The following is a 42974-nucleotide window of genomic DNA, read 5'->3' on the forward strand; positions in this document are numbered from 1 at the left end:
AGCCATCATACGCCCGTCCGTACCCGCATGTACGAGGCAAGGCCGCGGCCCTGCTCGTATGCATACCCTTCATGCTCTCATGGAACATGCCAGCCTTGATCGCCTCGATGATGCCGCGGATCTGCTTCTCGATCTTGACCAGTTCCGCTTTCCAGGCATCGCCGCTGGAGCGGCGTTCCCGGTTCAGCCGGTTGGTTTCCTCGGCATAGGCGCGCATCGCCTCCTCAACGATCTCAGGCGCCATCATCCGATCCTTCAGGCCGGAAAGCACGCGGGCTTCCAATTCCTCACGCGGGATCGTGCGGCTGTTTGAACAGGCGCCCTTGCTGATGTGGTTCGAGCAGGCGAACCGATGAGCGCCGCGAAGCGAGTAGGGGCCTCCGCAGCAGCCACAGAACACCAGGCCGGACAGTAGGGACTTCGGGCGACGTGTGCTGTTCAGACGGTTCTTTTTGTGGTGTTTGCGCACGGCTTCGGTGACGTTTGCAAACTTCTCGGCGATCTCGCCCTGCCGGACACGAACCGAATGCCAGAGTTCGTCATCGACCATGCGCAGCTCCGGGACATCCTTGATGATCCATTCCGATTCCGGGTTCAGACGTGAGACGCGCTTTCCGGTCGATGGATCTTTGATGTAGCGAAGCCGGTTCCAGATCAGACGACCGATATAGAGTTCATTATTCACCAGTCCAGTGCCGCGCTTCACATGGCCCCGGATGGTGGTGTCGCTCCAGAGCTTGCCAGCTGGACCGGGGACACCTTCCTCGTTCAATGTGCGGGCGATTGTACGCGGACCCACGCCAGCGGCGAACTCCCGGAAGATGCGCCGGACAACATTCGCTTCGGCTTCGTTGATCTCGCGATCACCACGAATGGGATCGCCGCGCGCATTGAGTTGCTTGATGACGTTGTAGCCGAAGCATAGCCCCCCACCTGACTTGCCTTCCTCGACGCGGCCACGTATGCCGCGATGGGTTTTGGCGGCAAGGTCTTTCAGGAACAGCGCGTTCATCGTGCCCTTGAGGCCGACATGCAACTCACTGATCTCGCCCTCGGACAGCGTGACGATGGGAACGCCAGCGAATTTGAGGTGCTTGTAGAAGGTGGCGACGTCAGCCTGGTCACGACTGATACGGTCGAGCGCTTCCGCTAGCACAACGTCGAAATGGCTTGCCTGCGCATCCTGAATGAGTGCCTGAATGCCGGGGCGCAGGATCATACTTGCGCCGGAGATGCCAGCATCCTTGTAGGTTCCGACGATCTTCCAATTCTCGCGCTTCGCCTGCTCGCGGCAGATGCGCATCTGGTCTTCAATCGATGCCGCGCGCTGATTGTCGGAGGAATAGCGGGCATAAAGTGCAACGCGGGTCATCGGTTGTCTCTCCTAGGCTACCTTATCCATCCGGCTTGGCCGGATTAGCACCTCGGCCGAGATGCCGAGGCGGATATGCAATTGCCGGATCATGTCGATCGATAGGCTGCGCTTGCGGTTGAGCACGTCTGCAACCCGATTGCGCGGTCCGATCATCGGCTCCAGATCTTTGCGGGTCAGTCCCTGTTGCTCCATGCGGAAGCGGATCGCCTCTACCGGATCAGGTGGATCCATAGGATAGTGCTTCGCCTCATAGACGTCGATCAGCGTTGCCAGCACATCCAAGCGGTCACCTTCTGGCGTGCCGCTCTTGGCGCCCCACAGCCGTTCGACATCGGCTAGCGCTTCATCGTAATCCGATTCCGTGCGGATCGGTTTCAGATCAGTTGCCATGTTCGATCTCCTTCACGTCGATCCTGTCATAAGCCTTGTGCGTGCCGAGCCACTTGATCCAGACGATACTCTTCTCAAAGTCCGCCGACACGATGAGGCGGTAGTCATTGCCCTTGATGTTGAAGACGATCCGCTCGGCACTGACGATGCTCGCCGTCGCATAAAGTCGCTTCACATCGGCGGTGCTCACCCACTCCGCCTTGCTGACTTCGTCGAACCAGGCATCGAGTGCAGCCTTTACGGCCGGCTGCTCTTTTTGCCCCGCGAGGCTTTCGACAAATTCGCGCAAAGTACGGCGGGCAATAATCCTCATCTGTCACCTTTATCACGGGACCAAAACGGTCTCAAGAAAAAACGGCATCAGCCCGGTGCAGGGAGCTGGCACCGGGTGAAAATGCGTACATGTCGCTTGCCAGCGAGGCCGGCAGTTGAACCATCAGGGCGAAGAAAGGGGCTTCACGTGCTGTTGTTTCTGAGCCTTGCGCTCGAACTGCTCGCGGGCGATCTGGCGGCCGATCAACCGAGCGATGGACTGGATCGCTGCGTCGGTGCGGGCAAGCTCGTTCCGGCCCATTTCCTGTTCGGACGAGGGCGAAATAGCATTGTTGCTGATCCTGTTCCGCTTAACTGCCATTGTCTCCATAATTCCATGCCCGGAAAGGGCAGGGGACATGGAAGCGTGGGTAATCCCCCCGCCAATTAACGGGCTTCAAAAGTAGAATTTTCTCGGGCTTTATGATCGAGGAGATTTTGATGAAGACGAGCAGATTTAGCGAACCCCAAATTCTTGCGATCCTGCGCCAGGCGGAAGGCGGGGTCCCTGTGTCCGAGATATGCCGGGAACATGGGATGAGCACGGCCGCCTTTTACAAATGGCGGGCCAAATACGGCGGCATGGATGCGTCGATGATCAGCCAGATGAAGGCTCTGGAAGACGAGAACCGTCGGCTCAAAAAAATGTATGCCGAGATGAGCATGCAGGCTGAGCTTCTGAAGGAGGCACTCGGAAAAAAATGACGCGGCCATCTATACGCCGGGAGATGGCCGGGAAAGCAGTGGCGTTGCGTGGGGTAAGCATTGCGCTTGCCTGCCGCACCTTTGGTATCAGCGAGACCTGCTATCGTTACAGCGCCAAGCTGAACGACGAGAACGAGCAGATCGCCGACCTGCTGATCGGGCTGACTATAGCCAAGAAGAGTTGGGGATTCGGCCTATGCTTTCTTTACCTGCGCAATGTCCAGGGACATCGCTGGAACCACAAGCGTGTCTACCGCATCTATCGCGAGCTGGAATTGAACCTTCGGATCAAGCCACGTAAGCGGTTGAAGCGCGACAAGCCCGATGCACTGGCCGTGCCGGATGCGCCGAACCTGGTCTGGTCCATGGATTTCATGGCGGATCGTCTGGAGGATGGCAGGCAATTCCGGGTGTTGAACGTTCTGGACGACTTCAACCGCGAAGGGCTGGGCATCGAAGTGGATTTCTCGCTGCCGGCCGAGCGCGTCATCCGCAGCCTGAACCAGATCATCGAATGGCGCGGCAAGCCATTCACCATCCGAGTCGACAATGGCCCGGAATATATCAGCGGCAAGCTGATGAAATGGGCTGCGAACCAGGGCATTGCCTTGAACCACATCCAGCCAGGAAAGCCGCAGCAAAATGCCTATGTCGAGCGCTATAACCGCACTGTCCGGCATGAATGGCTCGACCAGTACATCATCGAAAGCATCGAGGAGGCACAGGAATTCGCCACGCAATGGTTATGGACCTATAACAATGAACGGCCCAATATGGGCATCGGTGGCATAACGCCCGCACAGAAACTGAAAATGGCCGCGTGAATTCTACTGCGGAGCCCGTTAAAAATGGGGGGATTACCCGTGGAATGCCAAATTGAGGAAGGTCTCGCGGCACTCCGTGCGGTGAATAGGATGCCTTGGCGTAGAAAAGGGATGGGGCACACTGAGGCGGAGAGAGGGTGAGTGAGGCCCATATGCTCAATTCGTACTCGGTCGAGTTCGAATCGGTTCCGGTCGATTGGTCGTTTTTGACCCTGCGTAGACGTAGCTTATGGGGCATTAGACGACCGCTATCCATAGCACTCGATTCGAGTAATCGAGGTACCTGAACTTCGAATCCAGAAAGCTTAACGAGCGGAAAGTAATGGGTCGGCAACTGCTGGGCCGTCATCCGCTTTAAAGCGGACATTCACTTTAGACGGGCTGACTTGCGTTACAACAGCGTTCAAGAAACATCTTATTCCTTTTTGTCTTGTAGCAAAGCTATAATCTCCTCAAAGTCGGCAGCGTCTACTGAGAACATCTCTTTTATGCGGGCATTTTCTACTTTGTCGCGAATTGTATCCCACTCGTCCGTAGCCACTCTAGTGATCTCCGAAGATAGGGTGGAGTAGTGCTCAATGGTGGCGAGACGAGATGAGTGTCCTGCATCGACCGCGAGCGCAAGTTGGTAGGGATTATTAAAACCTTGGCGAACTAGCTGTGGCAAAAAGCCAAGCATCGGCGACACCGTTTTCTCGGTCTCAGCGGTTAGCTTCTGCGCAACTTGGCTGAGCACACCACATAGAAACCCCATATCGGGCGCAACGCGGAGCACTAATCGACGCGCGCGTTTTGCTTTTTTGTCCGCTTTTGTAGGCCGTGCGACAATGCCCTCATGAGCCGCCACAAACGCCGCGATGTCCGCCTCCATTTTTTCCAGAGTGTCTCCGGCAAACCAACACTGCAGCGCAAGGCGGGTCCCTTCAATGCCGATAGTTCTTTGATCGGGTAGGCTTTTCTGGGCAGTAAACGCCCGACCGAAGACTCTGCCCATGGCATCGGGTCGCAAGAAAAAGTCTGTGTCGACATCGTCGGCGCTCAACTGCGCTAACATCCAATCTATCCAGGTTGACGCCTCTAGAGCGTCAGCTGGCGCTGTTTCGTATGCTTTCACCAGCTTCCCGATGAAACTAGGCGATGCACCGGTTTTGGCCGCCAACTCTTCTTGCCATGGCAACCCATCTTGTTCTGCATTCTCACTCAAGTGCTTTGTAAGTGTGGCTTTTCGCTTCTCTAGCCAGGCATCCGCTTCAGCAACACCCTTTAAACGACGTTGGAAATAGCCGAACGTACGCTTCGACAGTTTTTCAAAGGTCTCGATGCCTTCTCGCTCTTCACCAAGCGAAACCGCCAGCCTACGCAGAAGGTAGTCAGCATCACTACCAGCAACGCCTCTCGTCTCAATTATATCGAAGAGAACGGTAAGTGGGTCGGCAAGTGGGAGACATTGATCGCCGTCCGCGAAGACGAGTTGAAGATCTCCGTCGTACTCCACATACTTAGTCGTCAGATCGCACCAAGTCGGCTGTCCCGGTATTACGATGGAATAGCCAGTAGCCGCTTGCCCAGCCCGCCCGGCACGACCGAGGGCGTTCAGAATTTCGTGTGGTTCCAGGTTCGACCGTCTTTTCTCTTCTGGATCGCTTTCATCGAGTCGATCCATTGAAGCTAAAATCACAACGTCACAAGGAAGATTAAGTCCCTGTGCAAGTGTAGATGTCGCAGCAAGTACCTTCAGCTGGCTATCGCGGCGACGGAACAAACCTTCCACCAGACGTCTTTCGGTAGGCAACAACTCGCCATGGTGAACTGCAGCGATCATTGTTCCGGCATCGTAAAGTGCGGCCTCTGAGCCTAACTCTTTAACGGCGGTTTCTCGAAACTCGTTTTGTGTATCGTCCCGTTCGCTTTCGAACGCTTCCGACTTTTTGTTCAAAGCGTTGGCAACGCTGCCGCAGGTCACGATGCTTTCACAGAAAACAATTACCTTTAAGCCGCTGTCCGCGAACCGCTTAGCGATTGTCGCAGCAACTTCGTAGCGATTTGACGTTAGATATGGACCTGCCCTGCTACTCCCGTATCCCAAAGGAACCGGGTCCGGAGTCAATGGGCGCAGCAGCAATCTATCTGGAGCATCCGGATGCCAACCGCTTGATAGCGAGAACATGCCATACGGTCGAGCGGCTGGTCTCTTATTGGGTGGGTCACCTCTTAGGGATTGCTTTTGATCCGTTATCTCCGCTTTATCATACAGGACACAGCTTCTGAGCTGACGCGTCGGTTTCCATTTGTAATCGAATGCTTTGACACTACGTCCGACAATAGATTGCAGCCAGTCCGCGACTTCCTGGCCGTTGCTTACCATTGCGGAAAGCAACAGATAATCGGCGCCAGAGTTGATTGATTGAAACGTCAGCAAACAAAGCATTGCGTCGATAGACCGGCGATCGATCCTTGTATGCTCTACGCCTGCATCCGATAAATTCACACCCAACAAGTGAAATTCGTCAAATACGAGAAGACCGACATTCTTAAAAAGTTCGGGCGCGAACGTTAGAAGAGCAAAACACCTTTCGGGCGTAGCGACAGCGATATCGGGAAGGCTTTCGGCGGTGGCCTCCACTCCGACATCTTCGATACTTTCTGCCTTGGCTAAGCCGACAACTCTCTCATTAAGGTCATTTTGAACCTGACCTACCAGAGCGTGTGTCGGTGCTAGGTACAGCACGGTCTTACCTGTAGCCAAAGTCGCAGCAATCTTCAGGGCAGCGAGAGTTGTCTTCCCCGACCCCGTAGGGGTGGTCATGACTAAAGAATTGCCCTGATCCAAATAGCCAGTTGCTATCGCGTCTCGATGATTTTCCCAAAGGAAGGGCCATCGGCCTGCTTCGCTCTTTAGCCACTCGCCCCAGCTAGCTTGGTCTGCACCTGAGGGCGACGGAGTGAGAACAAGTACATCCTGCCCGAATGAGCTCGCCGTTCGTTCGAGAAGCGCTGCCAAATGGTATGGCCCGGCGAAAACTGACGTCGCGGAGAAGTTTTCGATTGGCCCTGCTGCGGTCGTTTCTTCGATCGCAAATTTCTGGACCTGTCGAAAACTGGCTAGAGCATTTTCGATGCCCTCCAGCCCTGTTTCCCCCAATCCAACGGAAGCCAGCACTTGCAGAGCTCGCAGCAACTCTCGAAATAGCAGGTCTGCAGCCAAATCAGTCGGATTGGATGTGTCCAGAGCTTCTTGCTCGGCATCAATCTCGAGCAGCGATCTGAACTGACCACGGGCAAATCGACCGATAGCCAAAATCAAGGCGCGGCGGATCGCGTTTGGCTCACGGGCCGCACTAATCTCTCGAGACGCTTCATAAGCATCGGATGATCGTTGTGCGATTAAGAAAAGAAGTGATGCGGACAATTCCGCGCCTACCATTCTGTCATTAAGTGCCGTCGGCGCATCTGCGCTCGCGAGGAGCCTTGAAATTTGTGCCAGGACTTGCCTTGCCGAAGCGGCCACGAAAGCAATGGATCGGCGGCGAGCACTTTGCACATCGAGAACGATTTCTGCTTCGTATGCATCCGCGAGCCTGCTCATGCGATCGGCGAGTTGAGACAGGTTCTGTAGCTGCGGATTATCTGTTCCCATGGCCAACCTGGTTGCAGCAATGTCTACGTACGCAGCGGTTAGCTCATCGACCAAGTTCGCAGGGTCGAGACCAGGCAGCGGTGCGGCAGAACGAACGAACTCTGCGGTGACAGGATCGAACATTGTTAAACCGCCATCGACTGAATTTTTGCGACGACTTGAGTAGCTAGATCGTCAAGGTATTTCCGAACATCCTTCATTGGCATTACTTCGGCCAAACGAGCGGTGACCTCACCGCCGGCATTGTCATCGAACCCGTTAAATAAGTGGCTATATGCGTCGTTCTGAATCTGGTCGTCTCCTACGGTGAGGGCGACCCTAAAATGTCGGGCTCGTTCCCAAACCAGACGAGCGATCGCCAATTCCCGATCTTCCTCCTGGAGAGAGGAGAGCAGCGGTGTGATAGCATCTAGGACTTCGATATCCCTGTTTCCCGCTATGATCGATTTGACGTCCGGCCATATACTGGAAGTGACAAGGCCACGCGGGCTTATTGACGCTTTGTCTTCGCAAAGGACAACCCGCGATAATTGAACGTTCGCGATGTCAACATCCACCAGAACCCCATCGAAACCCTTGTCCGCCTTTCTAACATGAGGCGGGGTCGCTTCCGCCGTGGGAAATTGAAGTCGGGCTGCGATCCAAGAGATATGCTGAAATAGTAGGCCGTCTCGATGTGACATGCGAGCGTCCTGTTTCTTTTTCGCTGACTCCCTTATGTCGGCGTCCGCACTTTCCAAGTCGGCAACAATGTCTGAAATATCGTACAGAAGTAAGTCGATGGCACCCTGCTTAGCGTTTCCAAACAAACCTATGGTACCTGGTTCGAGCCCCTGCATGATGCGGAATGAATGAAGCGGTTTTCGCAGGTAGAGCCAAGCCAAGGCGTCTACCAAAACATCGTATTGATCTACGGACCACTGCGTGAGCACACAAACGTTATTGTCCTCAGCTTGTAAAAATCCCAGAGGCATACGGTGGTATCTCCCAGAGCCCAAAGTCTATACGAATCGACAGGTCGCTGTCGGACCGTAGCACGTTCATGTGCGGGAAGGGTAAGCAACCCCATGCAGACAATCCTATTACGCCAAGAAATTATTGACAGTAAATCGGTCTAGCGAAGAGCGGCGACTGGATCCGATAGCTATTCCCTTTGAGCGTCTTGAAGCTGTGATTCCGCTCGCGGCCCCATATCGGCCGTTCATCGGCGTGTAACGGGAAACTTACTTATGAATTTCTTCGAGCTTAATCTGGCTGCCGGTCCTACCTGCAAGTTCATTTAGAGGGCTATGGCGTAAACGTAGTTCTCATCATCACGTGGTGCGGCGCAGGAGTTCTACAGTATGGTGGTGCTCAGGCACTAAGGGCGTTGCCCTCGCGCCAGCAAGGTAAGTGAACCGCTCAGGGCGGTATCCCCATCCTTCCAAATAGGCTTGTGCAGGCCGGGTGATCCCCCTCCGCCCTGGCCGCCGTTGCTGTTTGCTACCCCAGTCTCGCCGACGGGCAAGGGTTCAAGAGCGGCGCTTCGCTGCTCTGAACCCAAAACCCAAAGGATCATGGACATGACGAACGTATCCGACAGCAATCCTCGCATCTATGTTGCCTGCCTTGCCGCTTACAATAACGGCTATCTGCATGGGGCTTGGATCGACGCGGACCAGTCCGGAGACGAAATCAGGGACGAGATTGCGGCCATGCTAGCGCGCTCCCCGATCAAGGAGGCAGAGGGATATGCCATTCACGACTATGAGGGCTTCGAAGGTGTCAACATCAGGGAGTATGCTGAAATCGGCACCGTGGTGCGAATGGCCGCTTTCATAGAAGAGCATGGCGCACTAGAAGCTGGCCTGCTGGAGCAGTTCGGCGGTGACATAGATCAAGCCGAATTCACTTTGCAGGACGGCTATCACGGTCAGTTCCCGAAGCTTGCCGACTACACGGAAGAAGTGACCACCGAGAGCGTCACGATCCCCGACACTCTGCGCTACTATATCGACTGGGATGCGATGGCACGTGACGCTGAGATGGCCGGCGAGTTCTTCACCATCGAGACCGCATATGGCGAGGTCCATGTGTTTTCCAACAGATGAAAAAACGGGTGGATTAGTTTCTGGGGCACTGGAGAGGAATGCTGAACAGACTTATCGGTTTAGGCGATCCACTTATCTTCTTAGTCTGGCTACACGAAGCGCTGAAGTTGCGGCAGCCTCTCCGGATCGGACGATGTCTCGCGTTGTCCGATTATGGGAGGACGCGCCATGCACAGCATAGATTGGCGTACTCCGGCGGCCTATAGACGCATTAAAGACTTTCCGCCCGCCGGTTTCGCCTGGGAATATCTTCGTCGCAACGAAGACTATCGCCGTGACGTGGTGAGACTCACGCAGAGGAGAGAACCCGCGGGAGATGAGGTTGACGCCTTTGCTTCCCGCTGGGGGGTGCGATTTCGCACACGACCCCGACGCGCAGCCTGACGGCGCACCGCCTTTCTGGTCGCCGCATTTCAATCCGCAAGCCATTATTCTGTCTCCAGTCGAGCAGAACGATGCCGATCGCGGGTGGCTTGTCGCTCTTGCACATCTCGATGGCCTGATCCTGCGCCGCGCGCCGGATGGCTGGCACGCAATCTGGCGTGTCGGTGGGATGGCGCATCAATTCTGGCTGCAACAGGGGGCGATCGATGCGGCAGCTTTCTATGCTGCAATCCTGCCCATGGACGAGTTCATGGAATTACGCGCCCATGCGGCCCGCCGCCTCTGGAGGTGCCTGACAGGCCGCTCTCCGGGGCCGGATATTCGCGCCATGCCAGCGCAGCTTCGCCAATGGCACCTTCTGTCGCTGCGGGCGCTGGACGCACGGCTGCATGGCGAAAGCTATCGCGCCGTTGCCGAAGTCCTGCTCGGCTTCCGTGGTAACAAAGAAGATTTCGAGACTGATCCGCGCAAGAACAAGGCACGTCGTCTTGTTGCCCACGGCATCAGGATGATGCGCGGCGGCTATCGGCTGCTTCTGCATTATCCGGTCAAGCCGATTCCACGATCAAAAGGCGACTGAGGCGATCTCACCGATTTCTGTTTGCTGCAGCCTGTTCCAATATTTGCCTGTAACCTTCCCGCGACAGCCATTTGGCGCGTTCCAGATGGCTCTGCCAGCATCGCCGGGTGCGAATCTCATCTGTTGCCGGATCGCGGTGCAGAACAATTCGCGCCACTTCCTTCCAGTCGGCTTCCTCGGACTTGGCGTCCAGAATACGCAGATAGGTCACAAAGTGCTGCTCGTCATAGGCGGTGATGACAAGGCCGGACGGGGCCAGATCATCCACATCGGGGTCAAGTTCGACGGGTGCTTTCACGGTTATTCCCCTTCTTTCAGAAGAGTTTCTGCGGTTCGCCCCCGCAATAAAACTCTCTGACTCCTGGTGATCGGGGAGTTAGTAACCGTGACTAGACGGCCCCATGGCCTTTAGCTGGAAAGCCTGTTGCATACGCCACAGGCTCCCCGACCATAGGGTCAAGGAGTATGGTGCCGTCACGGCCGACACCAACCGCTAGTCAGGGGTTACTAAGCCCCGGAGCAGTGCGTCTGCCCCATCTGCATTCATAGCCGAACTGCGCGCGGATGTCTTGAGCGAATCCGCATAGGCCTCCCTGAGTTGCTGAAATCTCACGTCTTTTCGCGCTGACATAGCTCCTTTCGGGGGTGCCGTCTGCGCATAGGCGCAAATGCGGCACGCTACACGCCGCCGATCACTTCCCATGGTTCGCCATAGCGCGCCGCCGTCTCCGGCAGCCGCATCAACCTGACGAACCGGAGGTGATCTCATGGCCGAGCGCCGCAACACGGAAATGCCACCGCGCATGCTGCGCACTCAGGAAGCAGCACGTTTCCTTGGCATTTCTCTTCGCACGCTGGAAAAGCACCGCACCTACGGGACCGGCCCGACCTATCGCAAGATCGGCGGCCGCGTCCTCTATACGGTCGAGGATCTTCAGTCCTGGGCCGACATTGGAGCACGCAAATCCACCAGTGACAAGGACGCCGGCACGGTCTTTCCGGCGCGTCCCCTGACGCCTGAAGAGCGGAGCAAGCTCTGAATGCGGCGCGTCGATCACCATGACGCCCTGCGGCGAGAAGGCGCCAGCGAGCGCAGCCACCTCGATCCCTTCGTGGTCGCAACCGGCGATGCCAGTCCGCGCGACCAGCGCGATCTGATGGAACGGCCATTCTTCTCGCTGGCGAAGACGCCGCGCACGAAGCCCATCCTCTACAAGACCGCCGATGTCGAGGTGCAGGTGTTCGGGATGCCCGAACATGGAATGGCGACGATCTGGGATGCTGATGTGCTGATCTGGGCTGCAAGCCAGATCGTCGCCGCCGAAAACAACGGCATCAAGACATCCCGCTTCTTCCGCTTCACGCCCTATCATCTGCTGCGCGCCATCGGGCGCGACACCGGCAACCGGCAATATCTGCTACTGAAGGCAGCGCTTGCCCGGCTGCAATCCACGGTCGTCGCCACGACGATCCGTAACGGCAAGCATTGGCGCCGCCGCCAGTTCTCCTGGATCAACGAATGGGAAGAGATGACCACGCGCGACGGTCGCGTCGAGGGCATGGAGTTTGTCCTGCCCGAGTGGTTCTACAACAGCGTCCTCGACCGTTCGCTGGTCCTCACCATCGACCCGGATTATTTCCGGCTGACCGGCGGTATCGAGCGCTGGCTATACCGTGTCGCTCGCAAACATGCCGGACATCAGCCGCATGGCTGGCTGTTCGAGATCGCCCACCTCTACCAGAAATCCGGCAGCATGGCCCGGCCATCGGACTTCGCACTGGACCTGCGCCGCATTGCTGCCCGCCAGCCGCTGCCCGGTTACAGGCTCAAGATCCTGCGCGAAGATCGCCGCGAACTGCTGCGAATCCGCCCTGAAAATCTATCCACAGTGCCTGTGGATAACATTGTGGATGCCGTCGGTACATCAGGCGCAAAGGGTATCGGTACATCAGGCGCAGCACTGTCGGCACATCAGGCGCACGAACCCCAACCAAGCCTCTGGAATGAAAAGCAGAATCCGGCTGCTAACTTAGAATCTAACATAGAATCTAACTTTTCTTCTTTGACGCGCGCGCATGGGAGGCGCGGTGCCAGTGCCACTTCCCGCCGACCTGGGAGGGGTACGCCATGATCGTCGCGCTCCTCAATCAGAAAGGCGGCGTGGGCAAGACCACGCTGGCGCTGCATCTTGCCGGAGCCTGGGCTGCGCAAGGCAAGCGCGTCATCCTGATCGATGCCGACCCGCAAGGCTCCGCACTCGACTGGTCGGAGCGGCGCAGCCATGAAGGGCTGCCAAGGCTGTTTACCGTCATCGGCCTTGCCCGCGATACTCTGCACAGGGAAGCGCCGGAGCTGGCGCGTGACGCCGATCATGTCGTTATTGATGGTCCGCCCCGTGTCGCTGGTTTGATGCGCTCAGCGCTGCTTGCAGCCGACCTGGTGCTGATCCCGGTGCAGCCATCTCCTTTCGACGGCTGGGCATCGGCCGAGATGCTGGCGCTTCTGAACGAAGCGCGCATCTATCGCCCGGAGCTGTCCCCCCGTTTTCTGCTGAACCGATGCGCTGCGCGCACTGTCATCGCCCGCGAAACGGCCGAGACACTGGCAGACCATGATCCGCCCTTGCTGGCCACAACGATCAGCCAGCGTGTCGCCTTCGCCGAAGCCGCACAGACCGGGCGACTGGTCTCCGAGACTGATGGCGGCGAACGGGCCGCAAGGGAAGTCACAGCCCTGGTGACCGAGAACAATGGTCTGGGCATCGGAAGGAGCGTGTCATGACACGTCCGCCTGTCAAATCCGGCTTCGCATCGCGTCCGGGCAATCCCGATAGCTGGGTCAGAGCTGCCGATGCGCCGACAACCGGCAAGACGGTTGCGGAGGCGTTCACCGCCCGCCTGACCATCGACATCACGCCCGAACTGCGCGGGTGCATCAAGGTTGCCGCTTTCCGGCGTGGCGTCACCGTCGCCGTGATGCTGCGCGAGCTGCTGGTCCGCGAGTTTCCACCCACCGAAGGAGATCAGCCATGACCGGCAAAACCGTGCGCGCTGCTCATGAACATCCGCAGGCGGACGGGCCTGCACCGTTCACTACATTGGTCGAACTGACCTTCCAGAAGAAGAAGGTCGAGCGGTGGATACGATTCGGCCGCAAGAGCTTCGAGCAGATCATCGACCGCCGCCGCAGTCGGATCGGTTTTGCGCCCGAAAGCATCTTCGCCTTCGTCCGCTGGGCCTCCAACGATTACGGCACCATCATTTCGCGGCTCGACATCCTGCGCGCTGTCGGGCGTGGCGAACCGTACCAGACCGTGCCCTTCGTTCGCCCTGGCGGCGAGATCCTGCTGCGTATTGACGGCTGGCGACAAGTCCAGCGGGTGCTGGCCCTGATTGATGCCGCGGACGCGTTTGGCGTCGATCCGGCGGATGTTGCGCCGGACCATTGGCGGCACGTCCACAACCGTTTGAGTGCCGGTCAGGAACCCAATCCCTACACCCCGGAGCGCCATGCCGCATGGGTCAGCCGCCGGAGGATCGCAACATGAGCCGCCGTCATATCCTTGCCGTGTCGATGCTGGCTGTCGGAACGCTTGTCGCCACGGCTGTTGCCGATCTGCCAATCCGGCTGATCTGGAATGCGACTGCCAGCGCGCCCATCGGCTTCTACACAGTTGCTCCCGCCGATGCGCTCGAAGTTCCCGAACTGGTCGCCATCATGCCGTCTGAGCCGCTGGAGCGGTTCATGGTCGAGCGCGGCTATATCGGACGCGGCGTACCGCTGCTGAAGCGCGTCCTCGGCCTGCCGGGACAGCGGGTCTGCCGCAACGGTGCGACCATTACCGTCGATCATGTCGAAATGGGGGACGCGCTGGAGCGCGACCGCATGGGCCGCGATCTGCCGGTCTGGCAGGGCTGCCGCATCATCGGCGGCGGTGAACTCTTCCTCATGAATTGGGACATTCGGGACAGCCTCGACGGCCGTTACTTCGGACCTGTTCCCGCCAGTTCCGTTATCGGCCGGGCGCTCCCGCTCTGGACCAATGAGGAAGGCGATGGCCGCTACGAATGGCGGGCGGCCACGCATGGACCCCACGCCAAACCCACAAACATAAGGAGACACACCATGCCACAGGTCGGTCAATTTGCGCGTGACGCATCCGGCTTCGCCGGTCAGCTCGTCACGCTTACCATGAAGCGCGATCTCGTCATCGTGCCCGCCGAACATTCTGATGCGGAGAATGCGCCGGACTATCGCGTCCATTACATTGAACATGACGGGCCGGAGGTCGGGGCTGCATGGAAACGCACCGGCGAAAAGGCTGGCGAATATCTCTCGGTGCTGCTCGATGATCCCGCCTTGCCGCAGCCGATCCGCGCCAACCTGTTCCGCGATGACGACACAGGCTCGTCATGGTCGCTGCACTGGAGCCGCCCGCGACCCCGCGAAGATCGGGACTAAGATCATGCGATCCCGCGCCCTTCTTCTCTTCACGGCCCTGCTGTCGGCGGGCAGCGGATTGACGCCAGCGATTGCGCAGGTCACGCCGCAACCCGCGCCTGTTACCGCGCATCCCCATGCTGCTTTCATTGCCGAGGCGTCGCAGCGTTTCGGCATTCCAGAGCACTGGATTCGGGCCGTGCTGCCTGTTGAAAGCGCGGGCGATGTGCGCGCCATCTCATCGGCGGGTGCAATGGGACTGATGCAGGTCATGCCCGATACCTGGGCGGGCCTGCGCAGCCGCCATGGCCTCGGGCGCGATCCTTACGATCCGCGCGACAACATCCTCGCAGGCACAGCGTATCTGCGGGAGATGTGGGACCGCTATGGCAATGCCGCGGCCATGCTTGCCGCCTACAATGCCGGTCCCGGTCGCTATGACGAGCATCTGGCGACAGGTCGCACTTTGCCCGCAGAAACACGCGCCTATGTCGCCACGCTCGCACCTGTTCTCGGCAGTGCAACTGCGCCCGATGTGCCGACGATCGTGCCGCCGCCACCGCCGGATTGGCGCGAAGCTCCGCTCTTTGTTGCGCAATCCAGCGGTGATTCGGCGGCGGCCAATCAGCCGTCGAACGACGTCCGCGCAACCGTTCCTCTGCGCTATTCCGTCGATCAGGAGCCGCAGGGCGGCGGCATATTCGTGGCCCGTGCGAGCAATGGAGATGCGCCATGAGCATGGCGTCTCCACGCGCTTTCGGTCCGCTTCCGGTGTGCAGTCAGGCAAGGGGTCGCCTGGCTGCATTCCCGGCAGGAAGGGCAGAAAGGGCAGGGAAGGCGGAGGGCAAGATAAAGGAAACCGGCACTCTATCGGGGCGGTTTCTGGACAAGCCCTTGTCTGCACACTGTTTTGGGGCGCGGCGCACGGCACCCTGCTTTTGGGTCTCGCGTGCCGTGATATGGCGCAAAGCCTTGGCTTTGCTGGGTTTTGACCGGCACTATAGCCGAATATCTGCCGTTTGCGTGCCTAAACGGCATGGGATGCGCCCATGAGCGCCGACGACGAGAACCGCTTTCGTCCCAGGCTAGGTCGGATCAAATCCGACTTACCGAAGGCGGGCAAGGCGAAGAGCTTTCTGACGCAGGCGAAGAAGCTGGCGCGTCAGCACAGCAACAGCCCCGGCAGATCATCATCATTCGCATCCCGGACCTCCTCGTCGCCTTCATCTGGTTCAGCCGGAAAGAGCGGGAAGGCATCGCGCGCGGGTAAAGGTCCGGGCGTCAAGCGTGGCCGTGGCTCGGCCTTTGTCCGCGCCCGAACCCTGTCAGGCGGCTGGCGCCACAGTGCGGCCGGAGTGCGCCGCGTCGTCGTCAAAACCCGGTACGTTCAGAGCGCGGGGAAGAACGGAAAAGGGGCTGCCCATCTGCGCTATATCCAGCGCGATGGAACCTCGCGTGATGGCGAACGTGGCCAGCTCTATTCCGCCACCGACGATCGCGCTGATGGAGATGCCTTCCTTGATCGCGGCAAGGATGATCGCCACCAGTTCCGCTTTATCGTTTCGCCCGAGGATGCCGCCGATCTTTCCGACCTCACCGAACACACCCGCGATCTGATGAGCCGCATCGAGGCTGACCTTGGCACGAAACTTGATTGGGTGGCGGTCAATCACCACAATACCGGCCATCCCCATGTCCATGTCATTGTTCGGGGGAAGGACGATCTGGGCGAGAACCTGGTCATCAATGGCGACTATCTCGCCAATGGTATTCGTGAGCGGGCGAGCGAACTGACCACGCTGGAACTCGGCCCCGTGACCGAGATCGAGCAGAGCCGCAAGCTGTCTGCCGAAATCGATCAGGATCGCTTCACGCGCATCGACCGCGCCATGGCCGAGGAGGCCGACGAACGGTTCCTCGATCTGCGCCATGAACCGGCCGATGCGCGCCGCCAGTTCAACCGCACGCTTCGCCTGCGCCGTCTCGCCAAACTAGAAAAGATGGGGCTGGCCACGGAACATGCACCCGGCGTCTGGGAGCTTGGTGCGAAGATGGAACCGGCGTTGCGTGAACTGGGGGAGCGCGGTGACATCATCCGCAACATGCACAAGGCGCTGAAGGCTGATGGGCAGGAGCGTGATCCGATGACCTTCCAACTTCACGATGCGGCGCCCGCGGCACCCATCACCGGCCGCGTCGTGGACAAATATCTCACCGACGAGATGGGCGAGAACCTGACGCTCGTGGTGGACGGCATCGACGGGCGAACACACCATCTTCCCGGCATTGATCCGGCCCGCGTCAAAGACGCGCGGATCGGCAGCATCGTTGAAGTTGGCCCCGCCGATACGGCGCAGCGTCCCTCCGATCGCACCATCGCTGCGATCTCCGAGAATGGTATCTACCGACCGAGCCGCCACCTAGAACAGGCGAAGTTCGAGGGACGTGTGCCTGGCGGTGATTACGACGGCTGTGTCGATGCTCATGTCCGGCGACTGGAGGTGCTGCGCCGCGCCGGGATCGCTGAGCGGATCGACGCTGACCAGTGGCGCATCCCCGATGACTTCGAGAACCGCGCCACCGCCTATGATGCCGGTCGCAACCGGCAGGCCAGCATCCGTGTCGTCTCGACCTTCGATCTGGAAAAGCAGATCGGTGCCGATGGTGCGACCTGGCTGGACCGGAGGCTGGTTACTCCCGACGCTTCGGATCTTACCCCGGCAGGGTTCGGTCAGCAGGTGCGCGAGGCGATGGATCAGCGCCGCGAGCATCATATCGCACAGGGCGATGCCACGCTGCAGCAGAACGGACGCATCCTCTATCGGCGCAATCTACTCGCCAATCTGCGCGAACGGGAAGTCGCCCGCGTCGGTGCGGAAATGACCGGGAGCAAAGGACTGCCGTTCCGTGCGGCTGCCGATGGAGAAACTCTCAATGGCAAGTTCACCGGGACAGTCCAGTTATCGAGTGGCAAGTTCGCCATAGTCGAAAAAACCCACGAGTTCACCCTTGTTCCATGGCGGTCGGTCATCGACCGCCAACTGGGTCGCGAGGTCGTCGGCGTCGTTCAGGGCGGTTCCGCATCATGGCAGTTGGGGCGGAAGCGAGGATTGGTACTGTAGCTCGCTGAAGTGAAACCTGTTCCTGCAAAACTACTTTTTGCTCTTCGTCAACCGGCGTTCGAGTTTAGCGAGCAGAACTAGGCTGGCCATCAGTAGGAGCGCTCCGTTGAACGGGTGGAATGCGAGCGCTAGCGAATTCGCCCCGGCCGCCGATGCGAACTGGACGATATAGAGTGTGAAGACCAATCCAACCCACCAGTTGAAACCACGCAGGCGCGGGATGATAAGCACACCGGCGCACAAGACTATTATCGGCAAAGACAAGCCTCCTCCAATTGCCTTGTGGATATGCCAATCCCACGCACCGATGAACAGAGCCGCTCCCGCACTCAAGAACTGACTGACTATGCCCAACGGAAGCAGCCGCGCGGATAGGACGAACCAGAGAGGCGTGCCGAGGTGGAGGTCGGTCAATGTGTCATGCACCTTTGTCATCGCTCATCCTCTCTTCGAACCGGAGTTGCCGATCCAGTTTGCGAAAGCGTCGACATAGTTTTCGCCAAGCTTTCCGAGCTCGTCGACGGAGAGCTTGTCGGCACGGTATATGACGAACGGCTCCGTCCAGATCAGTCCGCATCGGTTCGCCGTGGCGCGCAGGGGCGTGAATATGTCTGATATCGCGAACATGTTGGTCCCGCCTGGCCGATAGGCTTCGGCGGTGTTGCCGGCGGTTGCCGTGAGCATCAGCGGTGTACCCTCGAGGCGGCGCCCCTCTGCTTCGTAAGCGATATAGAACATGCGTGTGAGCACGGCATCCTGCCAGGCTTTCAGCAGAGGCGGCGTGGAATACCATTGAACTGGGAACTGCAGGACAATCCGGTCGGCTTCGAGCAATCGCGCCGCCTCCCGTTCGCCGTCGCGCCGCATGTCCATCCCGTTGGGATAGGCCTCCTGCATATCGACCACCTCGACACCCGGCAGCGCTCCCGCCCTCCTGGCAAGCACGGCGTTCGCCTTGGAACGGCTGAGATCCGGATGGAAAATAAGAACAAGAGTCTTGGTCATCATCAACTCCAATATTTTGTTGGAAAGACCATGCCGAAAGCCAGAAAATTATTCCAATCGATATATTATCTATCTTATTATTCGCGACATGAATTTGAGATCGATCGACCTGAACCTCCTTGTGATCCTCGATGCGCTGCTGGACGAGGCCCATGTCGGCCGGGCTGCCAACCGGGTTGGGCTTTCGCAGCCGGCCGCTTCGGCTGCCTTGCAGCGGTGCCGCGAATTGTTTGGTGACGAACTCCTCGAACGCGGACGCGGAACGATGCGGCGGACGGTCAGGGCGGAATCTCTTCGCGCTCCGCTCAAATCCCTGCTTGCCGGGATCACGGAACTCGTCGATCCGCCTGAGCCACCGCTTGAGGAGATCAGGCAAACCCTGCGTCTTTCAATGGCGGATTATCCGGCGCTCTTCGTGTTGCCGCCGCTTCAGCGCGCTTTACAGACTTCAGCGCCCGGCATAGATCTGGTGATCTTGCCCTGGAACGGAGCGGACGCCGCACGGGCTGCACTGATCGACGGCACGATCGACATCGCTGTTTCTGTCTTTCCAGGTGACGATAACGATATCCATCGCGATATTCTGCTGAACGAGCACTACGTCGTTGCGTTTCGAGAGAGTCATCCGGCGGCGGACGACTTCAATCTCGACCGATGGTTGGATTTTCCGCACATTCTCGTTTCAGGCAGAGGCGAAGGATGGGGGCCGTTGGACATGGAACTTGCCCGGATCGGGCGATCGCGACGTGTGGGCTTGGTGGTTCCATCATTTGGAATGGTTCCTGAACTGCTGCGTGGCTCTGACATGATCGCGATGCTGCCCTCGCGTGTTGCCTTGCTGGCCGACGACCTCACTATTTTGTCGACGCCGATCACTGTGCCGGGGTTTGCGCTGCACCTAGCGTGGCACCGACGGCGGGCAAGGGATGCGGGATTACAGCACGCCGTGGATTTGGCGAAAGGATTGCTGCGTGTTTGAGCTTCGCGATTTCAGGCTTAATTGGCTGCGTTGAACGGTTTTCTGTCCTTCTCGCAAGCGCAAAAAATCCGCAACTGTCGAAATATCCTTCTCAACAAACGATAGAATTCGAGTTGAGAACTTTCATGTCGAGTCCCGCAGCAACAACCGCCACATCATCTTCAGCATCCGATCAAAAGCCGCGCATTGGGCATCTCAAACTGGCCCCGTGGCTGGCGTGCGCCGCCGTGATAGGCGCGGTCGCTTACACGGTTTCGAACTGGGGTGCGTGGACAAGCAATCGACCGATGCAATCTACCCAGAATGCCTTTGTCAAATCCGAGCCTGCGATATTGAGCGCACGCGTCGGCGGCTATGTCAGGGGTCTTCCCGTCACGGATTACCAGACGGTCAAAGCCGGAGATATCATCGCCGAAATCGAGAGCGATGATTATGCTGTGCGCGTCCAAGGGGCCGAAGCATCGCTCGCAAAAGCGCAAGGTGTGCTCGACAATCTCGGCAATGAGGAAGCCCAACAGCGCGCCGCGATTGAGCAGGCCGTGGCGTCGCTTCATGCTTCGGAAGCGCGCCTTATACAATCCCAGCAGGATTTCGACCGTAAAAGCCGGCTCGTGACCAATGGCACTGTCTCGGGAAAGTCCTTCGATGACTCAAAGGCGGAACTGGCCTCAGCGAAAGCTTCCCGCGAGGCGGCAGTGGCGGCCTTGACTTTTGCGCGAAGACAATTGGACACGCTGGCAGGGCAGCGCGCTGAGCGCAGGGCGGATCTCGATGCCGCCGGAGCCGCTCTTGCGTCGGCAAAGCTCGAATTGGGTTACACCCGGATCATCGCACCTTTTGACGGCACGCTTGGCCGGCGCAGCGTTCAGATCGGCAGCCTTGTGGGATCAGGCACGCAAATCGTCACGATCGTACCTCTCACCCGGCCTTATTTGATTGCAAACTACAAGGAAACGCAGCTCAGGAATGTCCGGGCCGGACAACCGGTGGAAGTCGCTATCGATGCCCTTCCCGGATATAGCTTCCAGGGACGCGTCGAGCAGATTGCCCCCATGAGCGGCAACGAATCGTCTCTTATCCCGACAGACAACGCAACGGGCAACTTCACCAAGGTCGTTCAACGTATTCCGGTGCGCATCGAACTTGAGCCGGGGCAGACGGACCTTGATCTCTTGAGGCCAGGCATGTCCGCCGAGGCGCGGATCGATACGCTCGGGGCGAAGGTGGCCGCCTATACCCGTGAAATTCGTACCGTGACAAAAGAGACCTACGCCGATGCAGTTCGATAAGGTCTTTTCGATCTCACATCTCTGGCGCGGCGCCCAAGCGCCAAATCCTGCGCTGACAGTGGCGGTCGTTTTCATGGGCGCGTTGCTCACCACATTGCAGGGCCGGCTTTTTTCCATGTCTCTCGCGGACCTGAGAGGAGCGTTCGGTCTCGACATGATCGAAGGGGCTTGGCTGAGCACGGCGATGAACGCGGCGCAGCTTTTGTCCATGCCCGTTACTGTCTGGCTAATGCTGATTTTCGGGCCGGCGCGCGTCATAATGGTGCCCAGCGTGACGATCGCACTTGCGACCGTGATAATACCCTTCGTGCGCAGCTATGACCTGCTCGTTTTGCTCCATGTCATCGTTGGGTTGTGCCTGGGAACTTATCTCCCGCTGACGATTTCGCTGGCGCTGCGCAGCCTGAAGCCTCATTTCTGGCTTCTGGCGATGGCAGTCTACAGCCTGCGGGCTTCATTCGGAACCGATGTTGGTGTCGGACTGTCCGGCATCTATGTCGATGTGATCGACTGGCGGTGGGTGTATTGGACTGCCTCGCTCGCCGGGCCTCTCATCGCGTTCATGGCCTGGAAAGCGCTTCCCCTGACGCCGATAGATTACGACAGGCTGCGGAACAGCGATTGGGGAGGTATGGCGATGTTCTGCTTGGGGCTGGCCATGCTGTTTGCAGGATGCTCTCTCGGCGAGACTCTGGGATGGTTCGATTCCGGCGTGGTGACAGCTGGCCTGGCAGGTGGCGCGATTCTGCTGGTGATGTCCATTGTGAATATCGCTATGAACAAGGACGCATTCGTCGATTTCAGCGCGCTTGGAAACCACAACGTCCGCACCGCGCTCCTGATTGCCTGTCTTTATGGGGTCCTGATGGCGCCGACGTCGGTTCTGATCCCGAATTTCCTTGCCACGATCGGCAAGCTGAAGCCGCTCCAGACCGGATCGGCCGCTATCATCGTCTTCGGCACCTACCTGACGATGACGCCGATCGCCGTGTGGTTTGCACGGCGTGTAGACGCACGACTGCTGCTGATCGCAGGCTTGAGCATCATTGTCTTCACTTCAGCCTGGTGCGGCTCCAGCATCAGCAACGAATGGGGGACCGACCAATATATTCCAGCCCTCATCCTCTTCGCCATCGGGGAGTGCCTGACGCTTATGGGCATTATCCCGATCATCGTCGTCAACATGAACCCGGCGCACGCGGCGGCTATCGGGGTCTTTGCTCCTCTCGCGCGCATTTTCGCACCGGGCGTAGCAAGTGGCATCATATCACTCGTGTTGCGGCTTTCGTTGGATACCCACAGCGTTATGCTGAAGGCTGGTATCGAGGCTGGGCAGCCTGCTGTTGTCCAGCGCGCCGCAAGCGGCGTGTCAGGCGTCGCTTCCGTCGTTGCGCGCGAGGCGGCTGTCCTATCCTATGTGGATGGGTTCTATCTCGTCTTCTGGGTGGGAATTGTCGCCTTGCTCCTCGCCGCCACCCTGCAACGGGCGCCGGTTAACCCCTTGATGCCACCGAAATCCGCATGATGCGTGGCCGTTTCTCTGCAAATCATGGCCGGTTCGCAGCAGCCAAACTGCGTGGAGCGTGATATGTTGCGAAAATTGGGAATGGAGAGGAAAGCGGCGTTCAGACGAAAGCGTTGAGGTATCATCGATGAGCATTCCGGTTCTTCCCCCTCATGATTATCCCGATACTATCGCGCGCCCCGTCGTCGGTCTGAAGGTCGAACTCGCTTTTGCCGGCGAGACAGAACCGCACAAGCACCGCAAGGACCAGTTGCTCTATGTCATCGAGGGGCTGATCACGGTCGAGGCTGAGCAAGGTGTCTGGACGGTCCCGCCGCAATGCGCCATCTGGATTCCGGGCGGGCTCACGCATTTTGCGAGGGCGACCGGCCAGGTGTCGATCGGGAACCTCTATGTCGAGCCCGACGAAAGCCGCAGCCAGCGGGGAGATTGCGGCATTCTCTTCGTCCAACCTCTCCTGCGCGAATTGATACTGCGTTTCGTCAACGAGCCGCACAGCTACCCGGAGGGAGATATCCGCGAGACGCGCCTGGCGTCGGTCTTGATGGATGAGCTTGAGAGAGCGCCGGTGGAGCCGTTGCGTCTCCCTATGCCCTCGGACCGAAGATTGAAGCGGCTGGTCGATACGCTGATCGACGATCCTTCAATCAGGCTGAATCTGGAAGAGTGGGGCGCCCGTGTGGGGGCGAGCAATCGCACCCTGACAAGGCTGTTTCAGCGGGAGACTGGCATGTCATTCGGCCGCTGGCGGCAGCAATTGCATGTCGGCCTTGCACTTCAAAGGCTGGCGGATAACGAATCCGTAACGAATATCGCAATTGACCTCGGATATGAGAGTCCGAGCGCATTCATCGCCATGTTCCGGCGGATGCTCGGCACGACTCCGGCCCGCTATCTCACCGAGACGGTAACCGACATGAGTGGCAGCGGCAAAGAGGATGTCATCCATATCTGCGGCGACCGATGCCCTCACAACAAGGTCCCGCCAGTAGGTAATGTGGTGCCGCTCTCTCGCAAACGCGGCACCATTTAACGCTGCAATCCGGCAGCAGGCGGATCCGCATCAGCAATCGATGAGTAGGTTTCGACGCACGCCGGATGTGCCGTTTCTTAAAGGAAAGGCTGACAACCTGCTTAGCAGGCATTTCCCCTCAATCTGACAGCAACGCATGCCACCACGTTTTGTCTCTTTGGCGTGATCAACATATTATCTGGCTTGATCGTCCCATGTAATGAGAATCAATCGCAGATAGCTGGTTTTCCGTTATCGGGAACGGGGCTATCACATGAGAAGCAAGCAATCTCCGTCAATCGCAAGTGTCGTTGCAAATCTCTCTCTAAGCCGATTGCCGGTTCAAAGAGTGGACTTCCCCTTCAAAAGTGGAGGGCTTCTGTTAGATAAGACTGACAGGAGACATAGAGTTGAAGCAGCGAGAATTTACAGAAGAGTTCAAACGCGAAGCCGTTCGGATTTTAACGACGAGTGGTCGAAGCATTTCATCGGTTGCCGAGGACCTTGGCATTGGCAAATCAACACTTGACCGCTGGCGTCGTAATTTTGCTGAGAAAGATTTGCTCTCCGGTCCGCATGAAGACATGAGCCAGGAGCTTGCTCGGCTTCGCAAGGAAAACGAACTTCTGCGCCAGGAACGAGATTTATTAAAAAAAGCGACGGCCTTCTTCGCTCGGGAGACAAGTCGATGAAGTTTGCATTCATCGACATGGAGAAGGCCCACATGTCTCTGTCACGGCTTTGCGCTTTCGCAGGCGTCAGTATCAGCGGTTATTATGCATGGAAGCATCGTTTGCCCAGTCGTCGCCAACTCGACGATATGATCATTCTGGCTCACATTCGTAATCAGTTTGAGTTGTCACGTGAAACTTATGGCAGCCCTCGAATGCATGTTGAACTGAATGAAGAAGGTATTCGAGCAGGACGTCACCGCACGGCGCGACTGATGCGCGAAAACGGTCTTAAAGCCCGGCAGAAAACGCGCTTCAAACGCACAACCGACAGCAATCATGGTGAACCCGTCGCTCCCAATCTTCTGGATCAGGACTTTACCTGTAATGGACCGGATCAGAAATGGGGTGTCGATATCAGTTACATATGGACCGCCGAAGGCTGGTTATATCTGGCAATCGTTGTCGATCTGTATTCTCGTCGCATTATCGGCTGGGAAGCGCGGGATCGGATGAAAAAGGATCTGGCGATAAGTGCTTTAAAGAAAGCTATTGCAATCCGGCAACCAAAGCCGGGGCTGATCCAGCACTCGGACAGGGGAAGCCAATATGCCAGTTATGAGTATCGCAAAATCCTCAAAGCTCACAAAATGCTTCCATCCATGAGTGGAAAAGGAAATTGCTATGACAATGCAATGGTGGAAACCGTCTTCAAAACGATCAAGTCGGAACTGATCTGGCGCACTGTATTCCAGAACAGAAATGACGCAACCACAGCCATTGGCGAATATATTGACGGGTTCTATAATCCCGTGCGCAGACATTCTGCCCTCGGGTATAAATCGCCGATCCAGTTCGAGATCATGAACCGGAATTTTGAGACAGAACCTCTCCACTAAATAAGGGCAAGTCCAGTTGTAAAAGATGCTGAAAATATAAATGCTTACCTTGTTCCCAATGCGAATGTAATTGTCGATAAACTTTCCAAGCCAATGTCCTCTCTCGCAGAAATGACTTTCGGTAGTAAGCCGGTGGATGGTGGCAATCTCCTTCTTTCGAGAGCGGAGCTGGACCACCTCTCTCTCAGCAGCTCGGAACGGGTAAAGTTCATCCGGCCAATATTGGGATCAGACGAGTTTATTGGAGGCAAACTTCGCTATTGCATCTGGGTTAGAGATGACGATGTGCTTGAGGCATCCAAAATTTCGCGCATACGAGCGCGAATGGATGGTGTGCGCAAAATGAGACTTGCCAGCACCAAAGTTGCTACGAGGCGAGGAGCAGACTGGCCACACCGTTTTGATGAAAGGCGTCAATCAGGCGACGAACAAACTATCGCAATCGCAGCCATAAGCTCAGAGAATAGAGATTATCTTCCTTGTGGACCTCTTCCGCTTGGTACGATTATTTCGAATAAATTATTCGCACTTTTTAACGCGCCCCTTTGGAACATGGCGCTCATTGCTTCGCGCCTGCATTGGGTTTGGATCGGGACTGTTTGCGTACGGATGCGAACGGACTTCAGTTACTCCAACACTCTCGGCTGGAACACCTTTCCTGTCCCTAAGCTGACCGAAAAGAACAAAGCAGACCTTACCCGCTGCGCAGAAGACATCCTTCTCGCACGCGAGGCGCATTTCCCCGCAACCATCGCCGATCTTTACGATCCCGAGAAAATGCCCGCAGATTTGCGTGCCGCCCATGATCGCAATGACGAAGTGCTGGAGCGCATCTACATCGGTCGCCGCTTCCGCAATGACACCGAACGCCTCGAAAAGCTCTTCGAACTTTATACGAAGATGACCAAGACGAAGGGGGCGGCATGATTGAAGCTCTCATAGGATTGGCTGGCGTTGTCGTCGGAAGCACGATCACGATTTCCAAAGAGGTTTGGACGTCCTGGCTTGCTCGTCGCCGAGATGGCTCCTATGCCGCCATTCGGTTGATCTGCATATTGGAAGAGTATGCCGATAAGTGCATCGACGTGGTTTATGATGACGGAACTGCCTGCGGACGTCCGGCGAGACGCACTGAGAGCGGCGAAGAGTATTGCGAAGCGCAAGTTTCCACGCCCGATCCGCTTGATTTTCCCGAGGACATTGACTGGCGGAGTATGCCGGAGCCTCTGATGCATCGAATTCTTGCCTTGCCAAACAAGGCAAGAAGCACCGACAGACATATTTCGGCTTCAAGCGAACACGCATTTCCGCCTGACTACGAGGAATTCTTTGAGCCGCGCCAGAGGGGATATGCTCAGCTTGGCCTAGATGCGCTGGAGATCGCGGATGATCTGCGCCGACATTTCCGAATATCCGTGAGAAGCCGTGCAGCACTTAATACGGATTGGGACCCAATGGCATTCCTCCGTAAAAAAACGTCAGTGACTGAGGGGGCTGCATGAGTAGCCTTACGGATATTGAAAAACGTTATTTGGAAAAGCTGCTGGGTATGCAGGGCGGCTATGTTCTTGATTATACCGATCCTACATTCGGCGAGTTTTTCAATCGGCACAAGGTTGATATTCATAGCCAAGCTTATCAAACTTATGGCACGTCGAAGGCCAAAAAACTCAGGGCGTTCTGGGAACGTGAATCAGACAATACAGTTGCGAATGTTTTATCGGAGTTGCTTCAAGCTTATGAAGCCGATTGTGATCTGAACAACAAGGCTGTCGATGCCACCTTGCTTGAAAAATCACGCGCTATCGTTTCCCGATTAGCTGGCAAGCCTGTTCCCTCCAGTCCTGCGCAGACCGTCGATGACTTCCTGCATCGAGAATTCACGATTCCGAACATCCAAAGGCTACCAGTCGAAACTCAGGCGATTCCTATCGTTAAGGCCCGACTAGAGGAGGCGCGTTTGGCGATGGGCGCTGGCGCGCATCTTTCCGTCATATTCTTATGCGGCAGCGTTCTTGAGGCAGTCCTTCTCGGCGCAGCCCAAAAGGACCCGGCGAAGTTCAACCGCGCCTCCGCCAGTCCCAAGGATGCTGGCGGCTCTGTCAGAAGATTTCATGAATGGAGCTTGGCGCAGCTAATCGACGTGGCATGTGAGGTCGGCCTTTTGAAGCCGGATGTGAAGAAGTTCAGCCACGGTTTGCGTGATTTCCGCAATTACATACATCCGTATGAGCAGATGATTTCCGCCTTCTCACCAGACGGCCATACTGCGAAAGTTTGCTTTCAGGTTCTCAAAGCAGCGCTCGCGAGCGTCGCAGGGGAGCGGTAATGGCGGAGATGCATGATCCTGAGCAATAACTATAAGAATGAGAGCAATAGCATGACCAGCGAAAAACACGTCCCATCCGTTTCCGTCACCTACGCGCAGAATGGTAATTCAACCAAGCCGAACGAGCTTGGCATGCGGCCCATGCAGGAGGCGGTGTACGAGAAGCGGGGCGAACAATACTTGCTGATCAAATCGCCTCCCGCATCGGGCAAGAGCAGGGCGCTGATGTTCGTCGCGCTGGACAAGCTCAACAACCAGGGCTGCAAGCAGGCGATTGTCGTTGTGCCGGAAAAATCCATCGGTTCCAGCTTCGCCGACGAGGCGCTGTCGAAACACGGTTTCTATTGGGATTGGCATGTCTCCCCGAAATGGAACCTTTGCAATGCGCCGGGCGCAGACGGCGGCAAGGTCAATTCCGCGAAGGCGTTTCTGGAAAGCGACGACAAGGTTCTGGTCTGCACTCATGCCACGTTTCGCTTCGCCGTCGATAAATTCGGCATTGAGGTTTTCGATGACCGGCTGATCGCGGTGGATGAGTTTCACCACGTTTCCGCCAATCCCGACAACAAGCTTGGTTCGCATCTCGGTCAGCTCATCGGGCGCGGCAAGACCCATATCGTTGCCATGACCGGCTCATACTTCCGTGGGGACGCAGAACCGGTGCTCATGCCCGAGGACGAAACCAAGTTCGAGCCCGTTACCTACACCTACTATCAGCAGCTCAACGGCTATAAATATCTGAAGTCACTCGATATCGGCTACTTCTTCTATGCCGGAGCCTATTCGGATGACATTTTGAAAGTGCTCGACCCTGATGAAAAAACCATCGTCCATATCCCGTCTGTCAATTCGCGAGAGAGCACCAAGGACAAGATCAGGGAAGTCGAGCATATCATTGAAGAGCTAGGTAGCTGGCAGGGCTCCGATCCGGCAACTGGCTTTCAACTGGTGAAACGCCCCGATGGCCGCATCCTGAAAATAGCAGATCTGGTCGATCCCGATCATCAGGCGACAATCCAGGCCAGCCTCCGTTCACCCGAAATGAAAACCAACCGCGATTATGTGGACATCATCATCGCCCTTGGCATGGCCAAAGAAGGCTTTGACTGGATTTGGTGCGAGCACGCCCTCACCGTTGGCTATCGCTCCAGCCTAACGGAGGTTGTTCAGATCATTGGCCGCGCGACACGTGATGCCCCTGGCAAAGCCCGCGCGCGTTTCACCAATCTGATTGCCGAACCGGATGCGTCCGAGGAGGCAGTAACGGAAGCGATCAACGATACGCTGAAAGCCATTGCGGCGAGCTTGCTCATGGAACAGGTGCTCGCGCCCCGTTTCAATTTCACGCCGAAGCGCCCGGAAAGCGAGCCGACGCCCGGCTTTGATTATGGCGATGGCGGTTATGATCCGAACAAGTGCAATGTCGGTTTCAATGAAGAAAGCGGCGAGTTCCAGATCGAGATCAAGGGGCTTGCCGAGCCGAAGAGCAAGGAAGCGCAGCGCATTTGCCAGGAAGACCTGAACGAGGTCATCACGGCTTTTGTTCAGGACAAGAGGTCAATTGAACGGGGGCTGTTCGATGAAGAACTGGTGCCGGAAGAGCTGACCCAGGTGCGCCTTGGTAAGATCATCAAGGATAAATATCCGGAATTGGACGACGAGGATCAGGAGGCTGTGCGACAGCATGCCATTGCAGCGCTGAACCTGACCCAGCAGGCTAAAGGCGCGCTGAACCCCCATGGGGAAGCTCCGAAATCCGGCAATACCGCCTTGCTTGACGGCATACGGAAGATCGCCATGGATGTGCGAGAACTCGATATTGACCTGATCGACCGGATCAATCCGTTCGGGGAGGCCTATGCCATTCTCGCGAAGGCTATGAATGAAGAGAGCCTCAAGCAGGTGGCTGCCGTCATTTCCGGGAAGAATGTCAAGTTGACACCCGAAGAGGCCCGCGATCTGGCGCGCCGGGCCGTCAAATTCAAACAGGAGCGCGGGCGTTTGCCATCCATCACCGCCGCTGATGCCTGGGAACGGAAGCTAGCGGAAGGTGTAGCTTTCCTGGCGCGCATGAAAGCGGAGGCCGCAAATGGCTGATTTCACCGATGAAGATGATGCTCTGCTTGCTGAATTAGGGGTCGAGGTCGAAACCAAGAAAGCGGGCAGCCGCACGCCGCGCGAAGAGCGGATTATCGCAGGCTTTGAAGAAATTCAGCGCTTTGTCGAAGAACATGGCCGCGCGCCACGCCACGGCGAAGACCGCGACATTTTCGAGCGGCTTTATGCCGTTCGGCTGGATCGTATCCGTTCGCTGGAAGAGTGCCGCGCGCTGGTCGAACCTCTCGATCATCAGGGCTTGCTTGGCGATGAGATTGCCGCCGCTCAGCCCGATATTGACGAAATGGACGATGACGCGCTTCTGGCGGAACTCGGTATCGAAGCGGAAGCGCCGGAAATCACGACTCTGAAGCATGTTCGCTCAACGGCAGAAAAACGGGCAGCGGAGGATATTGCCAACCGTGAGCGCTGCGAGGATTTCGAGAAATTCAAGCCACTGTTCGACCAGGTCCAGGCCGATCTGAAAAGCGGCGTGCGCACGACACGGAAATTCGTGAAGGACGCAGGTTTCCTGAAGGCGGAAATCACGGCAGGTCAGTTTTTCATTCTGGGCGGGCAGACTGCCTATGTCGCGGAAGTCGGCGAACCGATCAAGGCTCCGAATGGCGAGACAGACGCCCGTTTGCGTGTGATCTATTCCAACGGGACGGAAAGCAATCTGTTGCTACGGTCACTTCAGCGCGCCCTTTACAAGGACGAAGCGGGCCGCCGTATCACCGAGCCGAGCGCCGGGCCGCTTTTTGCGGAGGATACCGATGAGGATGATACCGCCAGCGGAACGATCTATGTTCTGCGCAGCAAATCGAACCATGCTCTCGTGGCCGAGAACCGCGACATCGTGCACAAAATCGGAGTGACCAGCGGCAGCGTCGAAAAGCGCATTGCCAATGCCAAGCTCGATGCCACCTTCTTGCTAGCGGACGTGGAAATTGTTGCGACCTACGAGCTTTTCAACATCAACCGGGCGAAACTCGAAAACCTGATCCATCGGGTGTTCGAGCCTGCAAAACTGGAAATCAAGATCAAGGATCGTTTCGGCAATCCCGTTGTGCCGAGAGAATGGTTTTTGGTGCCGCTGTTCGTAGTGGATGAGGTTGTGGAGAGGATCAAGGATGGCAGCATAAGCAACTACACCTACAACCCGCAGGGAGCTCGCTTGTCGCTTCGAGGCGATCACGCGGCGGACTGAAAATGGTCGATCATTCCAAAGAGTTCACAAAAATTCTGTCGGCTGGTGTCAGGCCTGCGTTACTTGTTGGGAATGGTATTAACCGGTTCAACGGTGATGGCTCCTCCAGCTGGGAAGGATTGTTAGGTACTCTCGCGACACGGAACGGCCTCAAGCTTTCGGCTACGGACGCAGACGAGATGTCCAATACAGAATTGTTTGACTTGCTGGACCTTACCCGACCAAAGGATGATCGCAGTACCCTCCAATCTGATTTTTGTGAGCTGATGAGCGGCTGGAAGCCCGCCGAGCACCATCGCACGATTGTCAGGTGGGCACAGCATCACCGCGTGCCGCTCCTTACCGTGAATTTTGACGAGAACCTTTCTGCGTCGATCGGTGCAAAGCTGTATCGCGCCGAGCAGAAATTCACGGATTACTATCCGTGGGCATCTTATTTCTCTGACAGGCAGATCAGAAATCCACGTGATGAGTTTGCGATCTGGCACCCACACGGGATGATGAAATATTCCCGCAGCATCAGGTTGGGCCTCACTCACTATATGGGATCGGTTCAGCGTGCTCGAACCTGGGTTTACGGCAACGAAGGCTTGCGGGCGTCTGCGAAGAGTGGCGCACAAGAGTGGCGTGGAAGCAATACTTGGCTCGACATATTCTTTTTTAGTCCGATCCTGATGCTCGGTTTCCGTTTCGGGAAGGACGAAAATTTCTTACGTTGGCTGTTCCTGGAACGGGCGCGCATCCATAAACTCGTACCCGAATGGGGTGCGCCCAGTTGGTATATAGACGTTAGAAATAAAGGCGGAACACACAGCCGAAGGCCATTCTTCGAAGGGCTTGGGATCACGTATCTATCGGTAGGTGATTATCGGGACATATATGAGTCAGATGGCTGGGTAAAATAGCCTACCGCCTCACCACCTAATCAAGCGCTGCCTTTGCGATCACAGTACTCGGATATGGCCACACTTCTTGGGCTGTTTCGAAAAGCAACTTGCCTCGCGCCTCGATAGTATCCTCGTTCCAATTCTCGACCTTCGTGATTTCCCGGTTCATCACAAGGAGCGAATGATCTTGCAGGGCCTTGCGCTTGATTTCATATTTTCCGTTGCGGACGCTACTGTTTAGCGGCTGAGTTAGGATCGTCAGGTTGCCGAATGTATTCAGAAGGCGCTGTCTTCGGACAATTTGGCCGACCCGAGTTTCATCTTCGTCCATCGCAAAGACTGCCTGATAAGCTTCATCGCTGCTGACGAGGTTACCGTCGCCTAGGGGCCAATGCGCTTTCCACTCAGCCGGGAGGATGTGCTCCACAGAGAGATCTGTGCTTAAATGTTCAGTTTCATGGAATTTATGACGCTTTTGACGCTCTATTGCTTCCAACACCGCACGGACGCGCAGTGGCGTCAGGCGTTTGCCGTAGACAGGCGCGGACAGCCATGCCGCCTCAAATTCGCGGTCTGTCGGGAAGCGCGCGCTTTCCGACGTTTGGGCGATAAGAAAGGCTGACAGTCTTTCGGCGCTGAAGCCCTTCGCTTCGAGGTGCCTAAGCACCGACAGAAAGAACTTGTTGTAGTTTTTTGTCGTCAGCCCGCAGATGGCGCGCCTTACGATGAATGACAGCACCGTATCCAGGCACGTCTGGCGCTCACCGTCACCCATGCCGTCTTCAGCCCATAGCCGGAGGATCAATGGATAAACCGTTGTCACGTCCCATGGACTCAGCAACCAAGCGAAGTGACCGAGCGGATCATCTAGCTTCTTTTCCAGGAGCCTTCGGTATAGCGCACCGTAGCGCGCGAGGTCCGTGAGTTCCACATCGACGGTTTGATAGCCGCCGCCCGGCCGGTCGGCCTGCACCTTTAAGAAGGCCTTGTATTCGCTGAATAGCTTGGAAAGCGTAACCTCTCCAGCGACCTGACCTGCAATGAAGTTCGCAAGGAAGAATTCGATCCTGGCTTTTTTGTACCGCCCTTGCTTTTCCATCTCGCTCCAGAAGGGAGCTTCAAAATCCTTCCAGTGCTTTTCAAAGAGCTTCTCAGCCTTTTCTTGCCGGGCATCAGCACGGTGAAAGATGTTGTTGCGTACTAGGTCCGCCGCTAGCAAAGGTTCACCGCGTTCATTCAGCGTTTCGAAGATAACCTGAGCATCGTCACCCTCTTCGAGTATGATCTCGACAACCTTGAATTCTTCAATCAGCGACTCCCACAGCGCGTCCAGCCGCAGCTCCATCGCCGCACGATCTTGATCAACGGTTTCCTGTGCCACCTCATCTTCCTCGTCCGGCGCGCCGTCAATCGTTTCGGCAAAATCGTCTTCCAGATCGTCGCTCTCAACCGCATGACGAATATGCTCAAAGAAGAATCCATAGGCGCCCAGAAGATTTGGCACGGTGCTATAGTCGTAAATCTTGTCCTTGCCCTTGTAGAAGTGAGCGCTGTATTTCTTTCGAAGCTCCAGGCGGCCCAGCGTGACAATATCCTGAAACAGGACTCTATCGTATTTCGTTGGCCAGACCTTGAATTTTTCCACCTCGGCATCTTCCATGAGATGTTGCTTTTCGTTGAACAAGTAGCCCTCTACCAGCCCAACCGTGTCGTCGAATCCTGCCTGCTTGGCGTAGTCGCGTGCTGCCGCGAGATACAGTTGGAAGGTAGTCAGGCGCTGCTGCCCATCCACTACCTGGAACGAGGTAACTTGGCGGGAGGATACGCTGCCGCGCGCTTCTAGAACAACAGCCCCCATGAAGTGGGAAAACCTCCGTTCCCGCCCGTTGAGACGTTCGATGGCTTTGGTGCGCACATCGTTCCAGAAGGGGAGCCATTGCTTGTCGCGGGTCCATACATAGTGCCGCTGATAGATCGGAACGCAGAACCGCTGGCGGTTTTCAAGTAGCTGCCGAATGGTAACTGGTCCTGCTTTCATGGTTCCTCCCCTTAATCATTTGACAAGCTTAGGTTCTGATCAGATTTAATCAATCAAAACCATTGCTTGCCCTGATCTTATCCACGCAATCAGACTGTGGCGTGCCTGCCGAACTGGGCTGGCCGGCGTGGTAGCAGCTGCCGCATTGTGGTGGCGTGTTGTTTTAGTGAAAGTGAGGATAACTCCAGCTTGGCGCATTAAATGTTCTTGAGTTGTTCTCGCGATTAGTTACGTTGGTTGTATGAGCCACAAAACTAGCGTTTCGATTCTTGCCTCGCTGTTGAGGCCCGACAACGACGCTCGCCCCACATTTTTGTTGGGGGCGGGGGCCTCATTTTCCTCCGGTGTTCCTCTCGCGGCGGAAAGCGTCCGTCGCCTTGCCAAGCACGTCTATGCCGAGCGTGAGCTTGGAGGCAGGTCTCTTCCCGAGCGCATTAAACCCTCGGAATGGACCAGTTGGCTGCATCAGCAGGAGTGGTTTATTCACGGAGATGATCATCTCGCCGAGAATTTTCCGCTCGTTGTCGAGAATTTGCTCAAGCCGGAAGCCTATAGACGGCGGTTGTTGTTGGAGCTCGTCAGCCTAAAGGGCGAACTCGGTTCAGGTTACCGCGCCCTAGCTGATCTCGTGCTGCGCGGGCTTGCCGGAACGGTGATGACCACCAATTTCGATTTGTGCCTGCCGATGGCGCTCGGGGAGAAGCACCCTCATATAAGGCATGTTGCGGAAATCAATCGAAGGCCAGACGACTTCAACGAATTTAACCCCTTCGCGAGGGCTCAGATTGTCTGGCTTCACGGCAAGGCAGAACAGTATACCGACCGAAACCTTGTTCATGAGACGCAAACTCTGGATAGCGCTCTCCTGGAAAAGCTGCATCCGCTCCTTGAGTTCTCACCCTTGATCGTCATGGGCTATCGAGGTTACGAGCCGTCGATCATGTCGTCGCTCCTCGGAGCCGAAGATCAGAAATTCCGGCACGGTATATTCTGGTGTGTGAGAGCTGGTGAGCAGCTTCACCCCAATGTTCAGGCGTTGTCGGACCGCTTGGGAAGTAATTTTCAAAAACTGGGGATCAAAGGCTTTGATGAAATTCTGTCCGACTTGAATGTGGAGCTTGCCGGTGTCCAGCGGTTCGTCGCCCTTCCTGTGGCCGAAGCCGGAGACAGCTTTGATGACCGGATATGTGACGGGGCTGTCTGGGCTGATGTCGATGCGGACCTGGCGCTGGTAACCCTCCGGCAATATTGCGAGAAACTTGAGCGTGGTAGTCTCACATCGGATCAGCTCAAGCCACTGATGCGCGAGATCGGCCTATTGGCCCAGAAAAAGGATGCTTCCGAACAGCCGACGAATGCCTGCATCCTGCTGTTTGGTCGAAATCCTGAACGCTTTTTTCCGCACTCTGTGATTTCCGCGACTATTTCCGGAAAGAGGCGCATCGTTTTCGAAGGCAATCTCGTCTCTCAATATCGTGCATTGCTTGAGTGGCTGGAAAGCAAAGATGTCAATCCCATTATCAAGGTTAAAGGCAAGCAAAAGCATTATACGCGCGCCGCATACCCTGAACGCGCTCTGATCGAAATGCTGGTCAACATGATTGTTCACCGGGATTATGAGATGGTTGCGCCGAGTCAAATCGACGTGGACGGAAATTCTGCTGTGTGCTTTTCCAACCCTGGTGGAATGTCTGCGCAGTCGAAAAATCGACTTGAGACAAATGATGAAGGTGCGTTCTCTCCCGTGCCGGAGTTCAGCGATCTCCGAAACAGAACCCTATGCGATGTATTCTTTGGCATAAGCGCCATGGAACGCGCGGGTACCGGGTTATCCGACACCCTCGATCTTTGTTTCGAAGCTGGCGGCTCTGCGACATTCGCTTTCCCGCCGGGAGAGGATGGATTCCTTGCCAAGCTTTTCAGGCCGGGCGCTTCTGCGGGATCAGCCTCCGTGTCGATCGATACCCGCCCGGTGGGTACTTATACGATAAACTCGCTGATGTTCTCCGCTTTGCCTGAGACGATTACGCGCCTAAAGATCAGAGAGGGCGTCGATCTGGGGCGGGACGTTCCGCTGCATGAAGCCGGTACATTCGTCTATGAGCGCCGCAGCGGCGATTTGTGGACGTTCTTGCCTGCCCCTATCGCCAACCTTTTATTCGCGAATGTCCTTTTGAAAGAGACGACAGTCATTTCGCTGACAGAGGCGGATTCAGACATTGTGCTGCACCGGAAAATTGCTTGGCTGATACGCAAGCATTTTGAGCAGCATATTCGGTCCTTCGAGAAGGACGGTCTTGTCGTTGAAAAGACGAAGAAGGGCCATCCGGCGAAGCGGGCCTATTTCCAGAGTAGGAATAAAGACAACAGAACCATTGTTTACGACACTCCTCGGCGGAGGGGTATCAGACGCGATGTTGTCAAAAAGCGCGGGGATGACGGAAAGCCGTGGTTTGAATGCGAAGGTTTCGGCTACGAGATCGTGTGCCTAGGCAATGGCTGGGGCGTGCGGATTAAACCGTTTTATATGTTCACGAAGCAGGACGGCATCACGCCGTTGCCAGGATATATGCGGACAAGCCGTGCTACGCGTCGAATTCGCTTCGATAGAAATACTAATGTCGAGAGTGATCTCGTCTTCTGGGGGCGGTTTCTATCGCAAGGGGGGCAAACGATAAATATTGGTGATCAAAACGTGCCTGATCTGGTTCTCGAAGGCAGTTTTTACACCCAGGATATAACAGAAGAAGGGCTCGTGGATCATGACGATTCAAATGAAAATCGACGTACTGCATGAGCCCCGGATCGAGTTTTCAAATGCGAAAACCGACATCGATCCACGCCGGGGATTGCCAAAGAATGGGCCATCCGACAACACCGGTCTTCGGCAGATAAAGCTGGGCTTTGTTGGCCTATCGGAGGATATTGACGCTGCCGTTGCATGGCTGTCGCGATTTGAGACTTTCATTCCGGCAAAGGAGAACAACTCCGCGCGTTTCCGGAATTGGCCAGGGCTCGAAAAGGCTCTGAACGCGAAGTTCATCATGGAGAAGCGGCACAGACGGATCGTTTCTTCCTCGAAATATGGTCAGCTTTTCCGTGAGGCACAAAAGGGCCAGAAATTCGGTGAACTGGTCGAGCTCTTCGAATACGAGATTAGTAGTCTGTACGGGGACGAGGCTCCTGATTGCATAATCCTGTGCATCAAGCCTGAACTTGGTGATTTGAGAGTAATGAACCCCGGCCTGTCACCAGAAGAACGCCGGGCGCTGGAGTTCTTGCGCGCGGAGGAAGAAAGCAATCAGCTTGCGTTGTTTCAGCCCTCGCCTGACGAGCTTGAAGCTGCAAGCGCTCTCTATACAATGGCTGACGATTTGCTATTCCGAACGTTCTACCGTGCCCTTAAAGCTAAGATCATGGCTGATAGTCAGGCTGTCCCGATCCAGGTCGTTAGACGGGACACAATCGAACGGCCAGACGATAAGGGGCAAAGTCAGGCTACTCGTGTCTGGAACGCCGCCGTTTCCATCTATTATAAATCCAAGGGCATCCCGTGGAGGCCTGCCGACCTGCCGAAGAATGTCTGCTTTGTCGGGATTTCCTTTCACCACATGAAAAAGCGTGGCGGGCATCTGGTCTATGCCAGTGTGGCGCAGGCTTATTCGACAGATATCGAACCTTACGCGATCAAAGGTGCGAGCATCGATCATGACCAGAAGCGTGATCGCCAACCTTACCTGAACGAAGCGCAAGCGCGTCAACTGCTTGAGCAAATACTCGAAGAGTATGAGCGGCGAGCCGGCGTGACGCCCGACCGCGTGGTGATTCATAAGACCACAAACTATCAGCCAGAAGAAGAACGCGGCTTTCGGACGGCCGCTAAAGATCGGGTCGCCAACTGTGATCTGATCTGGCTGCGCAATACCTCGTTTCGGGTCGTCCGTAAAGGAACCGAAGAACCCTGGCGCGGCACATTGTGTTCGCTGGATGGTCATTCCTATCTGTTCACGAGCGGCTACATCCCGTGGTGGAACGAGTTCCCAGGAATGCACATTCCTGCACCTCTGGAAATCGGCTCTTGCGGTGAAACCGACATTCGGGCACGCGCGGAGGAAATCCTGGCATTGACCAAAATGAACTGGAATTCCAGCGATGGGATTACCCGTTTCCCGATCACGCTGCTCTTTGCACGGCGTGTAGGGGAACTGATGTGCGAGTTGTCGGATAACGCGACACCCAATCCATCTTATCGCTTCTATATATAAAACTGGTTTTCTGACTCTGTGGATTAGGTGTTTTACCAAATGCCGCATACTGTGACAGACAGGACCGGGCTGTTGTGAACCGAGCCAGTGGTCTCGGCCATTCGGCTTCCATCCCTTGCGCTTGACTGGCCGCATTTCGCGGCCCTTTTGCTGAGCAGGGTTCTTTTACGCGCTCTGCGATATTACCGCTTTCTGTTTGGAGGCTTGCAGCCCCGTCCTCCGTCAAGACCAAGCCCTTTGGGCAAAAGCATCCGGGCCGTGGCTCGGCGTTCGCCTGCACCCGCACCACCCCGGACGTTTTTGGTCTGGACGGTTTCCCCCTCTCTTCGCCAGAGGGGCAGATCGGTTGCATGAGCAACCCGATCAAAGGAAAACGGAAATGAAAACAGATGTCTACAAACAAGTAACTGACAAGATTATTGCCGATCTGGAAAGAGGCGAGCTGACCTGGCTGAAGCCTTGGAGTGCTGGCAATATGGATGGACGGATAACCCTACGATTCCGCAGCGAACTTTCAGTATACTTTGTCTGGCCTTAATTTTAATGTTGCTAGATTGCTACTTCAAGCGAATGTCGGTATCGGTGGTTGCGAGCCCCCGCAACCATCTTTACTTGCGACCCCGTAGCGCCCGCTGCGGGGTTTTTGCTTTTAACCGAAAGCGCGAGAATCCCGGCAAGATCGCCCCGAACATCGATCTCGATCCTGCCCTCCACCGGCGTCAGCACAATGTCATCCACCAGCGAGCGGATCGCATCCGCCGCCTCCATACGCTTCTCTTCGGAATTATGCTGAAGTGTCTCGTAGAGCTGCTGGACGCGCTTGCGATATTGCAGCGCCATGTTCGGATGCAGCAAGGGAGGCGGCTCGTCAGCCGTCTCAAGGAAGGTCTTCAACTCCGCCTTGCGCAGCTTGAGCTGATCGCCGCGCTCCTTCACGGCCTCGATTGAAATGGCCTCCTTCAGATAGAGGTCCATCAGCCGTCCTTCCTCACGACCGATCTTCTCTATCTCCGCCTGCGCGGCGTCGATATTGGCGCGGGCTTCCATTCGTAGCCGGTTCATCGCGCGCGTATAGGCGCCACAAAACTCTGCGAAGATCTCCGGATCGAGCATCCGATTGCGCAACGCATTGAGCACACGCGTCTCCAACTCCTCACGGCGGATATTGACCCGGTTGTCGCAGGTGCCCTTGTTGCGCGCCGTCGAACAGCCGATCAGCGCCGCCGAGATTGCCGAATAGCCACCTCCGCAGCAGGCGCATTTGGTCAGGCCGGAGAACAGGTATTTAGGACGACGGCGGTAATTGATGGCCGCAACATCGGCATGGCCATTCTTATCGCGTTCGATCTTGTTCTCTGCCTGTCGCTTCTTCACGGCTTGCCAAAGTTCTTCATCAATAATGCGGAGTTCCGGTGCTTCCTGGATCACCCATTCCGATTCCGGATTCGGCCGCGCCTGCCGCTTACCGGTGTCCGGGTCCTTTATGAAGCGCTGACGGTTCCAGACGATCTTTCCGACATACACCTCATTGTTGAGGATGCCGTTCCCACGCTTCGGATTGCCGTTGATCGTGCTGAAGCCCCAATCACCGCCGGTAGGGGCGGGGACGCCTTCCTTGTTCAAAGCCGCGGCGATGGTCTTGGCTGATTTGCCGGCGGCATAGTCGCGAAAGATGCGGCGGACGATTTCGGCCTCTCGCTCCTTGATGTTCCGGTCGCCGCGGATCGGTTCGCCGTTGGCGTCGAACTTTTTGACAATATCGTAGCCATAGGAATTACCGCCGCCGGATTTGCCCGCCTCGACGCGGCCACGCTGGCCGCGTCGCGTCTTGTCGGCGAGATCTTGGAGGAACAGTGCATTCATCGTCCCCTTGAGGCCGACATGGAGATGCGTGACCTCCCCCTCGGACAAGGTGACAATCTTAACGTCCGAATAGGACATGCGTTTGAACAGCCCGGCGATGTCCTCCTGGTCGCGCGAGAGGCGGTCCATTGCTTCCGCAAGGATCAGATCAAAGCGACCCCGACCAGCATCCGAGATCAGGGCTTGAATGCCCGGTCGCAGCAGGGAAGCGCCCGAGATCGCATGATCGGTATATTCCTCGACAATCTGCCAGCCTTGTTTCTCGGCATGAAGCCGGCACATGCGAAGCTGATCGGCGATCGAGGCGTCGCGCTGATTGTCGGAGGAGTAGCGGGCGTAGATCGCAACCTTCATCGGGCATGACTCCTTACCGGGAGCGGCCTGGCCCCCGCTTGGTTCTTTGTGCAGCAAAGTTCTCCCGCGCCAGTTGCTCGCCGAGCAGCCGGGCAAGCCGCACGAGGCGCGGGTCCGGGTTGCCGCGCGGCGTGAAGGTCAGTTCCGGCTCGTCGGGCAGCATCGCTGCGAGCAGCTCTTCGCGCTCGCTTCGCGTAATCACTCTCTTGGTTTTGCGTGCTTCCGGGGTCATGCCCGGCATAATTGACGCGACACGTCATGTAAGCAACGGAATTCAAAGGAGAATATCCGGCGGCGTTTAACACGCCATCGGTCGCTACCGCTCGCTCTGGCGAGGTATAGCGTATCACAGCATACAGAAAATACCTGTGGTCCGTGGGATCGCGCCTCGGCCTCACCGGAATTTTGGATGTGCTTATCATCAGATCTGTCCTCGCTTGCCAAAATTACAAATCCGGACTATATATCTGGATATAGCATGGAGGCAGGTCATGGGCAATACCGCACAGAAGAGAGCGATCAAGAATTATCGCGCGCGCCTGACGCAGCGCGGCTTCAAGCGCTTTGAAGTCATGGCGCTCGAATCCGACCGCGAACTGATCCGATCTCTCGCGCGTCAGCTGGCCGAGGAAGGACCGGAATCGGAGCAGGCGCGGCAAGCCGTGAAAACCCTCGTCGCAGGCGAGCCGCCCAAGCCCGGTGGCATTCTCGCCGCTTTGCGCCGCTCGCCGTTGGTTGGCGCTGACCTCGATCTCTCCCGCCCGCGTGAAGAGGGGCGCAAGGTCGATCTGTGACGCGCTATCTTCTCGACACCAACATAATCAGTAACGTCATCAAGCCGCAACCGTCGGAATCACTCCTTGCCTGGATGGCTGCGCAGCGCGATGAGGATCTGTTCATTACCTCGCTGACAGTTGCGGAAATCCGACGCGGCATTCTCGAAAAGCCGCGTGGGAAGAAAAGAGATGCTCTCGAGGCTTGGTTTGCCGGGCCGGAAGGGCCGCAGGCGCTGTTCGCGGGACGCGTCCTCGTCTTCGATGACAAGGCTGGGTTGATCTGGGCACGGTTGATGGCGGAGGGGAAGATTGCCGGCCGACCGCGCAGTGCGCTCGATATGATCATCGCCGCCGTCGCCGGAGCCAATGACTGTGTCGTCGTCACGGATAACGAGAAGGATTTTGCCGGGCTTCAGATCATCAATCCAATGCGGGCCGCAACGTGAGCAGCGCCGGGCTGCCTTGATCGAACCACGCCTTCCCGTGCGGTCGGGCCAGCGTCTCGTCCGATCCATTCTTAGTCCGATCCATTCTTAGAGTGAGAGTGCCGACCGGGGTTCTGTGACGGGGTGAGCCTGGAAGAGAGGCTTCCGGTGCCCGTCATGGAGACTGGTGCCATGAATATGCAAGTTCTGAATGGCCGGCGCGATGTGAGTGGCGGCTACAAAGTCGATGTCAGTCGCGGCGAGCGCGTCGGCCGCACCGTCAATCTCTTTCACCGCGCTGCCAACCGGGTGGAGCGCGAACTCGACGACAATGAGCAGGCGCAGCGCCGCCTTCAGCGGGAACAGGACGGCAGCGAGGTGAAGTCGGTCGAACTCGAACGCCGTACGGCAGAAGGGCAAACGCTTATCGAGCGGCGCAACAGCATGGAACTCTTCCGTGACCTCTCGGCGGAAGCTTTCGAGCACCGCACCGGCACCGCCTGGCGCCCGCGAGCCGGCTCGATGGTCAATCATCGCAACCTGACCTCGGCGATGATCGACAGCCGCGACTTCCTCGCCGCAAAGCGCCGGGCCGAAGCCGAGGTGCTGCTGCCCGCCGGCCCCAAGGTTGCCGTAACCGGAGGCGGCGACTTCAACGACCACCGCCTGATCTGGGAGAAGCTCGATAAGGTCCGCGCCAAGCACCCAGACATGGTGCTGCTGCACGGCGGCACGCCGAAGGGCGCCGAACTGATCGCCTCCCGCTGGGCAGATAGCCGCAAAGTGCCGCAGGTGGCTTTTCGCCCGGACTGGACGAAGCACGGCAAGGCCGCACCCTTCAAGCGCAACGACGCCATGCTCGATGTCCTGCCGGTCGGTGTCCTCGTCTTTCCCGGCACCGGGATCCAGGAGAACCTTGCGGACAAGGCCCGCAAGCTCGGCATCCCCGTCATGAAGTTCGACGGCGGCGCATAAAGCGCCGCCGCTCGGCGGCTGTTTCAGCCAGGGAGTGCCCACGAAGCATTGAAAGACGATACTTCGTAGCGGTTCCGATCCTTCAACGACAATCGCGGCAGCGCGCGAAGGCCACCGGTAAGACCGGCCTTATTCTCATTAGAGGGTCTGTAGCAGTTCGATGACGTTTCCCCATGGGTCGGTGAAGAATGCGACGCGCACGCTCCAGTGGGCATTGTCGACAGGATCGAGGACGACGCGGATGTCTCGAGCTTTCAGTTCCGCCACCGCCTGATCGACATCATCGACCCAGACGCCCAGGTGATGCCATCCGTGCAGACGGAAGCTGTCGTAAAGATCGCCGTTCCCGGGTCGCTCTTCGGCGCCTTCCCCGGATACCAATTCCAGCCTGACCGGATCAGTGCCCTCCATTGCCATCTCGGTGAATGTCATACCATTCAAGTCGAAGGTGCGTATTCCAATGAAACCGGACGGAGATTCCGATCATTAACCGGACGCTTTTTCCAGCGTAATAC

General features: G+C 56.9%; 41 protein-coding genes and 2 pseudogenes. 30 read left to right on the plus strand and 13 right to left on the minus strand.

Going from position 1 to position 42974, the window contains the following annotated elements; translation table 11 throughout:
* The 4 genes from IEX53_RS21000 to IEX53_RS21015 form a co-directional block, all read right to left on the minus strand.
* The coding region (locus IEX53_RS21000; protein ID WP_210311679.1) for a recombinase family protein at window positions 1–1372 on the minus strand (1372 nt) is incomplete at its 3' end.
* A gap of 12 nt (window positions 1373–1384) precedes the next feature.
* Complete coding sequence (locus IEX53_RS21005; protein ID WP_188826145.1) at window positions 1385–1765, minus strand: helix-turn-helix domain-containing protein; 381 nt, start codon at window positions 1763–1765, stop codon at window positions 1385–1387.
* On the minus strand, window positions 1755–2078 hold the full coding sequence (locus IEX53_RS21010) for a type II toxin-antitoxin system HigB family toxin (protein WP_188826146.1): 324 nt from the start codon (window positions 2076–2078) through the stop codon (window positions 1755–1757). Before IEX53_RS21010 ends, IEX53_RS21005 begins: the two co-directional genes overlap by 11 nt.
* Before the next feature lie 123 nt (window positions 2079–2201).
* Complete coding sequence (locus IEX53_RS21015) at window positions 2202–2399, minus strand: hypothetical protein (protein WP_210311680.1); 198 nt, start codon at window positions 2397–2399, stop codon at window positions 2202–2204.
* Between the two features lie 119 nt (window positions 2400–2518).
* On the opposite strand from IEX53_RS21015, the gene IEX53_RS21020 reads away from it, so the two are divergent.
* Window positions 2519–3606 (plus strand): IS3 family transposase gene (locus IEX53_RS21020; RefSeq protein WP_188826148.1). Its coding sequence is split into 2 segments (ribosomal slippage): window positions 2519–2774 and window positions 2774–3606, totalling 1089 coding nucleotides; the frame shifts between segments, so codons are not numbered across the junction.
* 415 nt (window positions 3607–4021) lie between these two features.
* Here IEX53_RS21020 and IEX53_RS21025 read toward each other — a convergent pair.
* Together IEX53_RS21025 and IEX53_RS21030 are read right to left on the minus strand one after the other, a co-directional pair.
* The gene (locus tag IEX53_RS21025) at window positions 4022–7366 is read right to left on the minus strand and encodes a DEAD/DEAH box helicase (protein WP_188826149.1); all 3345 of its coding nucleotides are present in this window, start codon (window positions 7364–7366) and stop codon (window positions 4022–4024) included.
* A gap of 2 nt (window positions 7367–7368) precedes the next feature.
* Window positions 7369–8217, minus strand: a complete 849-nt coding sequence (locus tag IEX53_RS21030) for a hypothetical protein (RefSeq protein WP_188826150.1) — start codon at window positions 8215–8217, stop codon at window positions 7369–7371.
* A 588-nt stretch (window positions 8218–8805) separates the two neighbouring features.
* On the opposite strand from IEX53_RS21030, the gene IEX53_RS21035 reads away from it, so the two are divergent.
* The 3 genes from IEX53_RS21035 (at window position 8806) to IEX53_RS21040 (ending at window position 10297) form a co-directional block, all read left to right on the plus strand.
* A complete protein-coding gene (locus IEX53_RS21035; RefSeq protein WP_188826151.1) occupies window positions 8806–9333 on the plus strand; it encodes an antirestriction protein ArdA in 528 nt (175 codons plus the stop codon).
* Window positions 9334–9501: 168 nt separating this feature from the next.
* Complete coding sequence (locus tag IEX53_RS24050) at window positions 9502–9717, plus strand: transcriptional regulator domain-containing protein (RefSeq protein ID WP_236016303.1); 216 nt, start codon at window positions 9502–9504, stop codon at window positions 9715–9717.
* Complete coding sequence (locus tag IEX53_RS21040; RefSeq protein ID WP_308429164.1) at window positions 9656–10297, plus strand: DUF2285 domain-containing protein; 642 nt, start codon at window positions 9656–9658, stop codon at window positions 10295–10297. The genes IEX53_RS24050 and IEX53_RS21040 overlap by 62 nt, the downstream gene beginning before the upstream one ends.
* 7 nt (window positions 10298–10304) lie before the next feature.
* On the opposite strand, the gene IEX53_RS21045 is transcribed toward IEX53_RS21040, so the two are convergent.
* A complete protein-coding gene (locus tag IEX53_RS21045) occupies window positions 10305–10595 on the minus strand; it encodes a DNA -binding domain-containing protein (protein ID WP_188826152.1) in 291 nt (96 codons plus the stop codon).
* A 469-nt stretch (window positions 10596–11064) separates the two neighbouring features.
* Between IEX53_RS21045 and IEX53_RS21050 the strand changes: the two genes are divergently transcribed.
* The 9 genes and pseudogenes from IEX53_RS21050 (at window position 11065) to IEX53_RS24055 (ending at window position 17860) form a co-directional block, all read left to right on the plus strand.
* Window positions 11065–11337, plus strand: a complete 273-nt coding sequence (locus IEX53_RS21050; RefSeq protein WP_162694273.1) for a helix-turn-helix transcriptional regulator — start codon at window positions 11065–11067, stop codon at window positions 11335–11337.
* The gene (locus tag IEX53_RS21055; RefSeq protein ID WP_188826153.1) at window positions 11338–12429 is read left to right on the plus strand and encodes a replication initiator protein A; all 1092 of its coding nucleotides are present in this window, start codon (window positions 11338–11340) and stop codon (window positions 12427–12429) included.
* Window positions 12426–13079, plus strand: a complete 654-nt coding sequence (gene parA, locus IEX53_RS21060) for a ParA family partition ATPase (RefSeq protein WP_188826154.1) — start codon at window positions 12426–12428, stop codon at window positions 13077–13079. Before IEX53_RS21055 ends, parA begins: the two co-directional genes overlap by 4 nt.
* Window positions 13076–13330 (plus strand): hypothetical protein, encoded by a 255-nt coding sequence (locus IEX53_RS21065; RefSeq protein WP_188826155.1) that lies wholly within the window; start codon window positions 13076–13078, stop codon window positions 13328–13330. Before parA ends, IEX53_RS21065 begins: the two co-directional genes overlap by 4 nt.
* Window positions 13327–13845 carry a DUF2840 domain-containing protein gene (locus tag IEX53_RS21070; RefSeq protein ID WP_188826156.1) on the plus strand — a complete coding sequence of 173 codons (519 nt, stop codon included), beginning with the start codon at window positions 13327–13329 and terminating at the stop codon, window positions 13843–13845. The genes IEX53_RS21065 and IEX53_RS21070 overlap by 4 nt, the downstream gene beginning before the upstream one ends.
* Window positions 13842–14384 (plus strand): annotated as a pseudogene (locus IEX53_RS21075) (S26 family signal peptidase); the annotation flags it as partial. The gene IEX53_RS21070 and the pseudogene IEX53_RS21075, both read left to right, overlap by 4 nt.
* A 105-nt stretch (window positions 14385–14489) precedes the next feature.
* Window positions 14490–14759 carry a DUF736 domain-containing protein gene (locus tag IEX53_RS21080; RefSeq protein ID WP_236016309.1) on the plus strand — a complete coding sequence of 90 codons (270 nt, stop codon included), beginning with the start codon at window positions 14490–14492 and terminating at the stop codon, window positions 14757–14759.
* A 4-nt stretch (window positions 14760–14763) separates the two neighbouring features.
* The gene (locus tag IEX53_RS21085) at window positions 14764–15474 is read left to right on the plus strand and encodes a lytic transglycosylase domain-containing protein (protein WP_188826157.1); all 711 of its coding nucleotides are present in this window, start codon (window positions 14764–14766) and stop codon (window positions 15472–15474) included.
* A gap of 880 nt (window positions 15475–16354) precedes the next feature.
* A complete protein-coding gene (locus tag IEX53_RS24055) occupies window positions 16355–17860 on the plus strand; it encodes a DUF3363 domain-containing protein (RefSeq protein ID WP_505815914.1) in 1506 nt (501 codons plus the stop codon).
* Between the two features lie 30 nt (window positions 17861–17890).
* Here the strand turns inward: IEX53_RS24055 and IEX53_RS21095 are convergent, their stop codons facing one another.
* Window positions 17891–18295: a DUF6220 domain-containing protein gene (locus IEX53_RS21095; protein ID WP_188826159.1), complete on the minus strand. Its 405-nt coding sequence runs from the start codon at window positions 18293–18295 to the stop codon at window positions 17891–17893.
* Window positions 18296–18298: 3 nt separating this feature from the next.
* Window positions 18299–18868: an NAD(P)H-dependent oxidoreductase gene (locus tag IEX53_RS21100; protein ID WP_236016304.1), complete on the minus strand. Its 570-nt coding sequence runs from the start codon at window positions 18866–18868 to the stop codon at window positions 18299–18301.
* An 85-nt stretch (window positions 18869–18953) separates the two neighbouring features.
* Here IEX53_RS21100 and IEX53_RS21105 point away from each other — a divergent pair, with 85 nt between their 5' ends.
* The 11 genes and pseudogenes from IEX53_RS21105 (at window position 18954) to IEX53_RS21155 (ending at window position 31781) form a co-directional block, all read left to right on the plus strand.
* On the plus strand, window positions 18954–19844 hold the full coding sequence (locus IEX53_RS21105; protein ID WP_188826179.1) for a LysR family transcriptional regulator: 891 nt from the start codon (window positions 18954–18956) through the stop codon (window positions 19842–19844).
* Window positions 19841–21133 (plus strand): HlyD family secretion protein, encoded by a 1293-nt coding sequence (locus tag IEX53_RS21110; RefSeq protein WP_210311681.1) that lies wholly within the window; start codon window positions 19841–19843, stop codon window positions 21131–21133. The genes IEX53_RS21105 and IEX53_RS21110 overlap by 4 nt, the downstream gene beginning before the upstream one ends.
* Window positions 21120–22658 (plus strand): MFS transporter, encoded by a 1539-nt coding sequence (locus tag IEX53_RS21115; RefSeq protein WP_188826160.1) that lies wholly within the window; start codon window positions 21120–21122, stop codon window positions 22656–22658. The genes IEX53_RS21110 and IEX53_RS21115 overlap by 14 nt, the downstream gene beginning before the upstream one ends.
* Before the next feature lie 127 nt (window positions 22659–22785).
* On the plus strand, window positions 22786–23691 hold the full coding sequence (locus IEX53_RS21120; protein WP_188826161.1) for an AraC family transcriptional regulator: 906 nt from the start codon (window positions 22786–22788) through the stop codon (window positions 23689–23691).
* A 383-nt stretch (window positions 23692–24074) separates the two neighbouring features.
* A protein-coding gene (locus IEX53_RS21125) for an IS3 family transposase (RefSeq protein WP_188826181.1) occupies window positions 24075–25240 on the plus strand; the annotation gives its coding sequence in 2 pieces (ribosomal slippage) (window positions 24075–24342 and window positions 24342–25240; 1167 coding nt in all).
* Between the two features lie 21 nt (window positions 25241–25261).
* Window positions 25262–26167 (plus strand): annotated as a pseudogene (locus IEX53_RS24060) (type IIL restriction-modification enzyme MmeI); the annotation flags it as partial.
* A complete protein-coding gene (locus IEX53_RS21135; RefSeq protein WP_188826163.1) occupies window positions 26164–26742 on the plus strand; it encodes a hypothetical protein in 579 nt (192 codons plus the stop codon). The pseudogene IEX53_RS24060 and the gene IEX53_RS21135, both read left to right, overlap by 4 nt.
* Window positions 26739–27569 (plus strand): hypothetical protein, encoded by an 831-nt coding sequence (locus tag IEX53_RS21140; protein WP_188826164.1) that lies wholly within the window; start codon window positions 26739–26741, stop codon window positions 27567–27569. Before IEX53_RS21135 ends, IEX53_RS21140 begins: the two co-directional genes overlap by 4 nt.
* Before the next feature lie 51 nt (window positions 27570–27620).
* Window positions 27621–29666, plus strand: coding sequence for a DEAD/DEAH box helicase (locus IEX53_RS21145; protein ID WP_188826165.1), 2046 nt, complete (start codon window positions 27621–27623; stop codon window positions 29664–29666).
* Complete coding sequence (locus tag IEX53_RS21150; RefSeq protein ID WP_188826166.1) at window positions 29659–30876, plus strand: GIY-YIG nuclease family protein; 1218 nt, start codon at window positions 29659–29661, stop codon at window positions 30874–30876. The genes IEX53_RS21145 and IEX53_RS21150 overlap by 8 nt, the downstream gene beginning before the upstream one ends.
* A gap of 2 nt (window positions 30877–30878) precedes the next feature.
* Complete coding sequence (locus IEX53_RS21155) at window positions 30879–31781, plus strand: hypothetical protein (RefSeq protein WP_188826167.1); 903 nt, start codon at window positions 30879–30881, stop codon at window positions 31779–31781.
* Window positions 31782–31797: 16 nt separating this feature from the next.
* Here the strand turns inward: IEX53_RS21155 and IEX53_RS21160 are convergent, their stop codons facing one another.
* Complete coding sequence (locus IEX53_RS21160; RefSeq protein ID WP_188826168.1) at window positions 31798–33801, minus strand: DUF262 domain-containing protein; 2004 nt, start codon at window positions 33799–33801, stop codon at window positions 31798–31800.
* A 241-nt stretch (window positions 33802–34042) separates the two neighbouring features.
* On the opposite strand from IEX53_RS21160, the gene IEX53_RS21165 reads away from it, so the two are divergent.
* The 3 genes from IEX53_RS21165 to IEX53_RS21175 all read left to right on the plus strand — a co-directional run bounded on the left by IEX53_RS21165 (window position 34043) and on the right by IEX53_RS21175 (window position 38604).
* Complete coding sequence (locus IEX53_RS21165) at window positions 34043–36598, plus strand: hypothetical protein (protein ID WP_188826169.1); 2556 nt, start codon at window positions 34043–34045, stop codon at window positions 36596–36598.
* Window positions 36576–38066, plus strand: a complete 1491-nt coding sequence (locus IEX53_RS21170; RefSeq protein ID WP_188826170.1) for an argonaute/piwi family protein — start codon at window positions 36576–36578, stop codon at window positions 38064–38066. The genes IEX53_RS21165 and IEX53_RS21170 overlap by 23 nt, the downstream gene beginning before the upstream one ends.
* 379 nt (window positions 38067–38445) lie before the next feature.
* Window positions 38446–38604, plus strand: a complete 159-nt coding sequence (locus tag IEX53_RS21175; RefSeq protein WP_210311682.1) for an ArdC-like ssDNA-binding domain-containing protein — start codon at window positions 38446–38448, stop codon at window positions 38602–38604.
* 11 nt (window positions 38605–38615) lie between these two features.
* Here the strand turns inward: IEX53_RS21175 and IEX53_RS21180 are convergent, their stop codons facing one another.
* The gene (locus tag IEX53_RS21180; RefSeq protein WP_188826171.1) at window positions 38616–40283 is read right to left on the minus strand and encodes a recombinase family protein; all 1668 of its coding nucleotides are present in this window, start codon (window positions 40281–40283) and stop codon (window positions 38616–38618) included.
* A gap of 13 nt (window positions 40284–40296) precedes the next feature.
* Window positions 40297–40485, minus strand: a complete 189-nt coding sequence (locus tag IEX53_RS21185; protein WP_236016307.1) for a hypothetical protein — start codon at window positions 40483–40485, stop codon at window positions 40297–40299.
* A 289-nt stretch (window positions 40486–40774) separates the two neighbouring features.
* Between IEX53_RS21185 and IEX53_RS21190 the strand changes: the two genes are divergently transcribed.
* The 3 genes from IEX53_RS21190 to IEX53_RS21200 all read left to right on the plus strand — a co-directional run bounded on the left by IEX53_RS21190 (window position 40775) and on the right by IEX53_RS21200 (window position 42459).
* Complete coding sequence (locus tag IEX53_RS21190) at window positions 40775–41077, plus strand: hypothetical protein (protein WP_188826173.1); 303 nt, start codon at window positions 40775–40777, stop codon at window positions 41075–41077.
* Entirely contained in the window at window positions 41074–41505 is a 432-nt protein-coding gene (locus tag IEX53_RS21195; protein ID WP_188826174.1) for a PIN domain-containing protein, read from the plus strand. The genes IEX53_RS21190 and IEX53_RS21195 overlap by 4 nt, the downstream gene beginning before the upstream one ends.
* 171 nt (window positions 41506–41676) lie before the next feature.
* Window positions 41677–42459, plus strand: coding sequence for a DUF2493 domain-containing protein (locus tag IEX53_RS21200; RefSeq protein ID WP_236016308.1), 783 nt, complete (start codon window positions 41677–41679; stop codon window positions 42457–42459).
* A 138-nt stretch (window positions 42460–42597) separates the two neighbouring features.
* On the opposite strand, the gene IEX53_RS21205 is transcribed toward IEX53_RS21200, so the two are convergent.
* Window positions 42598–42891: a VOC family protein gene (locus IEX53_RS21205; protein ID WP_373288706.1), complete on the minus strand. Its 294-nt coding sequence runs from the start codon at window positions 42889–42891 to the stop codon at window positions 42598–42600.
* Window positions 42892–42974 lie beyond the last annotated feature (83 nt).

The organism is Paramesorhizobium endophyticum, assembly GCF_014640615.1.
In the GTDB taxonomy this organism is placed as follows: domain Bacteria; phylum Pseudomonadota; class Alphaproteobacteria; order Rhizobiales; family Rhizobiaceae; genus Paramesorhizobium; species Paramesorhizobium endophyticum.

What these genes read in the sequence shown, in the direction of transcription:
- IEX53_RS21005 (WP_188826145.1), bottom strand. Translation starts at nt 1,765, where the DNA reads ATGGCAACTGATCTGAAACCGATCCGCACGGAATCGGATTACGATGAA.
- IEX53_RS21010 (WP_188826146.1), bottom strand. Translation starts at nt 2,078, where the DNA reads ATGAGGATTATTGCCCGCCGTACTTTGCGCGAATTTGTCGAAAGCCTC.
- IEX53_RS21015 (WP_210311680.1), bottom strand. Translation starts at nt 2,399, where the DNA reads ATGGCAGTTAAGCGGAACAGGATCAGCAACAATGCTATTTCGCCCTCG.
- IEX53_RS21025 (WP_188826149.1), bottom strand. Translation starts at nt 7,366, where the DNA reads ATGTTCGATCCTGTCACCGCAGAGTTCGTTCGTTCTGCCGCACCGCTG.
- IEX53_RS21030 (WP_188826150.1), bottom strand. Translation starts at nt 8,217, where the DNA reads ATGCCTCTGGGATTTTTACAAGCTGAGGACAATAACGTTTGTGTGCTC.
- IEX53_RS21035 (WP_188826151.1), top strand. Translation starts at nt 8,806, where the DNA reads ATGACGAACGTATCCGACAGCAATCCTCGCATCTATGTTGCCTGCCTT.
- IEX53_RS24050 (WP_236016303.1), top strand. Translation starts at nt 9,502, where the DNA reads ATGCACAGCATAGATTGGCGTACTCCGGCGGCCTATAGACGCATTAAA.
- IEX53_RS21050 (WP_162694273.1), top strand. Translation starts at nt 11,065, where the DNA reads ATGGCCGAGCGCCGCAACACGGAAATGCCACCGCGCATGCTGCGCACT.
- IEX53_RS21055 (WP_188826153.1), top strand. Translation starts at nt 11,338, where the DNA reads ATGCGGCGCGTCGATCACCATGACGCCCTGCGGCGAGAAGGCGCCAGC.
- parA (WP_188826154.1), top strand. Translation starts at nt 12,426, where the DNA reads ATGATCGTCGCGCTCCTCAATCAGAAAGGCGGCGTGGGCAAGACCACG.
- IEX53_RS21065 (WP_188826155.1), top strand. Translation starts at nt 13,076, where the DNA reads ATGACACGTCCGCCTGTCAAATCCGGCTTCGCATCGCGTCCGGGCAAT.
- IEX53_RS21070 (WP_188826156.1), top strand. Translation starts at nt 13,327, where the DNA reads ATGACCGGCAAAACCGTGCGCGCTGCTCATGAACATCCGCAGGCGGAC.
- IEX53_RS21080 (WP_236016309.1), top strand. Translation starts at nt 14,490, where the DNA reads ATGAAGCGCGATCTCGTCATCGTGCCCGCCGAACATTCTGATGCGGAG.
- IEX53_RS21085 (WP_188826157.1), top strand. Translation starts at nt 14,764, where the DNA reads ATGCGATCCCGCGCCCTTCTTCTCTTCACGGCCCTGCTGTCGGCGGGC.
- IEX53_RS24055 (WP_505815914.1), top strand. Translation starts at nt 16,355, where the DNA reads ATGAGCCGCATCGAGGCTGACCTTGGCACGAAACTTGATTGGGTGGCG.
- IEX53_RS21095 (WP_188826159.1), bottom strand. Translation starts at nt 18,295, where the DNA reads ATGACAAAGGTGCATGACACATTGACCGACCTCCACCTCGGCACGCCT.
- IEX53_RS21100 (WP_236016304.1), bottom strand. Translation starts at nt 18,868, where the DNA reads ATGATGACCAAGACTCTTGTTCTTATTTTCCATCCGGATCTCAGCCGT.
- IEX53_RS21105 (WP_188826179.1), top strand. Translation starts at nt 18,954, where the DNA reads ATGAATTTGAGATCGATCGACCTGAACCTCCTTGTGATCCTCGATGCG.
- IEX53_RS21115 (WP_188826160.1), top strand. Translation starts at nt 21,120, where the DNA reads ATGCAGTTCGATAAGGTCTTTTCGATCTCACATCTCTGGCGCGGCGCC.
- IEX53_RS21120 (WP_188826161.1), top strand. Translation starts at nt 22,786, where the DNA reads ATGAGCATTCCGGTTCTTCCCCCTCATGATTATCCCGATACTATCGCG.
- IEX53_RS21135 (WP_188826163.1), top strand. Translation starts at nt 26,164, where the DNA reads ATGATTGAAGCTCTCATAGGATTGGCTGGCGTTGTCGTCGGAAGCACG.
- IEX53_RS21140 (WP_188826164.1), top strand. Translation starts at nt 26,739, where the DNA reads ATGAGTAGCCTTACGGATATTGAAAAACGTTATTTGGAAAAGCTGCTG.
- IEX53_RS21145 (WP_188826165.1), top strand. Translation starts at nt 27,621, where the DNA reads ATGACCAGCGAAAAACACGTCCCATCCGTTTCCGTCACCTACGCGCAG.
- IEX53_RS21150 (WP_188826166.1), top strand. Translation starts at nt 29,659, where the DNA reads ATGGCTGATTTCACCGATGAAGATGATGCTCTGCTTGCTGAATTAGGG.
- IEX53_RS21155 (WP_188826167.1), top strand. Translation starts at nt 30,879, where the DNA reads ATGGTCGATCATTCCAAAGAGTTCACAAAAATTCTGTCGGCTGGTGTC.
- IEX53_RS21160 (WP_188826168.1), bottom strand. Translation starts at nt 33,801, where the DNA reads ATGAAAGCAGGACCAGTTACCATTCGGCAGCTACTTGAAAACCGCCAG.
- IEX53_RS21165 (WP_188826169.1), top strand. Translation starts at nt 34,043, where the DNA reads ATGAGCCACAAAACTAGCGTTTCGATTCTTGCCTCGCTGTTGAGGCCC.
- IEX53_RS21170 (WP_188826170.1), top strand. Translation starts at nt 36,576, where the DNA reads ATGAAAATCGACGTACTGCATGAGCCCCGGATCGAGTTTTCAAATGCG.
- IEX53_RS21175 (WP_210311682.1), top strand. Translation starts at nt 38,446, where the DNA reads ATGAAAACAGATGTCTACAAACAAGTAACTGACAAGATTATTGCCGAT.
- IEX53_RS21180 (WP_188826171.1), bottom strand. Translation starts at nt 40,283, where the DNA reads ATGAAGGTTGCGATCTACGCCCGCTACTCCTCCGACAATCAGCGCGAC.
- IEX53_RS21190 (WP_188826173.1), top strand. Translation starts at nt 40,775, where the DNA reads ATGGGCAATACCGCACAGAAGAGAGCGATCAAGAATTATCGCGCGCGC.
- IEX53_RS21200 (WP_236016308.1), top strand. Translation starts at nt 41,677, where the DNA reads ATGAATATGCAAGTTCTGAATGGCCGGCGCGATGTGAGTGGCGGCTAC.
- IEX53_RS21205 (WP_373288706.1), bottom strand. Translation starts at nt 42,891, where the DNA reads ATGACATTCACCGAGATGGCAATGGAGGGCACTGATCCGGTCAGGCTG.